The 56,768-nt window shown below is 62.2% G+C and carries 52 protein-coding genes and 1 tRNA gene (1 of these 53 only partly in view); 37 read left to right on the top strand and 16 right to left on the bottom strand.

All coding sequences use genetic code 11. The features are described from left to right. From ACYVL5_RS04675 to ACYVL5_RS04685, 3 genes are all read left to right on the top strand, one after another. A protein-coding gene (locus ACYVL5_RS04675) for a sensor histidine kinase (RefSeq protein WP_460594394.1) crosses the window boundary here: on the top strand, window positions 1-228 show its final stretch. 1,518 nt of this gene lie to the left of the window's left edge; only the last 228 of its 1,746 coding nucleotides appear in the window; the start codon falls outside the window, past its left edge; it ends in the stop codon at window positions 226-228. Further along, window positions 225-863 (top strand): transcriptional regulator, encoded by a 639-nt coding sequence (locus tag ACYVL5_RS04680; RefSeq protein ID WP_460594395.1) that lies wholly within the window; start codon window positions 225-227, stop codon window positions 861-863. The genes ACYVL5_RS04675 and ACYVL5_RS04680 overlap by 4 nt, the downstream gene beginning before the upstream one ends. Before the next feature lie 246 nt (window positions 864-1,109). Next, window positions 1,110-3,125 carry a bacteriohemerythrin gene (locus ACYVL5_RS04685; RefSeq protein WP_460594396.1) on the top strand — a complete coding sequence of 672 codons (2,016 nt, stop codon included), beginning with the start codon at window positions 1,110-1,112 and terminating at the stop codon, window positions 3,123-3,125. On the opposite strand, the gene ACYVL5_RS04690 is transcribed toward ACYVL5_RS04685, so the two are convergent. Further along, entirely contained in the window at window positions 3,126-3,731 is a 606-nt protein-coding gene (locus ACYVL5_RS04690) for an acyloxyacyl hydrolase (protein WP_460594397.1), read from the bottom strand. Window positions 3,732-3,897: 166 nt separating this feature from the next. Between ACYVL5_RS04690 and ACYVL5_RS04695 the strand changes: the two genes are divergently transcribed. From ACYVL5_RS04695 to ACYVL5_RS04710, 4 genes are all read left to right on the top strand, one after another. Next, window positions 3,898-4,176 carry a hypothetical protein gene (locus tag ACYVL5_RS04695; RefSeq protein ID WP_460594398.1) on the top strand — a complete coding sequence of 93 codons (279 nt, stop codon included), beginning with the start codon at window positions 3,898-3,900 and terminating at the stop codon, window positions 4,174-4,176. A gap of 52 nt (window positions 4,177-4,228) precedes the next feature. Further along, the gene (locus ACYVL5_RS04700) at window positions 4,229-5,302 is read left to right on the top strand and encodes an AI-2E family transporter (RefSeq protein ID WP_460594399.1); all 1,074 of its coding nucleotides are present in this window, start codon (window positions 4,229-4,231) and stop codon (window positions 5,300-5,302) included. Between the two features lie 466 nt (window positions 5,303-5,768). After that, complete coding sequence (locus tag ACYVL5_RS04705; RefSeq protein WP_460594400.1) at window positions 5,769-6,797, top strand: hypothetical protein; 1,029 nt, start codon at window positions 5,769-5,771, stop codon at window positions 6,795-6,797. Window positions 6,798-6,893: 96 nt separating this feature from the next. Next, on the top strand, window positions 6,894-7,226 hold the full coding sequence (locus ACYVL5_RS04710; protein WP_460594401.1) for a hypothetical protein: 333 nt from the start codon (window positions 6,894-6,896) through the stop codon (window positions 7,224-7,226). A 163-nt stretch (window positions 7,227-7,389) separates the two neighbouring features. Here the strand turns inward: ACYVL5_RS04710 and ACYVL5_RS04715 are convergent, their stop codons facing one another. Together ACYVL5_RS04715 and ACYVL5_RS04720 are read right to left on the bottom strand one after the other, a co-directional pair. Beyond that, window positions 7,390-7,605 (bottom strand): sensor histidine kinase, encoded by a 216-nt coding sequence (locus ACYVL5_RS04715; RefSeq protein WP_460594457.1) that lies wholly within the window; start codon window positions 7,603-7,605, stop codon window positions 7,390-7,392. A gap of 6 nt (window positions 7,606-7,611) precedes the next feature. Next, complete coding sequence (locus ACYVL5_RS04720; RefSeq protein ID WP_460594402.1) at window positions 7,612-8,250, bottom strand: sensor histidine kinase; 639 nt, start codon at window positions 8,248-8,250, stop codon at window positions 7,612-7,614. Between the two features lie 262 nt (window positions 8,251-8,512). Between ACYVL5_RS04720 and ACYVL5_RS04725 the strand changes: the two genes are divergently transcribed. From ACYVL5_RS04725 to ACYVL5_RS04805, 17 genes are all read left to right on the top strand, one after another. Continuing rightward, a complete protein-coding gene (locus ACYVL5_RS04725; protein WP_460594403.1) occupies window positions 8,513-9,211 on the top strand; it encodes an ABC transporter ATP-binding protein in 699 nt (232 codons plus the stop codon). Further along, the gene (locus ACYVL5_RS04730; protein WP_460594404.1) at window positions 9,208-11,748 is read left to right on the top strand and encodes an ABC transporter permease family protein; all 2,541 of its coding nucleotides are present in this window, start codon (window positions 9,208-9,210) and stop codon (window positions 11,746-11,748) included. Before ACYVL5_RS04725 ends, ACYVL5_RS04730 begins: the two co-directional genes overlap by 4 nt. Window positions 11,749-11,750: 2 nt before the next feature. Further along, window positions 11,751-12,887 (top strand): lipocalin-like domain-containing protein, encoded by a 1,137-nt coding sequence (locus ACYVL5_RS04735; protein WP_460594405.1) that lies wholly within the window; start codon window positions 11,751-11,753, stop codon window positions 12,885-12,887. Between the two features lie 201 nt (window positions 12,888-13,088). After that, complete coding sequence (locus ACYVL5_RS04740) at window positions 13,089-14,540, top strand: ammonia-forming cytochrome c nitrite reductase subunit c552 (RefSeq protein ID WP_460594406.1); 1,452 nt, start codon at window positions 13,089-13,091, stop codon at window positions 14,538-14,540. Between the two features lie 272 nt (window positions 14,541-14,812). Beyond that, window positions 14,813-15,289, top strand: a complete 477-nt coding sequence (locus ACYVL5_RS04745) for a desulfoferrodoxin family protein (protein WP_460594407.1) — start codon at window positions 14,813-14,815, stop codon at window positions 15,287-15,289. A gap of 107 nt (window positions 15,290-15,396) precedes the next feature. Beyond that, complete coding sequence (locus ACYVL5_RS04750) at window positions 15,397-16,395, top strand: class I SAM-dependent methyltransferase (RefSeq protein ID WP_460594408.1); 999 nt, start codon at window positions 15,397-15,399, stop codon at window positions 16,393-16,395. Between the two features lie 181 nt (window positions 16,396-16,576). Further along, window positions 16,577-17,392, top strand: a complete 816-nt coding sequence (locus tag ACYVL5_RS04755) for a DUF1499 domain-containing protein (RefSeq protein WP_460594409.1) — start codon at window positions 16,577-16,579, stop codon at window positions 17,390-17,392. 238 nt (window positions 17,393-17,630) lie between these two features. After that, the gene (locus ACYVL5_RS04760; protein WP_460594410.1) at window positions 17,631-18,944 is read left to right on the top strand and encodes a diguanylate cyclase domain-containing protein; all 1,314 of its coding nucleotides are present in this window, start codon (window positions 17,631-17,633) and stop codon (window positions 18,942-18,944) included. Next, window positions 18,941-19,423 (top strand): outer membrane protein assembly factor BamD, encoded by a 483-nt coding sequence (locus ACYVL5_RS04765; protein ID WP_460594411.1) that lies wholly within the window; start codon window positions 18,941-18,943, stop codon window positions 19,421-19,423. The genes ACYVL5_RS04760 and ACYVL5_RS04765 overlap by 4 nt, the downstream gene beginning before the upstream one ends. Window positions 19,424-20,195: 772 nt before the next feature. Beyond that, a complete protein-coding gene (nifV, locus tag ACYVL5_RS04770; RefSeq protein WP_460594412.1) occupies window positions 20,196-21,341 on the top strand; it encodes a homocitrate synthase family protein in 1,146 nt (381 codons plus the stop codon). 476 nt (window positions 21,342-21,817) lie between these two features. Further along, complete coding sequence (gene nifH, locus ACYVL5_RS04775; protein WP_460594413.1) at window positions 21,818-22,687, top strand: nitrogenase iron protein; 870 nt, start codon at window positions 21,818-21,820, stop codon at window positions 22,685-22,687. Window positions 22,688-22,907: 220 nt separating this feature from the next. Further along, window positions 22,908-24,353 carry a nitrogenase molybdenum-iron protein alpha chain gene (nifD, locus tag ACYVL5_RS04780; RefSeq protein ID WP_460594414.1) on the top strand — a complete coding sequence of 482 codons (1,446 nt, stop codon included), beginning with the start codon at window positions 22,908-22,910 and terminating at the stop codon, window positions 24,351-24,353. A gap of 62 nt (window positions 24,354-24,415) precedes the next feature. Next, entirely contained in the window at window positions 24,416-25,885 is a 1,470-nt protein-coding gene (gene nifK / locus ACYVL5_RS04785; protein ID WP_460594415.1) for a nitrogenase molybdenum-iron protein subunit beta, read from the top strand. A 178-nt stretch (window positions 25,886-26,063) separates the two neighbouring features. Then, window positions 26,064-28,820, top strand: coding sequence for a bifunctional nitrogenase iron-molybdenum cofactor biosynthesis protein NifEN (locus ACYVL5_RS04790; protein ID WP_460594416.1), 2,757 nt, complete (start codon window positions 26,064-26,066; stop codon window positions 28,818-28,820). Between the two features lie 203 nt (window positions 28,821-29,023). Further along, window positions 29,024-29,413 (top strand): nitrogen fixation protein NifX, encoded by a 390-nt coding sequence (gene nifX, locus ACYVL5_RS04795; RefSeq protein WP_460594417.1) that lies wholly within the window; start codon window positions 29,024-29,026, stop codon window positions 29,411-29,413. A 143-nt stretch (window positions 29,414-29,556) separates the two neighbouring features. Beyond that, a complete protein-coding gene (gene fdxB, locus ACYVL5_RS04800; protein WP_460594418.1) occupies window positions 29,557-29,820 on the top strand; it encodes a nif-specific ferredoxin III in 264 nt (87 codons plus the stop codon). Between the two features lie 153 nt (window positions 29,821-29,973). Beyond that, complete coding sequence (locus tag ACYVL5_RS04805) at window positions 29,974-30,303, top strand: NifB/NifX family molybdenum-iron cluster-binding protein (protein WP_460594419.1); 330 nt, start codon at window positions 29,974-29,976, stop codon at window positions 30,301-30,303. A gap of 138 nt (window positions 30,304-30,441) precedes the next feature. Here the strand turns inward: ACYVL5_RS04805 and ACYVL5_RS04810 are convergent, their stop codons facing one another. Next, complete coding sequence (locus ACYVL5_RS04810) at window positions 30,442-31,584, bottom strand: efflux RND transporter periplasmic adaptor subunit (RefSeq protein ID WP_460594420.1); 1,143 nt, start codon at window positions 31,582-31,584, stop codon at window positions 30,442-30,444. Continuing rightward, window positions 31,574-34,834 (bottom strand): efflux RND transporter permease subunit, encoded by a 3,261-nt coding sequence (locus ACYVL5_RS04815; RefSeq protein WP_460594421.1) that lies wholly within the window; start codon window positions 34,832-34,834, stop codon window positions 31,574-31,576. Before ACYVL5_RS04815 ends, ACYVL5_RS04810 begins: the two co-directional genes overlap by 11 nt. Window positions 34,835-35,166: 332 nt before the next feature. Between ACYVL5_RS04815 and ACYVL5_RS04820 the strand changes: the two genes are divergently transcribed. Further along, window positions 35,167-35,562 carry a pyridoxamine 5'-phosphate oxidase family protein gene (locus ACYVL5_RS04820; RefSeq protein WP_460594422.1) on the top strand — a complete coding sequence of 132 codons (396 nt, stop codon included), beginning with the start codon at window positions 35,167-35,169 and terminating at the stop codon, window positions 35,560-35,562. Here the strand turns inward: ACYVL5_RS04820 and ACYVL5_RS04825 are convergent. The 8 genes from ACYVL5_RS04825 to ACYVL5_RS04860 all read right to left on the bottom strand — a co-directional run bounded on the left by ACYVL5_RS04825 (window position 35,525) and on the right by ACYVL5_RS04860 (window position 42,670). Then, entirely contained in the window at window positions 35,525-35,758 is a 234-nt protein-coding gene (locus tag ACYVL5_RS04825) for a hypothetical protein (RefSeq protein WP_460594423.1), read from the bottom strand. The genes ACYVL5_RS04820 and ACYVL5_RS04825 overlap by 38 nt on opposite strands. 145 nt (window positions 35,759-35,903) lie before the next feature. After that, window positions 35,904-37,667, bottom strand: coding sequence for a COX15/CtaA family protein (locus tag ACYVL5_RS04830; protein WP_460594424.1), 1,764 nt, complete (start codon window positions 37,665-37,667; stop codon window positions 35,904-35,906). A 233-nt stretch (window positions 37,668-37,900) separates the two neighbouring features. Continuing rightward, window positions 37,901-38,371 carry a DoxX family protein gene (locus tag ACYVL5_RS04835; protein ID WP_460594425.1) on the bottom strand — a complete coding sequence of 157 codons (471 nt, stop codon included), beginning with the start codon at window positions 38,369-38,371 and terminating at the stop codon, window positions 37,901-37,903. Between the two features lie 17 nt (window positions 38,372-38,388). After that, entirely contained in the window at window positions 38,389-38,652 is a 264-nt protein-coding gene (locus ACYVL5_RS04840) for a cytochrome C oxidase subunit IV family protein (protein WP_460594426.1), read from the bottom strand. A gap of 7 nt (window positions 38,653-38,659) precedes the next feature. Then, window positions 38,660-39,241 (bottom strand): cytochrome c oxidase subunit 3 family protein, encoded by a 582-nt coding sequence (locus ACYVL5_RS04845; RefSeq protein ID WP_460594427.1) that lies wholly within the window; start codon window positions 39,239-39,241, stop codon window positions 38,660-38,662. Beyond that, the gene (gene ctaD / locus ACYVL5_RS04850) at window positions 39,231-40,829 is read right to left on the bottom strand and encodes a cytochrome c oxidase subunit I (protein WP_460594428.1); all 1,599 of its coding nucleotides are present in this window, start codon (window positions 40,827-40,829) and stop codon (window positions 39,231-39,233) included. Before ctaD ends, ACYVL5_RS04845 begins: the two co-directional genes overlap by 11 nt. Before the next feature lie 28 nt (window positions 40,830-40,857). Next, window positions 40,858-41,808: a cytochrome c oxidase subunit II gene (coxB, locus tag ACYVL5_RS04855; protein ID WP_460594429.1), complete on the bottom strand. Its 951-nt coding sequence runs from the start codon at window positions 41,806-41,808 to the stop codon at window positions 40,858-40,860. A gap of 22 nt (window positions 41,809-41,830) precedes the next feature. After that, window positions 41,831-42,670 carry an SCO family protein gene (locus tag ACYVL5_RS04860; protein ID WP_460594430.1) on the bottom strand — a complete coding sequence of 280 codons (840 nt, stop codon included), beginning with the start codon at window positions 42,668-42,670 and terminating at the stop codon, window positions 41,831-41,833. 456 nt (window positions 42,671-43,126) lie between these two features. On the opposite strand from ACYVL5_RS04860, the gene ACYVL5_RS04865 reads away from it, so the two are divergent. Both ACYVL5_RS04865 and ACYVL5_RS04870 read left to right on the top strand, forming a co-directional pair. After that, the gene (locus ACYVL5_RS04865; RefSeq protein WP_460594431.1) at window positions 43,127-43,477 is read left to right on the top strand and encodes a response regulator; all 351 of its coding nucleotides are present in this window, start codon (window positions 43,127-43,129) and stop codon (window positions 43,475-43,477) included. A 395-nt stretch (window positions 43,478-43,872) separates the two neighbouring features. Then, window positions 43,873-44,853 carry a hypothetical protein gene (locus tag ACYVL5_RS04870; RefSeq protein WP_460594432.1) on the top strand — a complete coding sequence of 327 codons (981 nt, stop codon included), beginning with the start codon at window positions 43,873-43,875 and terminating at the stop codon, window positions 44,851-44,853. A 55-nt stretch (window positions 44,854-44,908) separates the two neighbouring features. On the opposite strand, the gene ACYVL5_RS04875 is transcribed toward ACYVL5_RS04870, so the two are convergent. From ACYVL5_RS04875 to ACYVL5_RS04885, 3 genes are all read right to left on the bottom strand, one after another. Continuing rightward, on the bottom strand, window positions 44,909-45,316 hold the full coding sequence (locus tag ACYVL5_RS04875; protein WP_460594433.1) for a bacteriohemerythrin: 408 nt from the start codon (window positions 45,314-45,316) through the stop codon (window positions 44,909-44,911). Between the two features lie 97 nt (window positions 45,317-45,413). Next, window positions 45,414-46,859 (bottom strand): B12-binding domain-containing radical SAM protein, encoded by a 1,446-nt coding sequence (locus ACYVL5_RS04880; protein WP_460594434.1) that lies wholly within the window; start codon window positions 46,857-46,859, stop codon window positions 45,414-45,416. Window positions 46,860-47,055: 196 nt separating this feature from the next. After that, window positions 47,056-48,117, bottom strand: a complete 1,062-nt coding sequence (locus ACYVL5_RS04885; RefSeq protein ID WP_460594435.1) for a threonine aldolase family protein — start codon at window positions 48,115-48,117, stop codon at window positions 47,056-47,058. A 168-nt stretch (window positions 48,118-48,285) separates the two neighbouring features. On the opposite strand from ACYVL5_RS04885, the gene ACYVL5_RS04890 reads away from it, so the two are divergent. The 10 genes from ACYVL5_RS04890 to ACYVL5_RS04935 all read left to right on the top strand — a co-directional run bounded on the left by ACYVL5_RS04890 (window position 48,286) and on the right by ACYVL5_RS04935 (window position 56,758). After that, the gene (locus ACYVL5_RS04890; protein WP_460594436.1) at window positions 48,286-49,029 is read left to right on the top strand and encodes a four helix bundle suffix domain-containing protein; all 744 of its coding nucleotides are present in this window, start codon (window positions 48,286-48,288) and stop codon (window positions 49,027-49,029) included. 101 nt (window positions 49,030-49,130) lie between these two features. Next, window positions 49,131-49,205, top strand: a tRNA-Val gene (locus tag ACYVL5_RS04895). Window positions 49,206-49,285: 80 nt separating this feature from the next. Beyond that, the gene (gene thrS / locus ACYVL5_RS04900; RefSeq protein WP_460594437.1) at window positions 49,286-51,196 is read left to right on the top strand and encodes a threonine--tRNA ligase; all 1,911 of its coding nucleotides are present in this window, start codon (window positions 49,286-49,288) and stop codon (window positions 51,194-51,196) included. 11 nt (window positions 51,197-51,207) lie between these two features. Further along, complete coding sequence (infC, locus tag ACYVL5_RS04905) at window positions 51,208-51,732, top strand: translation initiation factor IF-3 (RefSeq protein ID WP_250679875.1); 525 nt, start codon at window positions 51,208-51,210, stop codon at window positions 51,730-51,732. Window positions 51,733-51,762: 30 nt separating this feature from the next. Continuing rightward, window positions 51,763-51,960, top strand: coding sequence for a 50S ribosomal protein L35 (gene rpmI, locus ACYVL5_RS04910; RefSeq protein WP_250679701.1), 198 nt, complete (start codon window positions 51,763-51,765; stop codon window positions 51,958-51,960). A 158-nt stretch (window positions 51,961-52,118) separates the two neighbouring features. After that, window positions 52,119-52,472 carry a 50S ribosomal protein L20 gene (gene rplT / locus ACYVL5_RS04915; RefSeq protein ID WP_250679702.1) on the top strand — a complete coding sequence of 118 codons (354 nt, stop codon included), beginning with the start codon at window positions 52,119-52,121 and terminating at the stop codon, window positions 52,470-52,472. A gap of 75 nt (window positions 52,473-52,547) precedes the next feature. Then, window positions 52,548-53,564 (top strand): phenylalanine--tRNA ligase subunit alpha, encoded by a 1,017-nt coding sequence (gene pheS / locus ACYVL5_RS04920; protein ID WP_460594438.1) that lies wholly within the window; start codon window positions 52,548-52,550, stop codon window positions 53,562-53,564. A 75-nt stretch (window positions 53,565-53,639) separates the two neighbouring features. Further along, a complete protein-coding gene (pheT, locus tag ACYVL5_RS04925) occupies window positions 53,640-56,045 on the top strand; it encodes a phenylalanine--tRNA ligase subunit beta (protein ID WP_460594439.1) in 2,406 nt (801 codons plus the stop codon). 93 nt (window positions 56,046-56,138) lie between these two features. Then, window positions 56,139-56,420 carry an integration host factor subunit alpha gene (locus tag ACYVL5_RS04930; RefSeq protein WP_250679705.1) on the top strand — a complete coding sequence of 94 codons (282 nt, stop codon included), beginning with the start codon at window positions 56,139-56,141 and terminating at the stop codon, window positions 56,418-56,420. Beyond that, window positions 56,420-56,758 carry a MerR family transcriptional regulator gene (locus tag ACYVL5_RS04935; RefSeq protein WP_460594440.1) on the top strand — a complete coding sequence of 113 codons (339 nt, stop codon included), beginning with the start codon at window positions 56,420-56,422 and terminating at the stop codon, window positions 56,756-56,758. Before ACYVL5_RS04930 ends, ACYVL5_RS04935 begins: the two co-directional genes overlap by 1 nt. Window positions 56,759-56,768: the final 10 nt, after the last annotated feature.

Genomic DNA, 56,768 nt, shown 5'->3' on the forward strand with positions numbered 1-56,768 from the left:
CGGGCCAGCATGGTCACCGTATCCGTGATGGGCGAGCCCGGGTGGGTGATCCTGGAGGTGGAGGACAACGGGGTCGGCTTCGATCCCCTCACCTCGAAAAAGGGGTTCGGTCTACAGTTCATTAACCAGCGGGTCGCCTCCTTGGGGGGATCCATCAACATAACGACCAACAATCCGAAGGGGACCCAGGTGCTGATCAAGGTCCCCTCCGATCAGGAGAGAAAATGAGCAACACAGTTCTTTTGGTGGACGATCATCTGATGTTCAGGGACGGCCTGAAGGCCATCCTGGAGGCCGAGCCGGGCTTCACGGTGGTGGGGGAGGCCGCCAACGGCAAAACGGCAGTGGAACTCTGCCGGGAGCTGGCCCCCGACGTGGTGGTGATGGACATCTCGATGCCCGAGATGAACGGCATCGAGGCCACCAAGCTGATCGGAGCCGAGAAGCTCAAGTCCAGGGTGGTGATCCTCTCCATGCACTCCGAGCGGATCTTCCTGGTCGAGGCCCTGCGCGCCGGCGCGCGCGGCATCCTGATCAAGAGCTGCGCCTCCGCCGAGCTGGTCAGCGCCCTCAACACCGTGCTCGCCGACCAGACCTACTTGAGCCCGGCCATCAGCCACCTGATCCTCGACGAGGTGATCGGCTCCCCGGCCTCCGAGCGCCAGCAGACGCTCACCCCCCGCGAGCGCCAGATCCTCAAACTCCTGGCCCTGGGCGAAAACGTCAAGTCGATCGGCTATACCCTCGGCATCAGCTACAAGACGGTGGAGACCCACCGGATGCAGCTCATGAAAAAGCTCGACCTCAAATCGATGGTCGACCTGGTGAAGTACGCTGCCCGCCAGGGGGTCATCGAGCTCTAAAGCCCGCCTTTTTCGCCTTGCCCGGGCCGTGCCGTCACGGCCGGCCCGGCGCCCGCGGCAATCTCCTCACGGAAGATCCCGTTTTTCCAGCACTTTCCCCGGCTGTTTTATTTTCTCAATATTTCCCCATGTGAATCCGAAGAGTTAAAGCGAAACCCGCTTCCATTTCTGTTCCCGTTCACCCTGGACCGCTCCCCTAAAGGGGAGCTGCGTCAGGAAAGCCTCTTTGGCTGTAAGGAGAACGTGATGTTCCGAGGACTCTCAATCGGCACCAAGATGATCGCCACCTTTGCGATCGTGATCTCCCTCGCCGCCGCCTCCGGCATCTTTTCCATGGTCCGGATCGCCACTCTCAAAGACACCGTCAACCAGACGGTAGCCGCCGACATCCCGAGCATCCACCTGGTGACCGACATCCAGCGGTTGGTGGCCGCCCACAGCCGCGGCGAGCTGGCCTTCCTGGCCGCCGCCGGGGCCGAGGAGAAGGCGCGCTGTCTGAAGGAGAACGGGGAGCTCCTCGCCGAGCTCCGGAAAATGCAGGCCGGCTACGAGAAGATCATGGACACCCCCCGGGAGAAGGTACTCTACGGGGAGTTCCAGGAGGCCTGGCAAAAGTACCTCGACGATTACGGCAAGCTGACCGCAGCGGGCGGTGCCGGCTCCGTCTCCCTGGCCGCCACCAACGAACTCTTCGGCAAGGTCATGGGGATCCTCGACCAGCTCGTTACCTCCAACATCGACCAGTCCCACAAGGAGAGCACCCGGGCCTTCCAGCTCGCCCGCTCGACCTCGCTCGCCATCGTCCTCATCCTCGTCGTCTGTGTCGCCATCGGCATCGCCTTCGTGGTGGCCTTTTCCCGGGCCATGAGCGCGCCCTTGAAACGCCTTTCCGCCGACGCCGAACTGGTGGCCTCGGGCGACCTGGGGGTGGCGGTCCACGTCGGCTCCGACGACGAGATCGGGCACCTCGCCCAGTCCTTCGAGAAGATGGTCAACAACCTCCGCGAGATGATCGGCACCCTGGCCGACTCCTCCTCCCAGGTCTCCCGCTCCTCCGCCGACATGCAGACCAACGCCTCCGCCATGGCCGACGGCGCCGAAATGGTGGCCGGCCAGGCCATCGCGGTGGCCACCGCCGGGGAGGAGATGTCGGCCACCTCGGCGGACATCGCGAGAAGCTGCCTGGTGGCGGCCGAAGGGGCCAAACGTGCCGACCAGGCGGCGGGAGACGGCGCCGAGGTGGTGGAGCGGTCGATCGTGGTGATGAGCCGCATCGCCTCCCAGGTGCAGGCCTCCGCCCGCACGGTCGATAACCTCGGCAAGCGCTCCGACCAGATCGGGGCCATCGTCGGGACCATCGGGGACATCGCCGACCAGACGAACCTCCTCGCCTTGAACGCCGCCATCGAGGCGGCCCGCGCCGGCGAGCAGGGGCGCGGCTTCGCCGTGGTGGCCGACGAGGTGCGGGCCCTGGCCGAGCGGACCACCAAGGCCACCCGCGAGGTGGAAGCGGTCATCATGGCCATCCAGCAGGAGACCAGGAGCGCGGTGGAGGCCATGGAAGAGGGGGTCAACGAGGTGGAGAAGGGGACCGAGGAGGCGACCCGTTCCGGCCAGGCCCTGCGCAGGATCCAGGACGAGATCAACGCCCTCAACCTGCAGGTCCAGCAGATCGCCACCGCCGCCGAGGAGCAGACCGCCACCACCACCGAGATCAGCAACAGCATCCACAGCATCACCGATCTCGCCCAGGGGACCGTCGAGGGGGCGCGCAAGACCTCCGACGCCGCCGGCCACCTCTTGAGGCTCTCCGCCGAGCTCGAGCGCCTGGTGGGGCAGTTCCGGCTGGCCGACTCGGGTAAGATGATCACCTGGAGCCGGAGCTTCAGCGTCGGCGTGAGCAAGATGGACGCCGAGCACCAGCGGCTGATCGACATCATCAACAACCTCTACTCCTCCATGCGGAGCGGGCAGGGGAACGCCGCCATCGGTCGGGTGCTCGACGAACTGGTCGACTACACCAAGACCCACTTCGCCCACGAGGAAAAGATGATGGCCGAGTCGAACTACGCAGGCTTCGACGACCAGAAGCGGGCCCACGAGGCGCTGGTCGCCAAGGTGGTGGAGATCCAGGGGAAATACCATTCCGGGACTGCGCTGGGGCAGGAGGTGATGAGCTTTCTGAAGAACTGGCTGTTGAATCACATCCAGGGGATGGACAAGCAGTACGGCCCGGTGATGAACAAGAGCGGCTACAAGTAGTCAGCGGAAGACGGAGATCCCGACCAGCACCTTGCTCGAGTTCAGCGGCTCGTTGGGCTCGGCGGTGCTGGCGTTGGAGATGTGATGGTAGCGGTACTCGAGGGAGAGGGCGGCCCGGTTTCCCACGAGGTACTGGACCCCGGTTCCCCCTCCGTAGGAGAAATCGAGCCTGCTCCCCATGGTAGGAAGCCCCAGGTCGACGAAGAGGACCCCGCCCCCGGCAAACAGGTAGGGGATGAGCCTCTTCTCCTTGAGCCCCGTGAAGTCCCACTTGGCGAGCAGGTTTCCCCCGGTCATCACCCTCGTGTCCGGGTCCACCGCCAGGTGGAGGGGGATCTCCAGCACGTGTTCGAATTCCCCCCGGTACCACCCCCTCCCCATTTCGCCACTCAGGAAGTAGCCGACCCTCCCGATGAAATCCACCGTCTGCACCTGCGTCCTGGTCGCCCCGAAACCGCGGTGGGTGATCCCGTATCCCAGCTGGCCGCCGAACTCGAAGGTCCCGGGAGGGAAGGGGAGGGCGAGGGGGGCTCCCCCCAGCGCCGGGGAGGCGGTGGCCAGCAAAAGGATCAGGCCGGCTGTCACAAGGTGGGTAACGATCGACATGGGTCCATCCGCTATTGGCAGGAAGAGGGAAGATACTGGATTAATAATAGCAAATCTTTGACGATATCTCCCCCAACACTGTCAAACAACTTAACATCTTGGTATGCTTGTGGTAGTAGGTGATGGGATCTGCTTGATGCCGTTTCGGTAAAGGAGGAGCTAGATCATGACAAAGACAAAGGTTGCCGCGCTCTGCGCCGGCCTGTTCCTGATGAGCGGGTGCACCTTATTCCAGGCGAAGGAACCGCCTGCCCCTCCCGTCCAGCCGAAGAAGATCGCCGTCCCGGTCGGCAAGCACTGGCAGGTGACCGAGGAGCCTCCCGCCCTGACCAACGAACGGACCGAGCAGTCGCTTCCCTTCCAGAAGCCGCAGTCGGTCGAGCCTCCCGGTGCGCCCCCGGTGGCGCCCTCCACCGACAAACGTAAGATCGAGACCCCGCAGTGAGGCAGGCACTCCCCGCTGCCCCGGTCCCGCGATTCCGCCCGGGAGGACGGTGATGCGCAAAGACATCTACCTGAGCGTGGTGGCCGCCTTGGCCACCGTAGCCGCCATTGTGCTCTTCCTGATGCTGGCCGCGCCGGTCGCCAAGCCGTTCGCCTGGGCGGTGATCATCGGCATCTCCACCATGCCGCACTACAACCGGCTGGCGGCCCGGATGCCGCGCCACCCCGGCGGATCGGCCGGCCTCATGGTGCTCATCGTCGCCATCTGTTTCATCCTCCCCGTCGTCGCCCTGGTGGTCAACGCCACCCTCAACGCCGACGAATGGTACCGTGACATCGCCCAAATGGTGTCGACGGTGGCCAAGAGCGGGGCCGCCACCATCAGCGATATCCCGGTGGTGGACCGCCTCCTCGTGCTCGGCAAGAAATTCGGGGTCGAGCTCTCAACGGTCGGCTCCAAGCTCGCGGCGGCCAGCTCGAGCTTCCTGGTCAATCTGGCCACCGAGGCGGCCAAGAACCTCCTCGACCTCTTGGTCACCCTGGTCATCGCCCTCTTCATCCTCTTTTTCGTCTACCGCGACGGGGAGCGGCTGGTCGAGGTCCTGATCGGCAAGCTCGCCTCCGACCGGGAAAAGGCCGAGAGCTACGTCTCCGAGATCCGTTCCATCACCACCGCCGTCACCGTGGGGACCATCTTCACCTGCGCCACCCAGGGGGTCACCGCCGGGATCGGCTACTACGTGGCCGGAGTACCGGCCCCCATCTTCTGCGGCGCGCTGACCGCCATTGCCGCCCTGGTCCCGGTGGTGGGAACCGGGGTGATCTGGGTGCCGGTGACCATCTTCGTCGCCCTCAACGGCTCCTACCTCTCCGCGGTGCTCCTGGCCTTTTGGTGCATGATCTTCGTCGGGCTGGCCGACAACGCCATCCGGCCCTTGGCCATCGGTGCCGCCACCGACATCCCGGTGCTCGCCATCGTGCTCGGGGCCATCTGCGGCGTGGTCACCATGGGGCTTCTCGGGCTGATCCTGGGACCGGTCATCTTCGCCATCCTGATGACCATCTGGTCGCGGGCGGTCTCCGACGTCGAGGGCTCCCCGGAAACCGCTCCCCCGCCGGGGAGCTGACCGCCGTCGCCTTCCCACTTCCCACCTTTCCACCTTTCCACCTTTCCACCTTAACGCTGTCTCAGCATCCCGGCCCGCTGCCCGCATTCTTCGCCGGCGCGACCGGCTCTGTCACTGGCGACCGCCGGCCCGCTTTCCCATCCTTTGAAGCCTTTGCACCATTGTCTCCCGAGCCGTTCCCATTATACGCACTGTCTCTTTTCCAAAAGGTATATACTGTGAATGAATCCAACCAAGACAGAGGTGCGTTATGACACGACGAGCGATTGCCGTGCCGTTGTGTGTTCTGGTAGCGGCAACGGCTCTATCCGGCTGTTTTTTCCCCTATGATGACGGCGGCTACGATCGTGGATACCGCGATGGGTACCACGAACACGACCGGGGCCACGGCGAGTGGCGTGACCACCGGGACCACGAGGGTGAGCGGCGCTGACCCCTCTCGAAGCTTATGGCGCGGAGAGTTGTCATGATCAGGAGGATGATCGCAAAGGCCTTGGCGGCGGCCGCTTCACTTCTGGTTTTCAGCTGGGGCGTCGCTGTCGCGGCGGCCTCCGCCCCGGAGCCACCCGCCTCTACGTCGCTCTACCTTCAAAACGACCGGGGTCCCGCCCTGAGCGCCGGGGGAGGGGAGCGGGCCCTTTTGGCCAGGTATCCCGCCATCAAGGGGAACCTCGAGAAGAACCAGTTCGGCTCCCCGATCTACCTGGAGTCCAAGGAGGGCGATAACAGCGTCCGGGTCGACATGTACGGCATTTTCGACTACCGCTTCGACCAGATCCGGGATGCCGTGGTCTCACCCGCCAACTGGTGCGACATCACCTTTCTCCACGTCAACATCAAGTCCTGCACCAGCGAGAAAGAGGGGGGGCAGTGGTACATCACCCTCTACAGCGGACGCAAGTACTACCAGCCCCCCTCCGACGCCTACCCGCTCAAGCTGAAATTCCGCGTGCTCTCCCTGCAGCCGCGCTACTTCAACCTCTCCCTCACCGCCGACAGCGGCCCCCTGCACACCAAGGACCACCGGATCAAGGTGGAGGCCGCCCCGCTCGAGGAGGGGAAGACCTTCCTCCACTTCAGCTACTCTTACAGCTACGGAACGCTGGCCCGCATGGCGATCAAGACCTACTTCGCCACCATCGCCCGCGACAAGGTAGGCTTCAGCAGCGTGCGGGGCAAAGACGGCGGCCAGGCGCTGGTGACCGGCGTCCGGGGCGCGGTGGAGCGCAACTGCGTCCGCTACTACCTTGCGCTGGAGACCTATATCGACGCCCTAAAACTGCCCGCCGGCCACCGCCTGGAGGCAAGGCTCAACCGCTGGTACGACCTGACGGCGCGATATCCGCGGCAACTCAAGGAGATGGACAAGGCAGAGTACCTTTCGGCCAAGCACCGCGAGCGGGAAAACCAGATCAGGCTTCAGAAGGAGCTGGCGCGCGGCGGGGCAAAAAGCAGGGAGCGTGACGCAAGGAGCGGTGCGGCGGAGCCCGGTTGACCAGGCAGCATAAAAACCCACAGCCGAAACGGGTTCGTCCGGTGGCGTGCCTGCGGCATCGAAGGGAGGGATCCGTTCGGTGACAGGAGGTGGACCATGCGTATCGTTTTATCGGCTCTACTTATGGCATTGACGGCCGGAGGCGTCGCCTCGGCCCAGACATTCAAGGAGGGTGGCCACGAGATCGGCCAGGGGGTGAAGGATCTCGGTAACGGCGGTGCCGGCGAGGTGGGGGAGGGGGTGAAGGATGTCGGCAAGGCGACCGGCCACGCGGTCAAGAAGACCGCCAAGGCCACCGGTCACGCGGTCAAAAAGTCAGCCAAGGCCACCGGCCATGCCGCCAAGAAGGCGGGCAAAAAGACCGGACATGCCTTCGAATCGGCCGGAGAGAAGACCAAAGACGCCGTGAAAGGGGAACCGCAGCAGTAAGTTTCCATAGGCAAGGTCCCTCCCCTTGCTGGGTAGCCGGCAGGTGACGGATGCGACTGTTTCCCATCCCCACCCGCCCCTCCCCTGGAAGGAGGGGGATTTTCCGTTTTCAAGTGGCAGGTTGCCGCCAATTCGCAAGGGGGGGGGAAGCAAGCGGGCGGTGTCAGCCGGGGAGGGTGAAGTAGAAGGTCGCTCCCTGTTCCGGCGCCCCTTCGGCCCAGATCCGCCCGCCGTGGCGTTCGATGATCCGTTTGGCTGCGGTGAGTCCCAGCCCTTTCCCCGGGATCTCGGGGTTTTTGTGCAGGCGCTGGAAGGGATGAAACAGGCGCTCGTACAGCTTCATGTCGAAGCCGATGCCGTTGTCCCTCAGGTAGAAGATCCTTCCCTACTCGTGATCCTCCATCGTCCCGAACTCGATCTCTCCATGCGGGCGCACCGAGGTGAATCGCCATGCGTTCTCCAGCAGGCTTCCGACCGCCGTCTTCAAGGTGATGGCATCGCCCTCCGCGACGAGCCCCGACTGGATCCGGATGGTTACCTCGCGCCCCGGTTCCTGCTGCCGCAGCCCGTCGAGGATCTCCTTCGCCATGGCGCTCAGGTTGAGGGGCATCGGATGCAGTTCGACATGCTGCAGCCGGGAGACCTGCATGAGGGCCTCGATCAGCTCGTCCATCTGCTGCGAGCAGTCGAGGATCTGCTCCAGGTACCCGCTTCCTTCGGCGTCGAGATCGTTGGAGAACCGGTACTTTATCTCTTTGGAGAAACCGCTGATCCGGCGCAGGGGCGCAAATAGTTCGTGGGCGACCGAATAGTTGAACTCCTCCAGTACCTTGTTCACCGCGTCCAGCCGCCTCTCCTGGTCCAAAAGCAACTGTTCGAGCTGTTCGAGCTGGCGGATCTGTTCCCGGCTCTCCCCGGTTTCCCCCGCCTCGCCCCGCAGCATGTTGCGGACCGTTTCCAGTGAGTTGCGGACCTTCTTCATCAGGTCGGCCGGATTCGCCGGCTTGATAACGTTCTCGCACATCGCTTACCCCTTCACGTCACTTACCCTGACCGTACCCCTCCGATGGCACAGGAGAAGTGGCGGTGGTATTTCCTCATTGATATGGCATAGTTGAAGTGCCGAAGTTTTCGGCAGGCCCAAGAATGATTAATGACGGCAAATTCACGTGTAAATGATACAGCAAAGTGCCGGGTTTACATCAATGTTCGATGGCTTTGTCGGCAGGTGGTCGCGGTAATAGCGTCTCGTCCCGGCTGGGGGCGGTGAGGTGATCGGGGGGGAAATGGCGGCTCCGCTGGTGCAGCTGCAAGGGGTGTCGAAGAGTTTTCGGGAGGGGGACCGGGAGCGGGTGGTTTTCCGGGACGCCTCTCTCTCCGTCGCCCGGGGGGAGTGGGTGTTTCTGCTGGGGAGGAGCGGGAGCGGGAAGTCGACCCTCCTCAACCTGGTAAGCGGTATCGACGGCCCCGACCGGGGCGAGGTCCTGGTCGACGGCCTCCCGATCAACCGGCTCTCCGAAAGGGAGCGCACCATCTTTCGCCGAAACCGCATCGGTTTCGTCTTCCAGTTCTACAACCTGATACCGACCCTGACCGTCGAGGAAAACCTCCTCCTCCCGCTGGAGCTGAGCGGGCAGCTGACCCCGCCCCTGAGGAAGCGGGCGCGCGAGCTCCTCGACCAGGTCGCCCTGGCCGACCGGGCCCGCACCTTTCCCGACCGCCTCTCGGGGGGCGAGCAGCAGCGGGTGGCGGTGGCCCGGGCGCTCGTCCACCAACCCCAGCTGGTCCTGGCCGACGAGCCGACCGGCAACCTCGATGCCGAGACCGGCTCCCTCGTGCTCGACCTCTTCAGAAGGCTCGTGCGCGAGGCCGGGATCACCATGATCCTCGTTACCCACTCGAACGAGGTGGCGCGGCTCGCCGACCGGGTGCTGACCATCCGGGAGGGGCGGACCGTGGAGATCGACCGGGTGTCTTCGCCATGATCCTGTGGCTTTCCGGATTACGCAACGTCCTGCGCCACCCGCTGATCACCCTGCTGGCGGTCATCGGGGTCGCCCTTGGGGTGGCGGTCGTCTGCGCCGTCGACCTCGCCAACCAGGCCGCCGAGCGCTCCTTCCTCGGGGCCGCCCGGACCATAGCCGGAAAGGCCACCCACCAGGTGGTCGGCGGCCCGCAAGGCCTCCCCGAGGATCTCTACCGTGACCTCCGGGTGGCGGGGATGATCCCTTCCTCCGCCCCGGTGGTCTCCGGTCCCGTCGTCTTCCCCTCGCGAGGGGGAAGGACCCTGCAGCTGGTGGGGGTCGATCCCTTCGCCGAACCTCCCCTTCGCACCTTCAGTTCCCGCTTTTCCGACAGCTCCGCCCTCACTACGCTTCTCACCCGGCCGGGCGCGATCCTCCTTCTTCCCGCCACCGCCCGGGAATTGGGGCTCAGACCGGGTGACCGGGTGCGGGTCCAGGGGGACGGCGTGCGGGACCTCGCGGTCGCCGGGTATCTCTCGGCCCCGGACGAGATCGGCCGGCTGGCGCTTGCCTCGGTGGCGGTGGCGGATATCGCCACCGCCCAGGAGACCCTCGGCATGGCGGGACGGTTGAGCCGCATCGACCTGGTGATCCCCGAGGGAAAGGGGGGCGAGGCTACCCTGCGGACCATCGCCTCCCGCCTCCCCCCCGAGGCCGCCGTCATTCCCGCCGGCGCCCGGGCGGGAGCGCTCGAGAAGATGACCCGCGCCTTCCGGTTGAACCTGACTGCCCTGAGCCTCCTTGCCCTGGTGGTCGGCATGTTCCTCATCTACAACACCATGACCTTCTCGGTCATCCGGCGGCGGCGCCTGATCGGGATGCTGCGGGCGCTCGGGGTGGGGCGGAGGGAGCTCTTCGTGATGATCTGCGCGGAGGCGCTCTTGATCGGCGCGGTGGGAACCGCCATCGGCCTTTTCGGCGGCAACGCGGTGGGGGCCGGCCTCTCCAGGCTGGTGACCCGCACCATCAACGACCTCTACTTCTCGGTGGAGGTGGGGAGCCTCCCGCTTTTGCCGGCCACCCTGGTGAAATCCGCGGCCCTGGGGGTGCTCGCCACCCTGGCCGCCACCATTCCCGCCGCCCTGGAAGCGACCGGCGCACCTCCCCGCGCGGTGCTTTCCCGCTCCGCGCTCGAATCGCGCCATGCGAGACTTCTGCCGCTGGCCATCGCGGCGGGGATCATCCTGCTCCTTTCCGGCGCCGCCATCCTCTCCCGCGACGGCTGGGGGATACCGGGAGGTTTCGCCGGGCTTTTTGCCGTCATCGTCGGCTACGCGCTGGTGGTTCCCGGCTTCATGGTGCTGATGGCCCGGCTGCTCCGCCCGGCCATGGGGCTTCTTTGGGGGGGCATCGGGAGGATGGCTGCCCGCGGGGTGGCCGTCTCCCTCTCCCGGACCGGGGTGGCCACCTCGGCCCTGGTGGTCGCCGTGGCGGCCGGGATCGGGGTCGGGATCATGGTGGGAGGCTTCCGGCTCACCGTTCAGAGCTGGCTGGAAAGCTGGCTGCAGGCCGATCTCTACGTGAGAAGCGCGGACAACTCCGGTGGCAGGATCCGGCCGCCGCTCGATCCCGGGCTGGTCGAGCGCCTGAAAAAGCTCCCCGGGATCTCCGGCTATGCCATCACCCGGCGGACCCAGGTGGAGGGGGCCGACGGCTTCACCGAGATCATGGCCATCGATCTGCCCCGCTCCACCTTCGTGCATTACCCGTTCAAGCAGGGGAACCCGGAGGCGGCCTGGAGCGGCTTTCTCAACGGGGCAAGCGTGGTGGTCTCCGAACCCTACGCCAACCGGCACCACCTGTCCGTCGGCGGTAAGGTGGCAATCCGCACCCGGCTGGGGCTCAGCTCTTTCCCGATTTCCGGCATCGTTTACGACTACGGCTCGGACACCGGCATCGTCATGATGGGGCGCCCCGCCTACCTCGCCCACTTCGGTGATCCGTCGGTGGACGGCATATCCTTTTACGCGGCACCCGGTGTCCCGACCGCCCGGGTGGCGGAGGCGATCAGGGAAAACGGAGAGGGAAGCCGGATCGCCATCATCTCCAACCGCGAGCTGAAGGAGGCCACCATGACCATCTTCGACCGCACCTTTGCCATCACCGGGGTGCTCAGGGTGGTGATCCTGGTGGTCGCCTTCGTGGGGGTCCTCTCGGCCCTGATGGCCATGCAGGTGGAAAGGGCCCGGGAATTGGCGGTGCTGCGGGCCATCGGCCTCACCCCCGGTCAGCTCTGGGGAGTGGTCTGCGGGGAGACGGCGCTGATCGGTCTCACCGCCGGCCTCCTCTCGCTCCCGCTGGGGATCATCGAAGCCATGATCCTCGTTTTCGTGGTGAACCTCCGCTCCTTCGGGTGGACCATGCAGTTTCACGTCGATCCCGTCTACCTCGGGGAAGCGGTGCTCCTCTCGCTGGCGGCCGCCCTGGTGGCGGGGATCTATCCCTCGGCGCGCATCGCCGGCACCTCGCCCGCCCTTGCCCTCAAGGAGGATGAATAGCCATGCGAAGGATCCTCCTCCTCACGCTGCTGTCACTGGCGGTTCTCCTCTCCCTTTTCGAGGTAAGGCGGCAGGGGAGGGGGGGGCGCCGGGAAGCTCCTGCGGCGCTCTCGGTCGCCAAGGTGCTCGGCGGGGCCCCGGCGGCAGGGTTTTCCCGTGCCCTCACCCCGCGCACCTTCACCTTCCCGGCCGACCACGGCCCGCACCCCGGTTTTCGAAACGAGTGGTGGTACTTTACCGGCAACCTCCGGAGCCCGGACGGGCACCGCTTCGGCTACCAGCTGACCTTCTTCCGGGTGGCGCTCACCCCGGGCCGGGAGGAGCGTGCCTCCCGCTGGGGGACCAGCGAGGTCTACATGGCGCATTTCGCGGTCACCGACGTGGGGGACCGGCGGTTTCGCTTCGCCGAAAGGTTCAGCAGGGAGGCCCTCGGTCTGGCGGGGGCGGGGGGCGAGCCACTCACCGTCTGGCTGGAGAACTGGTCGGCCCGCGAGACCGCCCCCTCGCCATGGAGCATGAAGCTAACCGCCGCCGACCAGGAAATGTCCGTCGACCTCGATCTTACCAGCCTGACCGCCCCCATCCTCAACGGTGAGGGTGGGCTCAGCCGCAAGAGCTCCACGCCCGGGAACGCTTCCTACTACTACAGCATGCCCCGCATGAAGACTACCGGGACCCTCCGGTCCGGAACCCGCAGCTACCCGGTGAGGGGCCTGAGCTGGCTGGACCGGGAATGGAGCACCAGCGCGCTCGAGGCCAACCAGGTCGGGTGGGACTGGCTGGCCCTTCAACTGGCCGATGGCCGCGACCTGATGTTCTACCGGATGAGAAGGGGGGACGGCTCCGCCGATCCCTCATCGAGCGGAACGCTGGTGGGGCGCGACGGAAGGGTCCTTCATCTGGAGCGCGACCAGGTCGGGATGGAGGTCCTTACCTGGTGGAACTCTCCGCGTGGCAGCCGCTATCCATCCAGGTGGAGGATCACCGTTCCCTCGCAGGGGATCGATCTGGAGGTGATCCCCCGTCTGGCCGATCAGGAACTGGCAAACAGTTTCCGCTATTGGGAGGGGGCGGTCGAGGCACGCTCTGCCAACGGCACCGAGATTGGATCGGGTTACCTGGAGATGACAGGATACTGACAGAGCGGTGGCTGGAAACAAAACATACGGTATACTTTCCCTGTTTGCCTCGAGTTGTTGCCTTTTTGACCTAAGTCAAAGAACTAAACCGGTCTTCTTGGTATCGTTGCGCGCGTTGTGACGTGCTGGCATTGCTATGCGCTCTTCCTTTGTCACCGCCGGTGGCAACAGTGTTGAACATAAAAAACAAGGGGGTACAACATGAAGGTGAAGTACGCAAAGCTTTGTGCGGTAGTGGCAATGGCCGCGGCCACCGCGATCTGGTCCGGTTGCACACAGAACAAGGTGGAGCCTATGAAGGCCGCCGAGATTCCCGATGGCTCCGTCGATCCCGCCGAATGGGGGAAGGTGTACCCGGCCCAGTACAAGCTTTGGAAGGCAACCGAGGAGGAGACTCCGGCCGGCAAGAGCAAGTACAAGAAAGGGTCCGACGTCGGCTCCGGCCATCCCGACAAGCTTGACGAGTACCCGTTCCTCGCCCTGCTCTACAACGGCTGGGGCTTCGGCTCGGAATACCACGAGCCGCGCGGGCACTACTACATGATCCAGGACCAGCTGGAAGTCGATCCTGGCCGCGTGAAAGCCGGCGGCTCCTGCCTGACCTGCAAGACCCCGTACGCTCCGATGCTCGCCAAAGAGATGGGGAGGGCATACTTCGCCAACCCGTACAAGGAAGTACTCGCCAAGCTTCCCAAGGACCAGCAGACTCTCGGCGTTTCCTGCATCGACTGCCACGACAACCGTTCCATGTCGCTCAAGATTTCCCGCGGCTTTACCCTCGGCAAGGCCCTGGACGCCATGGGTGTCGACAAGTCCAAGCTCACCAAACAGGATATGCGGAACCTGGTCTGCGCCCAGTGCCACGTCACTTACAGCGTCACGAAGGACAAGGAGATGCACTCCACCGACGTGGTCTTCCCGTGGCACGGGAGTAAAATGGGCAACATCACCATCGAGAACATCATCAAGGATCTCAAGAGCCATCCGGCCACCGGCGAGTGGGTCCAGAGCGTGACCGGCTTCAAGCTCTCCTTCATCCGTCATCCCGAATACGAGCTCTACTCCAACGGGAGCCCGCACTGGATGAACGGCGTCACCTGCGCCGATTGCCACATGCCGCAGACCACCGTGAACGGCCAGAAGGTCTCCGACCACCACATCATGAGCCCCTTGAAGAACGACCTGGTGGCCTGCGCAGCCTGCCACGAGGAGAAGCCTGAGGCGCTCCGCGCGAAGATCTTCGACATCCAGGATCGCACTATGACCGTCTACCTGCGCGACGGTTATGCCACCGCCACCGATGCCAAGCTCTTCGAGATGGCCAACAAGGCCGAGAAGGCTGGCGCCAAGATCGACAAGGCACTCTACGCCCAGGCCCGCGAGGATTACGAGCAGGCGTTCTACCGGGTGATCTTCATCGGCGCCGAGAACTCCACCGGCTTCCACAACCCGAAAGAGACCATGCGTGTCTTGACCGACGCCGGCATGTACGCAGCCAACGCCGACGCCAAGCTCCGCAAGCTGCTGGCCCAGGCCGGGGTGACCGTCCCGGAGAAGGTGGACCTGGAACTCTCCAAGTACACCAACAACCGCGGCTCCAAAAAGCTCATGTTCAAGCCGGAGCATGAGATCAAGTCTCCCGAAGTTCAGTAACCGGTAACGAAGGAAGAGGGCGAAGCAAGACGCTTCGCCCTCTTTTTTTGAGCTTCCCTTCCGAGTCCCCTCCCTTCTGTTTACACCGCTGTCAATTCCTCATAAAGATTGCCTTTGACTTGTTTTCCTGGAAAGGTTATAGATCGTTCCAGTTGCAGCCTGATGCTAATGTCGTGATATAATTGATGACTTTGGTCGTTGCCTTGACGCATTGACTGTCCATTGTAGACTTTTGCCTATGCTTGCCAAAAACAATGAGCGGGGGGGAAAGTATGGACAGAAGAGAGTTTCTCGTAAGTGCAGTCGCAGGTACCATCGCCGCAGGGTTAGCCGCCACCGCTTCGGCGGACGGTTTTTACCCGCAGCCCGTCGACCAGTCCCTGTTCAGGAACATCAACCGGGTGAAGGATCCCGCCAAGAAGACCCCGCTTGAGATGTCCCACGCTCCGTTCATCAAGGCGCCGGCGTCGGTGAAGGCAGGGGAGCCGTTCGAGGTGACGGTGCAGGTCGGGGAGAAGATGCACGGCATGGCGGAGGTGCATTGGATCGAGTACATTGCGCTCTCCTTTGGTAACGCCCCCGCCGGCCGTCTCGCGCTGGAGCCCAAGGGGTACATGCTCCCTCACGCGACCTTCCTGGTGACCATCCCGAAGGAGGCAGCACCCAAGGGGGTGATGACCCTGGTGGCGGAGCAGCGCTGCAATCTGCACGGCTTATGGGAGTCGACGCTGGACATCAAGGTGGTTTAGGCAGGGCGGATCGGCCACTGACGTACTTCGTGCAACAATAATTCTCCCCTGGTAGGATGCTGCCAGGGGATTTCATTACCGACGGTGGAACAGATCAGGAGGCCGCATTGGAAAAGAAAGAATGGACACTTCCCCAGCTTCTGCAGCTCTCCGACGCCTATTGGGCGACCTGCACCCTGCACGCTGGCGTCAAGCTCGATGTCTTTACCCCGCTTGCCGCGGCTCCCGGCCTGGCAGCCGATCTGGCCGGCCATCTCGGCTGCAGCGAACGCGGAATGGGAATGCTCCTCGACGCCCTGGCTGCCCTGGGGCTTCTCGACAAGAAGGATCATCTCTACTCGGCGACCGCCTTCACCGCCAAGTACCTCTCCAAGAGATCGCCCGACTACATGGGGCACATCATCATGCATCACCACCACCTGGTTGCCGGGTGGGGGCAGCTCGACCAGGCGGTCAAGAGCGGGAACCCGGTCCGCCAGCGCTCCTCGCACGAAAACGAGATGGAGTCCAGGGAAAGCTTCCTGATGGGAATGTTTAACCTGGCCATGCAGATCGCCCCGAGGATCGTGCCGCAGATCGATCTCTCCGGCCGGCGCCGTCTCCTCGACCTGGGAGGCGGGCCCGGCACCTACGCCATCCACTTCTGCCTCCAGAATCCGGAGCTCACCGCGGTCATCTGCGACCTTCCCACCACCCGCGAGTTCGCCGAGAAGACGGTCGCCAAATTCAATCTCTCCGAAAGGATCAGGTTCGAAGCCGGCGACTTCGAGGTTCAGGAGCTTCCCCAAGGGTTCGATACCGCCTGGCTCTCGCACATCCTGCACGGAGTCGGTCCCGAGACCTGCGTGGAGATTCTAAAGAAGACCATGCGCGCCCTCGATCCCGGCGGGATGATCATGGTGCAGGAGTTCATCCTGGACAACGACAAGGACTCCCCGCTCTTCCCGGCGCTCTTTTCGCTCAACATGCTGGTGGGGACTCCCGAAGGGCAGTCCTACAGCGAGGAGGAACTCCTCGACATGCTGAAGGCCGCCGGGGCGAAAGACGTGCGCCGCATCCCGCTGGATCTCCCCAACGGCGCCGGCGTCGTGGCCGGCATCGTGTAACTACCCCCCGTTTAATTTAGCTTCTCCCCGAACCTTCGTAGGGTGGGCAGCCCTCTGCCCACCAATCCCTTCCCGGTACATACGTCAAAGCTCGCCCCCTCGCAATTCTCCCTGGATACCTGACCCGGCCGCTGCTGTATAATTAATGTGAAGGCAACCTTCACCACGGGGAGGATATCCAATGCATTCCCGGACAACTCATTTCGGCTCCAGGAGTTTTCATTTCCACACCGGTCATCTCGACAACCAGCAATCCGTCCCCTCTGCCAGGCGCAGCACCGCGCTCGTACTTCCGCTCATCGTGGCCGCCGCCTCGGTCTTCTCATTGCTGCTACTGCTTGCCTCCGGCCTTGGCACCCGGCTCGACATCTGGCAATTCCGCGCCGGCTTAACGCTGGTTCGGTTTTCAGCCTACGCCGGACTTGCCACTGCGTTGCTTGCCGTCCTGATCGGGGTGCTGGCAATCAGGAGGCGGTATTGGCTTGGAATCGCCGTCTCCCTTGCCGCGCTGATCTGTGCCGGAGTCGCCTTCGGCATCCCTTATTCCTGGAAGGTGCAAGCCATGCGATACCCACGCATACACGACATAACCACCGATGTCGATAATCCCCCAAAGTTCGTGGCGGTGTTGCCGCTTCGCAAGGTCTCCGCTGACTACCCCGGCACCTCCGTGGCGATGCAGCAGATAAAGGCCTATCCCGACCTGAAGACGCTGATAATGCCGGAGCCCCAGGATCAGGCCTTCCAAGCCGCCCTGAATGCCGCCAAGGACATGGGGTGGGAGATTGTAGCGGCGGTGCCGGAAGAGGGGAGAATCGAAGCCATCGCCACCACCTTCTGGTTCGGTTTCAAAGATGACGTAGTTGTCCGCGTCGTGCCGGCCGGCAACCGGTCGCTCATCGACGTCCGTTCCACCTCCCGCGTCGGGATCAGCGATCTCGGTACCAACGCGAAGAGGATACGCGCCTTCCTCGCCAAGCTGCAGCCGCAGCGCTGAAGTGGGACAGGGCCGGCACGTTAGAGGTCCTGTCCATCCCCGCTTTATCCTGAAAAACAGTCATCCCAATCTATTTGATTGTTCGCCTTTGACAAAAATACAAGATATCTCTATATTGTTCTAATCTTTTCTCGGCGCTCGGGCCGGGCTATTGAATCTGGGGCATCATGCGCTCCTCCTTTGTGGTCAAAGGGGTATGCGGGACAGTCGAGCCTGTAAAACGAAGAGCGGAAATTTCATGGCGTATAGAGCACCTCGGCTTAGGTTCACGCTGGTACACAAACTGGTTGCCAGTTACTCCGCCATGGTTGTGTTCACCACGGCAGCCTTGATATTCGCCATTCTCGGCCTGTTCTCCCTGAACCAGACTGCGCGCGAAATAGCCCACAACAATCTCGTGTTCATCGATTCCCTCAACAAAATGAGGGGCTCGATCGTGGCCCAGGAGAGGTCAGCCGGAAAATATTCCATTTTAAAGGAAAATGAGTTCCTTACCCTGTTTCGGCGGCGCCAGGGAGAATTCAAGGATCTCCTCAAGACGATCGAAAAGACTCATCCCGAAGACAGTCTTGTCCTGGAGAGGATGTACGCTGACTTCGTAAAGAAGTCGGCACCGGTGGTCGCGGGGAAGACTACCGATATTGTTCCGGTGCAGGAGGCCTCCAACACGATCATCGCCTGCCTCGACCGCCTCTACAGCCGGGAACAGGGAGTACTGGCACGTAAGGTCCAATCCGCCGATCGCGAGGAAAGCTCCACCGTAAAATGGACCGTGGTCCTGGCCCTTAGCGGCTTTATCCTGGCCATCGGCGTGGCCGCTTATTCGGTTGTGAAGATTGCTTCCGCTATCACCAAGCTGAAAAAGGCCACCCACCGGATCGCCGACGGGGAATTCGATTTCGATCCGGAGATCCCACCCGGTGACGAGATTGGGGAGCTGGCTATGGATTTCACCGGGATGGCTGCCCGGCTCAAGGTTTTGGAACAGATCAGCCTCGACGCCAGCCCGCTTACCCGCCTGCCGGGTAACATCGCCATCGAGCGGGCATTGTGCAGGCGGTTGGCGGACGGAAACCCCTTTGCCGTTTATTATGCCGATCTCGACAATTTCAAAGCGTTCAACGACCGTTACGGCTGTATCCAGGCCAGCGCAGTAATCAAGATGTCGGCAGAGGTTATCGAACAAGCCGTCCGGGCCATCGCCGATGCCGACGCCTTTGTTGGGCACGTGGGTGGCGATGACTTCGTCGTCGTGGCCGACTGTGAACCGGCCGAGCCTCTTTGCAGGAAAATCATCGCCGATTTCGAAAGCGAGATCGTGAAGTACTATTCGGCAGAGGATCTGGCTCGCGGTGCTATCGAAGGGCTCGACCGCTATGGCGTAGAAAGAGTCTTTCCTATCATGACCATATCCATTGCCATTATTGAATGCGGGGACGGTGACTACAGTTCGGCAATGGATATTGCCAAGGCCGCGGCGGAAATTAAAGATCACGTGAAGGTCTTCGAGGGGAGCAATTACATGTTCAACGGTCGCATGGTGGCGCGATGAACAGGTTTGTCTTTCTCATTCTGCTGATTTCCATTATGAGTGGGTGTGCCACCTTGCCGCATGGTCGCCAGGAAAAGGATTCCAGCAAACAACTGTCGGCGGCCGTTCAGGAACTGGCGCTGGGGAGGCAGGATGCTGCGGTCACTATGCTGGAGAAAGTTGTCGCTGAACCGGGGAGTAAAGGGGTAACCGACGAGGCGTTGTTCCGATTGAGCATACTGACGCTTGGGCCGGGCGAAAAGCGCAGGACAGCCTCAATCCGTTATCTCGAACGGTTACGCCGTGAATACCCGGCCAGCAAGTGGACCGAGCAAGCAAGGCCGCTTCTCGATTATCTGAAGGGGGTGTCGGACCTTGCCAAGCAAAACCAGAATCTCAAGACCCACAACCTTTCCCTCTCCAAAGAGAACAAGGAACTCCATCGAAACATCAACCGTTTGAAGAACCTCGATCTGCAGACGGAACACAAAACCGAGTGAGCCGCGACTGCCATAAGGTCTGACAAGGGTTCGTTCGGTTCCTCGGCGGCGTGCTGCAACTGCGTCCCGTGCGAGAGCTGTGGATGCTGCAGCTACGATAGTCGCGGATGTGACAGCGGTGCCTGCGGTCGCGGCGGCGGTGCCTGCTGCGGCGGTGTCGATTGCTGCCGGCCGAAGGACGGCGATTTTGGCGTGCCTTAGGAACGGTTGGTCGCGCCTTAGGGACGGTTGGTCGCGCGTCGATACCGGTTGGTTTTTGTCTCTGGTAACACCGCAGTTTGACGACGCTTTTGCCGTTAATGAACGCGACGAAGTTGGCGCAACACGGTGCGGTTCCGGCGGAAGCCGGGGCGGATACGCTCGAACACTCTGCCGACCTGGTGGAAAAGGTCGCCTTGCCGACCGGATGCGGTACTGATTGCCCCCCCGGCCCGGCAGAGAAAACGTGTGCCGCTACCATCGGCAACAATCGTCTGCCAATAATTTAGGCTCGAATGAGAAGCTAACCGGCAACGCCTCATTGAATCTCCCCGTATACGCCGATTCCCGCCTCACGCACTCTCTTCTGGTTTTACCTCAAACTCCTTTATTCCCGCCGCTTACCCCTCCCTTCCCGACTGCTGGCACACCTTCTGCTAACCCTGATGTCGATTGCCACGTGTGCGGCAGTCGATGGACGCGAGTCAAAGGCGACTTGCCGGAACTTCGGTCGGAAGGATAGGAACGGGGAGAGGCACCTGACGGAGCCGCTCTCTGGAGAAGGGAGGCGGGTATGAAGAATTTGTCGAAACGGTCGGTATTCATCGGCGACACCACCCTGCGCGACGGCGAGCAGACCGCCGGGGTGGTCTTCAGTGCCAAGGAGAAGATAACCATCGCGAGACAGCTGGACGCCATGGGGGTGCATGAGCTCGAGTGCGGCATCCCGGCCATGGGGAGGGAGGAGAGAAGCACCATCCGCGCTCTGGTCGATCTCGGCCTGAACGCGCGTCTCATCACCTGGAACCGGGCGCTGATCCCCGACATCGAGGCGAGCATCTCCTGCGGCATCAAGGCGGTGGATCTCTCTCTCAGCGTCTCGGACATCATGATCGAGAACAAGATCAACAAGAGCCGTGAATGGGTGAAGAAGCAGCTGAGAGAGTCCCTCGCCTTTGCCAAGGACCACGATCTCTATGTCTGCGTCGGCGGCGAGGATGCCAGCCGCGCCGACCTCGGCTTCCTGGCCGAGCTCATGACCATCGCCCGCGACAACGGGGCCAACCGCTTCCGTTTCTGCGACACCCTCGGGATCCTCGATCCCTTCACCATGTTCGAGAAAGTTCACACCCTGACCGCCGCGGTCCCCGGCATCGACCTTGAGGTGCACACCCACAACGACCTCGGGCTCGCCACCGCCAACGCGCTGGCCGGGGTGAGGGGAGGGGCCTCCTACATCAGCACCACCGTCAACGGCTTGGGCGAACGGGCGGGTAACGCTGCTCTGGAAGAGGTGGTGATGTCGCTCAAGGTCGCCTGCGGCATCGACGTCGGGATCGACACCCGGAGGCTTTCCGCGGTCTCCAGGCTGGTCGGGCTGGCCTCCAACCGCGAGGTGCCGGCCTGGAAGGCGGTGGTCGGCGAACGGGTCTTCTCCCACGAGTCCGGGCTCCACACCGACGGTGTTCTCAAGAACCCGGCTAACTACGAAGGATTTCCGCCGGAGGAGGTTGGCCTGACCAGGCACATCGTGGCTGGCAAGCATTCCGGAACCAACGGCATCGTGGAAAGCTACCGGCAGATCGGGATCCCGCTCTCCAGGGAGGAGGCTCGGCTGTTGATTGCCAAGGTCCGCAGCACCGCTCAGAAGATCAAGGGACCGCTCGATCCGGGGGAGCTGAGAAGGCTCCATGCATCGCTCTCGCTGGCGGCGGCTTGAGAAGGAAAGCAACAAATCAACCCTCGCCCCTTTAGGGGGTGCCCGAAGGGGGGGTGAGGGAGATTCTAAAGGGGCGAGGGGAGAGGACCGGAAGGAAAACGAGGGTGCTCATTAAGTGACTAATCTTTAGGCAGCTGCCCCGGGCAGCACTGGACAGAGCGGGAACCAAAGCAGGAAATGATGGAATAACGGCAGGTTAGATGTTGGCACGGTACCTGCTATATGTAAAACAAAACCGAATCGAACACGCCGCTGTGTTCAACCGTACGAAAGATCGGCAAAGGCGCCCACCGTAAGCAATAACGGAGCGCCTTTTTTATTAGGGCCTCGAAAATCAAAAACAGCCCTGAACCTCTCCGGATTTGGAAGAGACTATGTCAGGCGGCGGGTTCGTTGGAGTGGCCAAGGGAGGCTGCCGAACGGTCCGGTCCGAAGCGGAGCCAAAAGGTCGGCGGGGCAAGAAAAGGAGAAGGAACATGAGACAGATCGCAATCTACGGCAAAGGCGGCATCGGGAAATCCACCACCACCCAGAACACGGTCGCGGGCCTCGCCTCGCTCGGCAAGAAGGTCATGATCGTCGGCTGCGACCCGAAGGCCGACTCCACCCGCCTCATCCTGCACGCCAAGGCCCAGGCCACCGTCATGGACCTGGTCCGCGACCTGGGCACCGTTGAGGACCTCGAGCTGGGCGACGTCCTCAAGGTCGGCTACGGCGACGTGAAGTGCGTGGAGTCCGGCGGGCCGGAGCCGGGTGTCGGCTGCGCAGGCCGCGGCGTCATCACCGCCATCAACTTCCTGGAGGAGAACGGCGCCTACACCCCCGACCTCGACTTCGTCTTCTACGACGTCCTCGGCGACGTCGTCTGCGGCGGGTTCGCCATGCCGATCCGCGAGAACAAGGCGGAAGAGATCTACATCGTCTGCTCCGGCGAGATGATGGCCATGTACGCCGCCAACAACATCGCCAAAGGTATCCTCAAGTACGCCGCCACCGGCAAGGTCCGCCTGGGCGGCCTGATCTGCAACTCCCGCAACACCGACCGCGAGGCCGATCTGATCGAGGCACTGGCCGCCAAGCTGGGCACCCAGATGATCCACTTCGTTCCCCGCGACAACCAGGTTCAGAGGGCTGAGCTCCGCAGGATGACCGTCATCGAGTACTCCCCCGAGCACAAGCAGGCCGAGGAGTACCGCACCCTGGCCCGCAAGATCTCCGAAAACAAGATGCTGGTGGTTCCCAACCCGCTCACCATGGACGAGCTCGAAGAGCTGCTGATGGAGTTCGGCATCATGGAAGCCGACGACGAGTCGATCGTGGGTGTGGCCGAGGCCGCCGCGAAGTAGCCGAAAGTCCCCCTTGTCAAAGGGGGATTCAGGGGGATTTGCTTTGATCAGGAAAAGGCAAATCCCCCCCGGCCCCCCTTAACAAGGGTGGGGGAGATGAGGTGAAAACCGTCTCTTGTCCGGCCCTCAACCACTACATCAAATGAGCTGGGCTATCGCCTGCTGTATCAAGGATATCCTGTGACAGCAAACGCGGTGCCCTTACCCAAAGGAGCTTTTTATGTCCCACGAGATCAAGACTGTTGATGGCATCACTAAAGAGTCGACTCAGGAGATGATCGACAAGGTTCTCGAGGCCTATCCCGAGAAAGGAAAGAAAAAGCGCGCGCCGCACCTGGCGCCCAACGACCAGGCTTCCGGTTCCGCCTGCGTCAAGTCCAACAAGAAGACCGTCCCCGGCGTCATGTCCGCCCGCGGTTGCGCCTACGCAGGCGCCAAAGGGGTCGTCTGGGGCCCGATCCGCGACATGGTGCACGTCTCCCACGGCCCGGTCGGCTGCGGGTGGTACTCCTGGGGTACCCGTCGTAACCTGGTCTCCGGCATCAACGGGGTCAACCAGTTCGCCATGCAGTTCACCTCCGACTTCCAGGAAAAAGACGTCGTCTACGGCGGCGACAAGAAGCTCAACACCCTTTTGCACGAGGCCAAAGAGCTCTTCCCGCTCGCCAAGGGGATCTCGGTTCTTTCCGAGTGCCCGGTCGGCCTGATCGGCGACGACATCAACGCCACCGCCAAGGCTGCCAGCAAGGAGCTGGATCTCCCGATCATTCCCTGCAACTGCGAGGGCTTCCGCGGTGTTTCCCAGTCGCTCGGTCACCACATCTCCAACGACACCATCCGCGACTACATCATCGAGACCCGCGAGTTCCCCGATCCAATCGGCCCCTACGACATCGCCCTGATCGGCGAGTACAACATCGGCGGCGACGCCTGGTCCACCAAGCCCCTCCTCGAGGAGTGCGGCTTCAACGTCAAGGCGGTCTGGACCGGCGACGGCGAGATGGAGAAGATCGCCGCCACCCACCAGGTGAAGCTCAACGTGATCCACTGCTACCGCTCCATGAACTACATGTGCAAGGTGATGGAAGAGAAGTACGGTATCCCCTGGATCGAGCTGAACTTCTTCGGCCCGACCAAGATCAAGGAGAGCCTGAGGAAACTGGCCGAGCTCTTCGACGACTCCATCAAGGAGAAGGTCGAGGCGGTCATCGCCAAGTACGACCCGGTCTGCCAGGCGATCATCGAGGAGGTCAAGCCCCGTCTGGAAGGGAAGAAGGTCATGCTCTACGTCGGCGGTCTGCGTCCCCGCCACACCATCAACGCCTACGAGGATCTCGGCATGGTCTGCGTCGGTTCCGGTTACGAGTTCGCCCACACCGATGACTACGACCGCACCGCCCCCGAGATGCCGGAGGCCACCGTGGTGTACGACGACGCCTCCGAGTTCGAGATGGAACAGTTCGCCCACGTGCTGAAACCCGACCTCATCGGCTCCGGCATCAAGGAGAAGTACCTGTTCCAGAAGATGGGGATCCCGTTCCGCCAGATGCACAGCTGGGATTACTCCGGGCCCTACCACGGCTACAAGGGGTTCCCGATCTTCGCCCGCGACATCGACATGGCGGTCAACAGCCCGACCTGGAACCTGGTGAAGGCCCCGTTCTAAGGGATGCTGAACAACTAACCTGGTGGTGTGACGGATGAGTCTCCCACCGAAGGAGATATACCATGGCAAACAATCTTGGATTAGCAGTGAAGCCGGTTACCGAGATCCCGGAAGAGGAGGTCAAAAGGGTAGCCGAATGGATCAATAGCGAGGATTACAAAGAGAAGAACTTTGCGCGCACCGCGCTGACCATCAACCCCGCCCACGCCTGCCAGCCGCTGGGGGCCGAACTGGCCGCCCACGGCTTCGAAGGGAGCCTGCCCTTCGTGCACGGCTCCCAAGGGTGCGCTTCCTACTATCGCTCGACCTTGAACCGCCACTTCCGCGAGCCGGCGCCGGCGGTTTCCGATGCCATGACCGAGGACGGGGCGGTGTTCGGCGGCCAGAACAACCTGCACGAGGGGCTCGAGAACGCCTACACCCTCTACAAACCGAAGATGATATCGGTCTTCACCTCCTGCATGCCCGAGATCATCGGGGACGACCTGACCGCCTTCATCAAAAACGCCCGCGCCAAAGGGGTGGTGCCCAAGGATTTCCCGGTCCCGTTCGCCAACACACCGAGCTTCAACGGCTCCCACGTGCACGGCTACGACGCGATGCTCCTCTCCATCATGCAGACCCTGACCGCCGGCAAGCAGGTGGATGGGCGCTGCACCGGAAAGCTGAACCTGCTTCCCGGCTTCGACGCCAACACCGGCAACTACTGGGAATACAAACGGATCCTGGGAGAGTTCGGGATCCCCTACACCGTGCTGGCCGACATCTCGGACGTTTTCGACTCCCCCAACGACGGCACCTACCGCCCTTATCCCGGTGGCACCAAGCTCGACGAGGCCGCCGATTCCATCAACGGCAAGGTTACCATGGCGCTGGGGACCTACTCCTCGGCCAAGACCTTCGCGTGGATCAAGGACAATTACTCCGGCAAGCACGTTTCCCTGCCGCTGCCGTTTGGCATCGCCAAGACCGACGCCCTCTTGCTGAAACTGTCCGAGCTGTTCGAAAAGCCGGTTCCCGAATCGCTCAAGGCGGAACGCGGCCGCGCGGTCGACCTCATGACCGACGCCCACCAGTACATCCACGGCAAGAAATTCGCCGTCTATGGCGATCCCGACTACCTGCTGGGCTACGTCTCCTTCCTCTTGGAGATGGGGGCCAAGCCGGTGCACATCCTCTGCTCCAAGGGGACCAAGAAGCTTGAGAAGGAACTTAACGCTCTCCTCGAAGCCTCCCCGTTCGGCAAGGACTGCACCGTCTACATCAACAAGGACCTCTGGCACCTCCGCAGCCTGGTGATGACCAGCCCGGTGGATGCCGTCATCGGCGACACCCACGGCAAGTTCCTCGCCCACGACGCCAAGATCCCGCTGTTCCGCTTCGGCTTCCCGATCTTCGACCGGGTGAACCTGCACCGGGTGCCGCTGGTCGGCTACCAGGGGGTGATCAACATGGTCTCCACCATCTGCAACAAGTTCATCGACGTCGTCGACGAGACCTGCGACGACCAGCATTTCGAGATGATGAGGTAGCCCGTCCCCCCTTGCCGCAAGGGACAGTAAAGCCCTCTCCCTCCGGGAGAGGGTGGCCGAAGGCCGGGTGAGGAAGGTGTTACGTCACTGGCAACCTCCCTCACCCCGCCCCTCTCCCGGGGGGAGAGGGGATGTAAGGCAAAGAGGAAGAGGCACGAACCTCAAAGGAGAGGAGCTCATGGCTAAACCGGATTGGTACGACGCAACCGACTGTGAAACCCACGACGTGGGTGCCCCCAAGTTCTGCAAGAAGTCCGAACCGGGGGAGGGGACCGAGCGAAGCTGCGCATATGACGGCGCGCGCGTGGTCCTGATGCCCATCACCGACGTCATTCACCTGGTCCATGGGCCCATCGCCTGTGCGGGCAACTCCTGGGACAACCGGGGCGCCCGCTCCAGCGAATCCCAGCTTTACCGCCGCGGCTTCACCACCGAGATGCTGCAAAACGACGTGGTCTTCGGCGGCGAGAAGAAACTCTACAAGGCCATCCAGGAGCTGGCCGCACGCTACCCGGAGGCGAAGGCCATCTTCGTCTACGCCACCTGCGTGACCTCCATGACCGGCGACGACATCGAGGCGGTCTGCAAGGCGGCCAAGGACAAGGTTCCCATGCCGGTCATTCCGATCAACACCCCCGGCTTCATCGGGGACAAGAACATCGGCAACCGGCTGGCCGGCGAAGCGCTCCTTAAGTACGTGATCGGTACCGCCGAACCCGAGTACACCACCGACTACGACATCAACCTGATCGGGGAGTACAACATCGCCGGCGACCTCTGGGGAATGCTCCCGCTCTTTGAAAAACTCGGTATCCGGGTGCTCTCCTGCATCAGCGGCGACTCCAAGTTCGAAGATCTCCGCTACGCCCACCGCGCCAAGCTGAACATCATCGTCTGCTCCAAGAGCCTCACCAACCTCGCCAAGAAGATGCAGAAGAACTGGGGGATCCCCTACCTGGAGGAATCCTTCTACGGGCTTTCCGACGTTGCCAAGGCGCTGCGCGACATCGCCCGCGAGCTGGACGACCGGGTTAACGGCCTCGAGAAGAGGATCATGCAGGACCGGGTGGAGAAGCTGATCGCCGAGTGCGAGTCATCCTGCCGCGACTTGATCGCCCCCTACCGGGCCCGGCTGGAAGGGAAACGGGCGGTGCTTTTCACCGGCGGGGTCAAGACCTGGTCGATGGTCAACGCACTCTCCGAGTTGGGTATCGAGATCCTGGCTGCGGGCACACAGAATTCGACCCTTGAGGATTTCTACCGGATGAAGGCGCTCATGCACAAGGACGCCACCATCATCGCGGACACGAGTACCGCGGGGCTCCTCTCGGTGATGTACGAAAAGCTCCCCGACCTGATCGTGGCGGGGGGAAAGACGAAGTTCCTGGCGCTGAAGACCAAGACTCCGTTTCTCGATATCAACCACGGCCGCTCCCATCCCTACGCCGGTTACGACGGGATGGTGACCTTCGCCAGGCAGCTCGACCTGACGGTGAATAACCCCATCTGGCCGGTGTTGAACGCCAAGGCTCCCTGGGAGCTGGATCACGCCGAGGTCGAGGAGAAAATCGCCTTTGCGGCCGGGCACGGCGCTCGGCTGGAAGCGGAGGAGATGAAGCTCTCCCGGGTCAAGGTGCCGGCCAAGAACGCCACGGTCAACCCGCAGAAGAACTCCCCGGCGCTGGGCGCGACCCTCGCATTTCTGGGGATCGACAAGATGCTCGGCCTATTGCACGGCGCGCAAGGATGTTCGACCTTTATCCGGTTGCAGCTCTCGCGTCACTTCAAGGAATCGATTGCCCTCAACTCGACCAGCATGAGCGAGGAGGCGGCCATCTTCGGCGGATGGGAGAACCTGAAGCTGGGGCTCAACCGGGTGATGGAGAAGTTCAAGCCCGCGGTGGTCGGGGTGATGACCTCAGGGCTCACCGAGACCATGGGCGACGACGTGAGAAGCGCCATCGTGAAGTTCCGCCAGGCGCATCCCGAGCACGACGCCATCCCCGTCATCCATGCCTCCACCCCGGACTACTGCGGGTCAATGCAGGAAGGGTATGCCGCCGCGGTGGAGGCCATTGTCGCCACTGTTCCCGAGGGGGGATCGACGGTGAAAGGGCAGGTGAACATCCTGCCGGGGTGCCAGCTGACCCCCGCCGAGGTGGAGGAAATAGCCTCCATCTGCGAGGCTTTCGGGCTCGTTCCTATCGTGATGCCCGACATCTCCAATGCACTGGACGGGCACATCGATGCCACGGTTTCGGCGCTGTCGGTGGGCGGGGTCTCGGTGGACAGGATTCGTTGGGCGGGAAGGAGCGAGGCGACCCTTTACTTCGGCGACTCCCTCTCCGACGCCGCCAAGATCCTCAAGAGCAAGTTCGGGATTGCCTGCTACGGCTTCACCTCCATCACCGGGCTTGAGGAAACCGATCTGTTGATGACCACGCTGTCGGCCATTTCGGAGAGGCCGATTCCGCTCAAGTTCCAGCGGTGGAGAAGCAGGCTGATGGACGCCATGGTGGACAGCCACTACCAGTTCGGGCAGAAAAAGGTGGCCATCGCGCTGGAAGCCGACCACCTGAAGGGAATGACCCGTTTCCTGCTCGGCATGGGGTGCGACGTTCAGGTCGCCATCTCCGCCACCAGGACCAAGGGGCTCGATGCGCTGCCGGTGGAAAACCTCTTCGTCGGGGACCTCGAGGACCTGGAACAGACCGCGGCGGGGGCCGATCTGCTGGTCGCCAACTCCAACGGCCGCCAGGCGGCCAAGAAGCTCGGGATCAATGCCCACCTGAGGACGGGGATGCCGGTATTCGACCGCCTCGGGTCCCATCACAAGATGTGGGTGGGATACCAGGGGACCCTCAACCTCGTCTTCGAAGTGGCGAACATCTTTCAAGCTAACGCCAAAGAGGCACAGAAACTGGCCCACAACTAAACCGCGGGAGGGGACTGGCACCTCCGGTGCCTGTACCCTTGGTGAAACTTTCCCGACTCAACCAACCTTGTAGGTCGCGTTGAGGGACGAAACGCGACACTCGCCGGCGGCCATGGCAATCGTTGCGTTTCACGATGAAGCTGTTCAACGCAACCTACGTGTGACGAGATCTGTAACAAAGACCTGGATTTAGGAGGTTAAACGTGAAGATAGCATTTACCAGCAAGACGGGCGAATTCATCGATCTGCACTTCGGGCAGGCGGAATCTTTCTACATCTGGGAGGTAGGCCCGGAGGATGCCCATTTCCTGGAAACGGTCAGCGTCGGCGAGCACGGCAGTGACGAGGAGGACCGCATCGCCGCCCGGGCAACCCTTCTTTCCGACTGTGCGGTGGTCTACACCATGCAGATCGGGGGCCCGGCGGCGGCCAAACTGGTGGCCAAGCGGATCCATCCCATGAAGACCAACACCGAGGTGAGCCTGAAGGAGTCCGTCGAGCGGATGCAGGAAGTGCTCAGAGGGAACCCGCCGCCCTGGCTGAGAAAGGCGATGAACAAGGAACAGGCGACCTCTTTTCTGGACGAAGACTGAAAGAGGGATTGCCCTTCATACTATCTGCCCCTCCTTCCTACTCTCTCTCCCCTTCAAGGGGGGGCAGGGATGATGATGGGGTAACCTTAGCTCAAGCTGACCTTTCAGGATCAGAAGATAAATACTCATAAAGGAGAACGACCATGGCTTACATCACCGGACTAACCAGAGACAAGAAAGAGTGGACCCCGCAGTTCATCGTGTCCATCGACGAGGAAACCTGCATCGGTTGCGGTCGCTGCTTCAAGGTCTGCGCGCACGACGTGCTCGCCTTCGAAGAGGTGGACGAGGACGATTCGGCCAAGATGTTCATGAAGGTGGAGAATGCCGGCAACTGCATCGGCTGCGGCGCCTGCGGCCGCACCTGCTCCAAGAAGTGCTTCACCTTCGAGCCGGTGGTCGCCTAGCCCGGCGTTAACCCCATCCTCACCCCAGCCCTCCCCTTGAAGGGGAAGGTGACTTTGTTCGGTAGCCCTGGGTACCCTCCCCTTCAAGGGGAGGGACAGGGTGAGGATGGGGTGCATTGTTGGTCGAAAACTATCGCTGCCTGGAGGTACGGTATGCTCATCGCTGTTGCGTCTAAAGATGGCGTGGAAATCAATCAGCACTTCGGTCACGCCGAGCGCTTCCTGATCTACGAAGTGGATGGGGAAGGCGTCAAGCTGGTCGACGAGCGGAAGGTCGAACGCTACTGCAGCTTCGACCCGGATCATCCCCTTCGCACGCACACCCTCGCGGCCACTGCGCAGGCGCTCGAAGGGGTGCGAGCGGTGGTCTGCTCCATGATGGGCGAAGCGCCCAAGATCGAACTGGGAAAACTGGGAGTCGAGCCGTTCGTGGTGGAAGGGGAGATCAAGACGGTTTTGATCGATCTGGCGAGAGTCCTCTAGTCTTGGGCTCGGGGAGGGGCTGGTCGCCGGACAAGGGAGGAGCGTGGGCACGGAGTGCCCACCCTACGGAAAATCCCTCGCCCCTTTAGGGGAGAGGGTGGCCGGAGGCCGGGTGAGGGCAGGGGGGTAAACGGGCGGTTACTGCCCCCCTCCGGCCGGCTCCTTTGCCAGGACCGGTTGCACGAGCTCGCCCTCGGTCAAGCCGGTACCGGGGTTGAGGGCGACCCGGTCACCCTCCCGGACTCCCTCACTCAGTCTCAGCTGCTTGCCGTTACTGTCGGCCACCGTGACCGGGCGATAGCGGACCCGGTTATCCTCTCCGATGACCGCCACCATCGTTTTCTCTTCCCGCGTGTACACCGCGGTGGCCGGCACCTGCACGTACGGCGGCGCGGCCACCGTCAGCTTTACGTCAACAAATCCACCCGCCAAAAGTGACTGTTCGTAATTGTCCATGTCCACTTCGCAGAGCATGGTCCTCGTCTTGGGATCGAGCTCCCCGCTGATCCTCGCCACCTGGCCAGGCAGCTTCCGTTCCGGTCTGGCAGGGTCGGAAATCGTCGCCTGGTCTCCCACCTTAACCATCCCGGCACTCTTTTGGTCCAGGTAGATGAAGACCCGCAGCCGGTCGGTCTTGGAAAGGGTCACCAGTGGCAGCGCGGCGGTCTGGCCGGCGCTGGCGGTCTGCACCAGCGCGCCGGGATCGGCGAAGCGGGCGGTGACCATGCCGTCGAAGGGGGCCTGGATCACCAGGTAGCGCATCTGGTCACGTAGAGCCGCCGCGTTCGCCTCGGCGCTCTTGGCCGCGGTAACGGCGTCGTCGGCCTCCTGCTGTGAAATGATGCCATCTCTCAACAGGGACAATTCACGTTTCGCGAAGGTCCGCTTGTTGACTGCGTCCGCCAGCACCGATCGATACTGGCTCACCAGTTCCGGGGATTCCAGCCTGGCCAGGAGGTCCCCCTTGCCGACCTTGTCTCCCTTGTCCACCGGTATTTCTTTCAGGTAGCCGCTCACCTTGGCGTACATGGTCGCCGTCGCATAGGGGCGTGCTTCGCCGGTAAAGGTGAGAGTGCGTTGGGCAGGCCCCTTATTGGCTACCGCGACCTGCACCCGGGCGCCTGAGGTAATGCCCGCGGCCCTCGCCTTTTCCTCCTTGCTCACGTCGTGCCGCCTGACCAGGAGAAGGATCACTATGGTCACCAGGCAGACCACTACCGCCGATACGCCGAGGATATGGATCAACCTGACCTTGGATTTTTCATTTTCCTTATCCGCCATGATCACCTCCGCCTGGATGCCGGGCCTGCAGTTCCTTTTCAAGCCTCTCGTCCAGCGTCTGTTTCACCGGAAGCTTGATTCGTATCAGTGAATAGATCACCGGCACCACGAAAAGCGTCACTATGGTGGCCATCAGGAGGCCGCCGATGACTGCCCTCCCCAAGGGTGCATTCTGCCCACCCGCCTCACCTAAAGCGAGCGCCATCGGCAGCATCCCGATAATCATCGCCAGCGCAGTCATCAAGACCGGTCTCAGCCTGGTTTTACCGGCCTCCAGTGCCGCCTCAGCCGGGGTGACGTTTTTCTCTACCCGCAAGTCGTTGGCGAAGCTCACCATCAGGATCGAGTTGGAGGTGGCGATGCCGACCGCCATGATGGAGCCCATCAATGACTCCACGTTGATGGTGGTACCGGTGAGCGCCAGCATCCAGAGGATCCCCAGCAGGGCCCCCGGCACCGCCATCATGATGATGAAGGGATCGAGCCAGGACTGGAAGAGGACCACCATCAGGAAGTAATCCAGGAGAATGGCAAGCATCAGACCGAGGGCCAGGCTCTTGAATGATTCGGTCATGACCTCGTTTTGCCCCCGCAGGGTTATCTTCATGCCGGCGGGAAGGCGCCCCAGTTTCGCTATCGCCCTCCGTATCTCCTTGGCGACCGACCCGAGGTCCCGCCCCTCCACGCTCCCTTCCACATCCAGCACGCGTTGCACCGTGTAGTGGCTGATGTTTTCGGCACTGACCCGGTGGGTTACCTCGGCGAGGTTGCCGAGCGGCTGGGCCGGGGCCTGCGGTGGGGCGGAGAGATCCGGCGTCGGAAGCGGCTGCAGGATGCCGTTTTGCGACGGGGTGACCGGCATGCCGAGGAGCGCCTCCATGCTGTTCTGGTATGCACGCGGTACCTGGACCGCCACCGTGTAGTTGACGTTGTTGGCCGGGTTGAGGAAGAAGGATGGGGCGAAGAGAACGCTGGTGGAGAGGGAGACGAGGGCGCTGGTAGCCACGTCCCGCTCGCTCATGCCGAGCTGGGCGGCCCGGGAGCGATCGACGTTCACCTGGAGGGTCGGGTAGTCGAGAACCTGGTTGATGTGGACGTCGGCCATGCCGGCGATGCCCCGCATGGCGTCGCGCAGCTTTACGGCGTAGGGATAGGAGCGGGAGAGGTCGGCCCCTTCGATCTGCACGTCGATGGGGGCGGCGAGTCCGAAATTGAGCACCTGGGTCACGATGTCCGCACTCTGGAAGTAGAAACGGGAGCCGGGGAATTCGCCGGGAAGGGTACGCCTGATTTTATTGCGGTATTCGGAGGTTGGGGCGTGACCCTTCTTGAGGGAGATGAGGATTTCCGCGTCCATCCCTCCGATATTTTCCGTCTGCACGAAGGCGAGGTTGTAGAAAGTGGGGACGCCGATCATGTCGTTGATGGTGTCGATCTCGTCGGCGGGGATCAGTTGGCGGATCCGCTGCTCGACCTGCTCGACCAGTACCTCGGTCTCCTCGATCCTGGTCCCCGAAGGGGCGCGCAGGTGGAGTTTCATGATCCCCGCGTCCACGTCCGGGAAGAAGTCGGTGCCGACCACGAAGAGAAGGCCGGTACTGATGACCCCGATGAGGAGGGCGATCACGATGGTGAATAGCCGGTGGTGGAGTACTGCCGCCAGGAGGCCCGCGTAGCCGTCACGGAAGCGGTCGAAGCCGCGCTCGCGCCTCTCGTTGGCGCGAGCGAAGAACCGTCTGATTCGCCCTGGTTCCATTTCCCTTTTCTCGTGCTCGCTCGCGAGGAGCATGCGCGCAAGCACGGGGACCAGCGTGCGGGAGAGAAGGTAGGAGGCGAGCATGGCGGCCACCACGGCGAAGGCGAGCGGGGTGAAGAGGTAGCGCGACGGCCCGTAGAGGAGGACCACGGGGAAAAACACCACGCAGATGGAGAGGGTGGCGACGATGGCCGGGACGGCGATCTGCTGGGCGGAATCCATTACCGCCAACGTGGTCGGCTTGTTCATCGCGAAGTTCCGGTGGATGTTTTCCACCTCGACGGTGGCGTCGTCCACCAGCATCCCGATGGCGAGCGCGAGTCCGCCGAGCGTCATGATGTTGATGGTCTGCCCCGCCAGGTTCAGCGCGATGACTGCGAAGAAGATCGCCAGCGGGATTGAGGTCGCCACCACGATCATCGACCGCCAACTTCCCAGGAAGAAGAGGATCATCAGCGAGACCAGGATGGAGGCAAGGAGGGCCTCCCGGATGACGTTGGTCACCGCCCCCCGCACGAACACCGACTGGTCGAAGTCGAGCTTCAGCTCCAACCCCTGCGGGGCGACCTGCCGGATGGAGGGAAGCGCTTCGCGGGTGGCGTCCACCACGGCGAGCGTCGAGGCGTCGGCGTGCTTGAGAATGGCCAGGTAAGTCGCCCGCCGGCCGTTGACCCGCACCACGTTCACCTGCTCGGCGAAACTGTCGGAGACCTTGGCCACGTCCCCGATGTAGACCGGCGCGCGGCCCACCACCTTGATCGGTACCGAGCTGAACTGCTCGATCAGCCGCGGGCTGGAGTTGAGGGTGACGTTGTATTCGAGCCCTCCCATGCGGGCGGTGCCGGCGGGAATGATGACGTTGGAGGACTGGAGCGCGCTGACCACATCGGCCGGCGAGAGCCCCCGGGCGGAGAGGGCGGCGGGGTTGACGTCGATCATGATCTGGCGGGTTTTTCCTCCGAAGGGGGCCGGCGTCGATAGTCCCGGGATGGTGAAGAGCCGCACCCTGATGAAGTTGAGCCCGTAGTCGAATATCTTCTCTTCCGGGAGGGTTTTGCTGAAGGCGGTGAGCTGGGCCACCGGGACGTTGGATGCGTTGTACTGGACGATTACCGGCGGCTGCATCCCCGGAGGTGCGATGCGGAGCAGGGTGTTGGATACCGAGGCGATCTGGGAGATGGCGGCCCCGATCTCGGTCCCCGGCTGGAAGTAGATCTTCAGCATCCCGATGCCCGGTATGGATTCGGACTCGATGCGCGATATGCCGTTGACCGTGGTCGAATAGGCGCGCTCGCTGATCAGCACCACCCGCCGTTCCATGTCCTCGGGCGAGAGCCCGGGATAGTTCCAGGCGACGGCGACCACCGGGATATCGATCACCGGAAAGATGTCGATGAGCATGCGGCTGGCGGAAAGCGCACCCAGCACCAGGATCAGCAGCGCCATGACGGCAACGGTGTACGGGCGCCGAAGCGCCAATCGCACTATCCACATCCCCGGTCTCTCCAGATGACGTAAGTCCAATCAAGGCATGGAAAAAGCTTATCATACCGGTGTCGGTGCGTTGCCCCATTCTTGACTACGGTGGCTGGAGTGTTAAAAGAATCTAAATTGGCAATACGGCGAAAAGAAAGGGGAAATGCTGGATGCGGGCGAGAACGATCCGGTCAGCGTTCCACAGGGGAAGAAGCAATACCGGCACATCCCGGAGCGATACGGTTTTGCCATGGTTGGGCACCAGGCCCCGGCAGCCGTCCCGGCGATGGCCGATCAGGTTCCGCTGGCATCGGAGGCTGGTGCGGGCGGGAAAAAGGAGATACGTCAACATGATAACCCAGGAGATCAAGCTCTTCGCCGAGTCGACCGGTCATGCCTTTGTCGCCACTTCCGACGCCCGCGGCAATCCCCACCTGGCGGCCGGCCGGGACGTCGCCGTTCCGGCCCCCAACCGGCTCGTCTTCGAGGAATGGTTCTGCCCTATGACCATGCAGAATCTCCAGGAGAACCCGCAGATCGCCGTGGCGATAGTCGACCCGGCGACCGGCAACGGGTTCCAGTTCGTGGGGCGGGTGGAAAAGACCGAGGAGACCGCCGTACTGGATGGTTTTCTCCCCGGGACCGAACCTCCGGGGCTGCCCCAGGTGCAGTGGAGGCTCGAAATCCGGGTGGAGAGCGTACTTTCCTTTACCGCTGAGGGACACTCCGACCGGCCGCTCGGGTAGCGCGGAATGCCGGTACCGGTTTATTGCCGAGTAATTCATCGGCCTTGGGGATGTCCTCCTCGGCCACCTCTATCTCACCGGCGAAACCGGAACCCGGCTTGGCGGCGGTAACGAAGAACTCGATACCTCCCTTTCTCAATATCTCCTCGACGCGGGCAAGATCCCTTTCATCCTTCGGATCGTAGAACCGTGACATGATCTTTCCTCCCTGCTTCGTAAATTCCCTCATGACTGGATGCTTCCTTTCCGGGTGTTGAACAACGACGGCTATACTTTAAGTTTGCCAAAAACTCCCGTTACGTTCCATGTTATTTTTGCCAATGAGAGGGTACGGATGCCGGTCAGATGCAGTGGCTGGCAATCACCAGGAGGAAGATAAGTAGCAGGTATGCGATGGACGTCTTGAAGGGAGCGAGCGAGAGATGGCGGCCTGAGAGGAAGCGGTAGCAGACCAGGTAGTAGAAGACGGTCAAAGCGAAGGAAGCAGCTAGAAAAATGTGACTGAAAGCGCCGGTTTTGTAAAGGAGAAAAAGGGCGGGGAACAGTCCGGCGACTCCGAGATAGATGCAGCCTGCGGTGAACGGGACCCCTCTGTCCACCGGAAGGACGGGAATACGGGCGGCACGGTACTGGTCGAGGTGAGCGAGGGAAAGAAGCCAGAAGTGCGGGGGCTGCCAGACGACCATCACGAGGAAGAGGGCCAGGGCGGTCGTGTTGACGGCCGGTGAGAGCGCACTCTGGCCGATGACCACCGGCAGGGCCCCGGGGAGCACACCGAAAAGGGCTCCCCACGGGGTTTTGCGCTTGAGAAAGAGCGTGTAGTGAAAGGCGTAACCGGCCGAGGCGGCGACCAGGAGGAGCGTGGTGAGGGGATTGAGGGTGCTGGCAGAGATGCCAATCGCAGTCAGGGCCAGGGCGAGGGCCCAGGCGAGCGCTCTGCCGCTTCCTACGCACCTGAGCGCCTCGCTCCTTTTAGAGACCCGCTCCATCCCCTCGTCCAGGGCGCGATCGAGGACGTTGTTGACGACGGCAGCGGCGGTAGACATGAGGAAGAGGCTGGTGAGGCAGGGGAGGGCGATATCGCTTTGCGGCGGACCGTGGGCAGCGGTTGCCATGCCGGTGAATCCGGCGAGGGTCAGCGCAGCCGCGATTCCGGGCTTCCCCACCCGCAGCAGGGCGATCAGCAAGGCGGCGGGCGCGGCTTCCTTGACCGGGATGCCGTTATGGTCCGCCGCCCTTATCACTGAATGGGCTCGACCTGGTCCCGGGACCTGGAGGAGCCAGGCCCGCAGCCCCAGGGCGATGATGGCCATGGTCATGGCGAGGTGAAGCGCGGTCACCGGGTAGCTTAGCCCGGTGAGGACGGTGGCGGCACCCAGGCCGATCTGGACGGCCACCAGGATGGTCAGCGTGAGGAGTTTGCCGCGTCTTGCCTTCAGCGCCCGCTCCTTCAAGGAGTAGAGGTAGAGGGCGAGGACGGTCAGGAAGGTGCCGGCCGCGAACACGCGGTGGGTGAAGTGGGTGGCCACCGACCGGTCCCAGACCATCGGTATCAGGGTCCCCTGGCAGGTGGGGAAGTCGGGGCAGGCAAGCCCCGAGGCCGAATGCCTGAGATAGGCGCCGAGCGACGCCTGGGCGTAGACGAGTATCAGCAGGGAGAAGAGGGCCCCTGCGTAGCCGCTCAAGGAGGTCTCGACGGGGGCCCCTTCGCCGTCACATAGGGCCATGAAGAGGACCAGCATGAAGATGGCCAGCCCGATCATGAAGTGGACGGTGGTCACCTGGACGGGAAGCCCCAGGCCGACCACCAGGGCGCCCAACAGGATCTCGAGCGCGATGAGCCCCACCGCGGTGATCGGTATCGCCTTGGTGAATCCGGGGTAGCTCGCCAGGCGTTGGCGGGCCAGTATCACGAGCATCACGGTGGCCAGCGCGGCGATCACGCGGTGGAGAAACTCCATCCAGACGTCCACCCGCAGGGGGGGGAGGAACTTCCCTTGGCAAAGCGGCCAGTCCGGGCAAGCCAAGCCCGCCTGCATCCCGGCCACCAGGTTCCCCCAGATGAGCAGAAGGAAGAAAAGTCCGGCCGTCACTCTACCTAGCATGTGGCACCTCCGTCGGTGGCTTCAAGGTTGATCTCTCCTCGCTGCCTCAAATTCTTCCCTCACCCGGCCTTCGGCCACCCTCTCCCCTGAAGGGGCGAGGGGATTTAGGTGGCGGCCTTCGGCCACCCTCCCCTAAAGGGGCGAGGGTATGCGGGGGGGCTTCGGCCACCCCACCTAAAGGGGCGAGGGGATGAGGAGTGGGGAGGGTAAGGGCGTGGGGGTGGTGGAGGCCCCTAGAGCCTAGCCCTCAATTCGTTTCTCTCTATCCGGCAGTCGATGATCCGGTCGATCGACCATTTGCCGGCGCCGCCGATCAGGATGGCGAGACTCATGGCGATGACCAGCAGGTGGTACTCGAACCCTTCACCGGCCTGCTTTCCACTCCAGTTCATGAAGAACCCGTTGGGCCAGTGGACGAGGACGATCGCTCCCACCATGTCGCAGAGGATCCCGAAGGCGGCGATTCTGCTCAGGAAGCCGACGATGAGCCCGATCGCCCCCAGCGATTCGGCCAGGATCACCAGCACCGCCAGCGCGGCCGGGATGTGCATCTGGGTGGTGAACATGGCGAGCGCCTTGGAGAAGCCCGGCCCCCCGAACCAGCCGAGGACCTTCTGGGCTCCGTGGGGAAAGAAGACCAGCCCCAGGCCGATCCGCACGATGAACTTGGCCAGGCAGTCATCCGTTGCAAAGATCCGGTTCATGGCGTTTCTCCTTGCTGTTAACGGGTCAGGGTATCACTCAGGGTCCCCACGATGATCAGTGCCAAAAACAGCAGGGGAAACACCGCGAACCCGATCACCAGCTTGATCTCGTGGCGAAGATGCATGAAGTAAAGCCCCACCAAGGTCGCCTTGGTGGAGGCAATGATGAGGGCGGCGGTGGCGTTCCAGAGCCCGAGATTCAGGAAGGAGACGCCGACGGTGGCTCCGGTCAGCACGATAAGCGCTATCCAGACCAGCACGTAACTCTTGTAGTAACCCATAGTCACCTCACCCGATCAGATAGAGCAGCGGGAACAGGTAAATCCAGACCAGGTCGACGAAGTGCCAGTAAAGCCCGGTTATCTCGACGGGAGTATGATAGTCGGCGGAAAACCGGTTGCGCTGCCCCTGCACCACCAGAAAAAGCATCACCAGCATCCCGAAGATGACGTGGAGGCCGTGGAGTCCGGTCATGACGAAGTAGAGGCCGAAAAAGAGGTTGCTGCTCGGGTAGAGCCCCCGGGCGAAGTCCTCGGTCCACTCGATGTACTTTATCCCGAGGAAGGCCGACGCCAGAACGAGGGTGAGGATGATCCCCGCCTGCATCAGCCGAGTCTTCCCCTGCCTGATGGCGGCGATGGCGACGGCCATGCTGAGCGAGCTCGTCAGGAGCACCACCGTGTTGAGTGCCCCCAGGAGCCGGTTCAGCTTCAGGTGCTCATGGTGAAAGAGGTCCGGATAGGTGATCCTGAAGACCGTGTAGGCCGTGAAGAGCCCGCCGAACAGGAGGAGTTCGGTCGCCAGGAAGGTCCAGATCCCCAGCCGTGCCGCTACCGGCGCGCCTTTGCCTGCCTTTTCCTTACTTGCCACGTCTCTCTCCCGTCTCTTTGCCGTAGCTGTAGGGCCAGTCGGTCACCGTCGGGATTTCCTCGAAATTCTCCTCCGGAGGAGGGGAGGGGATCTGCCACTCGAGGGTCAGTCCCTCCCACGGGTTGGCCGGAGCGATGGCGCCCCGCTTGAGCGACCGGATGAAGTTGGCGAACATGATGACGATCCCCAACGCCAAAAGCCACGAGCCGACGGTCGCCAGCACGTTGAGGGGCTGGTATTTGGCGGGGTACTCGGCGTAGCGCCGCGGCATCCCCTGCATCCCGAGGATGAACATCGGGAAGAAGGTGACGTTGAACCCGACCACGATCATCCACCAGGCGTGCTTGGCCCACCGCTCGTCCAGCATCCTCCCGGTGATCTTCGGGTACCAGTAGTGGAGCCCGGAGAAGAGCCCCATCACGGTCCCCCCCATCATCGTGTAGTGGAAATGGGCCACCAGGAAGTAGGTGTCGTGCACGTGCACGTCGGTGGCGAGCGAGCCGAGGAAGAGGCCGGTGAGCCCGCCGATGATGAAGAGGAAGATGAAGGTCAGCGCGTAGAGCATCGGGGAGTCGAGCGAGATCGACCCCTTGTAGAGGGTGGCGATCCAGTTGAAGATCTTCATCCCGGTCGGTATCGCCACGAAGAAGGTGAGAAAGGAGAAGATCACCCCGGCGGTGGTGGACATGCCGCTTACGAACATGTGGTGCCCCCAGACCAGGAAGCTTATGAAGGCGATGGCCAGCGCCGAATAGGCGATCGCCTTGTAGCCGAAGATCGGTTTCCTGGCGAAGCAGGGGATGACCTCGGAGATGATCCCCATGGCGGGGAGGATCATCACGTAGACCACCGGGTGCGAGTAGAACCAGAAGAAATGCTGGAACAGGAGCGGGTCGCCCCCCTTGGTCGGGTCGAAGATACCGACGCCGAAAAGCCGCTCGGCGATCAGCAGCAGAAAGGTTATCCCGATGACCGGGGTGGAGAGGACCTGGATGACGCTGGTGCCGTACATCCCCCAGATGAAAAGCGGCAGGCGGTACCAGGTCATTCCGGGTGCGCGCAGGGTGTGGATGGTGACGATGAAGTTGAGGCCGGTGAGGATCGACGACATCCCCACCAGGAAAAGCCCGAAGGCGACGGTGGTGACCGCGGCGCTGTTCTCTGCGGAGAAGGGGGTATAGAAGGTCCACCCCGTGTCGATCGGCTGTACCAGCGAGATGAGTATTGTGAGGATGCCCGCCACGAAGAGGTAGTAACTTAGGAGGTTGAGCTTCGGGAAGGCGACGTCTCGGGCGCCGATCAAGAGCGGGATGAAGAAGTTCCCGAGCGACGACGGGATGGCGGGGATGATGAAGAGAAAGATCATCATCGCCCCGTGCATGGTGAAGAGGACGTCATAGGTATGGGCGCTGAAGAGGGCGGGGCCGGGGGAGAGGAGCTTCAGCCGCAGCAGCAGGGCGAGGACTCCGCCGATCAGGAAGAAGAGGTGGGTGGTGACCAGGTACATGACCCCGATCCTCTTGTGGTCCATGGTCAACGCCCAGGACTTGAAGGTGCTGTGGGCAAGGTAGCTTTCCGAATGGCTCATGAGATACCCCGGCGGCTTGGCTGATGTTTCACTTGAGCGTCTTCATGTACGCGATGAGGGCGGCGATGTCGTCGTCCTTGAGGGTGGTCTTGAAGGTCGGCATGATCGGCTGGAACCCCTTGACCACCTTGGCATTGGGATCGACGATCGACTCCCGCAGGTACTCCTCGTCGGCCTCTACCTGTTTCCCGTCGGAAAGCGTCACCTTGCTGTCGTAGATCCCCTTCAGCGTGGGGCCGACCTTGGCGGTCCCGTCGATGCTGTGGCAGCCACCGCAGCCGCTGCTTTCGAAGAGCGCCTTTCCCTTGGCCACCGGGGAGGCCCCGGCCGTCTGTTGCTTCTGCTTTTCGCCCTGTTCCCAGGCGAGGTAATCGTTTTGCCCCATCACGGTGAGGGTGCCCCGCATGAGAGAGTGGCCGGTGCCGCAGTACTGGGAACAGTAGATGTCGAAGGTCCCGGTCCTCTTGGGGAGGAGCCACAGGTAGGTGTAGCGCCCGGGGAGGACGTCCTGCTTTTGGCGGTAGTCGGGGATGAACAGGCCGTGGATCACGTCGCGCGAGGTCATGATGAGCTTGACCGGCTTGCCGACCGCCAGGTGGAGCTCGTTTGCATAGGTGCGGCCGTCGGGGTACTTGAAACTCCACTGGAACTGGGAGGCGGTCACCTGGACCTCGGTGGAACCCGGGATCGGCGTCCGCATCTTGACGAAGATGATGACGCCGTAAGCGAAGATCCCCACCAGCAGAAGGGAAGGGATGACGATCCAGACCACCTCCAGCCACTGCTTGCCGGTGATGTAGGGCGTCTTGGCGGGCGGTTCCCCTTTCTTTCTCCGGTAGCGGACGGCGAAATAGATAAGGAGCCCCTGGGGCAGTACGAAGAAGAAGGCGGCGATGACCAGGATGAAGATGAAAACGGCGTCCACATCGTGGCTTGCCAGCGAGGCCTCCGTTCCTTGCAGGGCGGTTAGGTCCGGCATGATGTACCTCTCAGTGGCAGGTTCACGTCACTTTCTTCCTCGCCTCTCTCTTCCAGAGAAGCCCCAGCATCGTTACGGTCAGTATCAGCACCAAGGTCATGGCCACGGTCATCACCCGGGAAGCGATCAACACGTACCGTTTTCCCACCGGATCGTAGTGGAAGCAGTAGAGAAGGGCCTGGTTGATGAGCCTGCTCCCCCCGATCTTCCCTTTCGACGCCTCCACCAGGCCAAGCCTCAGGTCCTGGGGTGCCGGTTCGATTCCGTAGAGGTAGCGGGAAACGATCCCGTCGGCAGTGGCGATGACGATGACGTTGGGATGGGCGATCTCGCCGTCGGGAAGTTTCGTGTACCGCACCCCCATGCTGGAGGCCAGCTGCCCGATGGTCTCCCTGCTGCCGAAGAGAAAAGGCCAGGCGGTATCGAGGCCGCCCACCTTCCCGATGATCGCGTAGGCCTCCTGCGCCTTCCCGGCCGCCCGCGCCACCGTCTCCTCCGGGTCCAGGCTGACCGTCACCACCTTGAAGTCCCTCCCCACCGCCAGGTTCCCCGTCTTCCCGATGGCGTCGGCGAGGTTTCTGATGAGAGCGGGACAAAGGGTAGGGCAGGAGAAGTAGTTCAGGGTGACGATTACCGGCTGCCCGGTGAAATAGCTCCCCAGGGTGACCCTGCGCCCCCGTTGGTCGACGAGGGAGGATCCCAGCGGGAGCCGTCCCCCGAGTTTTTCGTCAACGCCCACCTGCGCCAGCACCAGGTCCGCCGGGTCGTGGGCCAGCGCCGGAATCGGCCTGGACGCGAGCGGGATGAGCACGGCCAGGGCCGTGGCCAGCGTCGCTATGACAGCAAAAGATAGTAGTCGCATGGGATTTGGGAGGCTGCTCTCCCGGCTCCGTTTGGGGATTTCGGTGCCCGCGGTGACGGTAGAGGGAGGGGAATCGAGAAAACTTAAAACATTCTAATTCCTGGCGCGGTAAAAGCAAGGAGGGGGAGGCGGCGATTGGCCGCGGATGCTCCGGCTATATAACGGAGCCCCGGTGATTTCGCTGCTGCAAAACACGTAGTTAGCGCGATGTTCCGGCGGGGTTGCGGGTAACGGAGAGGGGGGGGAGGGGAGGGGCGAAAAAAGCCTGTTCCGTAAACAGTAATGATTAGTGATGGTTACTAAACGGTGAGCCCCCCTCCCTGTCGGCGCGGCGCGAAAGTGCCCCGGTGGTAAGGTTTGGGCATGGTTTAGGCAGAGTGAAGAGACATGTAGCGAGTTAGCCTCCTCGTCTTATCCTGTTTGTGATGTATGGTTGTCGTGCAATGAGGGGCCCTGATGAAGCTGAAAGTGATGATTGTTGACGATGTGGCCGACATCAGGGTGATGCTCCGCTACATACTTGAGAAGGAGGACTATACCATAGTGGCGGAGGCCGCCAACGGTGTTGAAGCAGTCGAAAAATACCGCGAGCATCTTCCCGATATCACCATTATGGATATAGACATGCCGTACAAGACCGGTGTCGAAGCTGCCCAGGAGATCCGTGAGATGGCGAGCGATGCCAGGATCATCTTCTGCAGCGCAGGGAACTCCAAGTACGAGGAGATCCTCCGTGAGATCCCGGCCAAGACGATAATCAAGAAACCTTTTATGCCTGCGCAGCTTTATCAGGCAATGGCGATGTGATGAATTTCTTTGAATGCGGTGTCATGTAATCTGTTTATGTTATGGGTCCTGTGACTGCACTGATGTAACTTAATGTGATGTTGTGATTTTCTGTAATTGTTTTGCGATGTTGTTATGATGCAAGACCCGATTTTTTTGATCTGCGGAACTTGGATGAACATTTAATTTTATTGTATTGCCGCAGTATCAAGGGGAGCCTCTGGCTCCCCTTTTTTATGGCGAACGCTCCGCTTCTCCTCGACCGCAATCCCACGGCAGGGGGAGCGATGGTTCCTAAAATTGGTAGTCTTACGCTGCTTGCTGTGGTAGGGTATCAGACCGTGCGCCCCCGGCGGGGCTGAGTTGACCATGCAGGCCGGGAACCGCAGCACCAGAGAAGACTTCGGATAGGGACGATGACCACAGCTACCAAACTTCAAGACGTGAACCTTTACCTGGACCGGTTGTTCGGTTTCGCCTACTTAAAGCCGAGCGGCGCGTTGAAGGCCCGATTGACCGACGAAGCGCTCAGGGAGATGGGGGATGCCCCTTCCCCCGATGAGCTGGTCATCGAGGCCAGCATCGGCAAGCCCGAGAACGAAGGGGAGGCGACCCTGAGCTTCCGAGCCACCCACGACGGCGAGACCCGCGACCTCGCGATCGACCTCGCCCGGCTGACCGAGGCCGAACTGGACGAACTCGCCTCGCTGCTCGACTCGTTTCTCAACCAGCAAAAGAGCGACCAGCCGGTTGCCGCCGGGACCTCCGGACCGCTCGAGGTCCCTGAGGGGGACCACCACGACCACGCCGCCGCGGCTGCCCGTCTCAAGGTCTCCCCGGAATGGCTGAAAAGCGTAGTGCCCTGCAGTGATTACACGTACGAAGAGATCGAAGGTAAAAAGTACATCCGGGACTACTTCTGGTCCCGGGAGCTCATCGAAAGGCTGGTCAAGATCAAGTCGAACAAGACCACCCCGGAGGACCTGCAGTACGTCGCCAGCGAATGCTGCTACGGCGACACCGATTGGGCCAAGGAGCTGATCGCCCGGCTGAAGTCCCCCAACCGTCCAGAAGCGGCCCCCAAGGCGCAGAAGGTCGATGCCCGCTTCTCGAACGCGAAAGTGACCACCCCGAAGGCGGGGCGTCCCGGTCCGCAGAAAGGCGGGGCTCCTGCCGCGCCCCAGGGGGGCGGCCAGGCCAAGGGTGGGCAGAACCGCGCTGGCGCCGAGAAGGAAGGGCAGGACGCGAAGGCCGGGCAGCCGGCTGCCGGCGGGGCCAATGCCGAGAATCCGGGACAGAAGGAGCGGGGACGCCGTTCCCGGCACCGGAGGCGGTTTCGCCACGGCAAGGGAGAGGGAGCCAAGCAGGAATCCGGCGAGTCCAAACCGAAAGAATAAAAAAAAGGCCGTCCCCATCAGTGAGGACGGCCTTTTTGCGTCTGGGGGGCGAGCGTTATCTCCCCTGTTCCCGCAGGTAGGCGGCGAACGCCATGTCCGTCTTCCTGATGTGCTGAACGAGCCAGGCGGCCAGCGTCTTGTTGGTCATGATCACCAGCGACAGGGTCACCCCCTCGCTTTTGAACTCGTTGGTGAGTTTTGCCACGTCGGCAATGAAGCGGGTGTGCTCGGCACGGTGCGAGGTGTAGTCCGGGTAGGCGCTTCTCATCTGCAGCTTCTCCTCGGCTGCGAAGTGCTCCTTCACGTAATCCTCGAGGAAGATGAGGAGCTGAAGAACCTCCTCCTTCCCTTTTCCTTGGCCGCAGGCGGCAAACAGGCGGTCGAACCTCCTGAAAATCTCTTTGTGCTGGTCATCGATGTCATACACGCCGGTCGCCAGGTCGTCACTCCATGTCACGTCCATCCACGTTTCTCCTGTCTGATTTTGAGATGCGGTTGATACTACTCCTATTTTTCGGCAGATAAAAGGACAAAGTAGGTCTTCATCCCGTCCGTATCGTTTACGTTTCCCCTTCCAGGCAGCCGGTAGCGGCGATGGGCACCGGATGGGAGCGCCGGTGCTCCTCGAGGTAGGCCTTAGGCTTCATCATGCGCTGGGTGCGCCAGAGCACCCGGGCGATGTAGGGGATCTGGCCGGGGCGCACCTGGCGGACCCACTCAAGGAGGCTCTTGTCCCCGGAGGTGTTGAGGATGGAACGCCGCCAGGTCTCCGCGTAGAGCTCGAAGAAACGCTCCACCCCGAGGTACGGCTCCCAGAGCAGGTGGTGCATGTCGAAGTTCCCCCACGGCTGGTCCGGAATGACGGGGGCCTTTTGCCGGTAGAACTCCGTGCCGGGGAGGGGGGTGAGGATGGTGAAGCCGGCCCGCTGCAGCCCGTAGCGCTCGACGAAATCCCAGAGCTCCCTGAAATTCTCCTCGCACCAGTCGTGACCGATGACGAAGTTGCCGTTGATGCCGTATCGCAGCTCGCGGGCAATGCGGACCGCCTCGATGCTCTCCCCGATGCCGGAATCCTTGGCGATCCCGGAGAGCGCCTGGTCGCTCGCCCCCTCGAGTCCCAGGAAGATGTCGAAGTCCCTGGCGAGCGGGCGCCACGCCTCCATGAGGGGGGCGCTCTTGCAGATGAGGTCGGTCCTCGTCTGCACCAGGATCCAGCGTTTGAAGACCCCGCGCTTCCTCAGCGCCTCGGCCAGGGCGAGGCTTCGCTCCTCGTTGTACCAGAAGAGGTCGTCCGCCACGAAGACGGCGTCGCCGGCGGAGGCGAAATCCTCCACCACCGCGTCGAGGCTCCGCTCCCGGCAGCTGCGGCCATAGAGTTGCCAGACCGAGCAGAACGAACAGCGGTGGGGGCAGCCACGGGCGGTCTCCACCAGCCAGACCGGTTTGAACAACAGGCAGTGGTAGCCCTGCCGGTGGCGGGCAACCAGGTGGCGGGCCGGGAGCGGGACGGTGTCCAGTTCGGGGCGTTCGCCGCGGGCGTCCGAGGAGAACCATCCTTCCCTGCCGCGCAGTTTAAGTCCGCCGACCCGCTTGGGAGGCTCCCCCCTCTCAAGCGTCCTCGCCAGGAGGGGGACCAGTTTCTCCCCGTCCTCCAGGCTGATGGCGTCGATCTCGGGGATCTCGAGGGCCTCCGGGAAGGCGGCCGCCGCGTGTCCCCCCACCACGATGAAGGCCTCCGGTGCGGCCAGGCGAAGCTCGCGGGCGAGCCTTCTGACCTGGTCGTACTCGAGCGCGTGGAGGCACGAGATGCCGATCAGGCGTGGGCGGGTCCGGCGGACCCAGGTGGCGGCGCCGGGGCGAAAACGGAGGTCCGCCACGGTCACCTCGTGCCCCTCCGCCAGGAGAGCGGCGCCGATATATTCAAGTCCAAGGGGTTCAACCCGGAAAAAGGGGCCGAGTCCGAAGGAGTCATTTCCGGGATGCGGGCGGAGAAGCAGGACCTTCATGAGGCACCTCGCGTAAGCAGCAAGTACCGACGCCGACGGTGGAATGGGTGATCCGGATCCGCTACATGAGGTGAAACGTCTGCAGGATTGTCACAGCAGCGCCTCCCGGCTGGGTGAGCCCGGGAGGTTACTGGCAGTGACGAAAAGTTATACCCGACTCTAAGAGGATAGCAAGGAAGGGGGAGGTATGGCCCGGCTAAAGTTGGCTCATCACCAGGCGGAGATCCTGAACGAGGGCGGCTATGTCGTCCGTTTTGGTCTCCCATGAGCACATGAACCTGGCCCCGCCGGAGCCGATGAAGGTATAGAAGTGCCAGCCGGCGGCGCGGAGCCCCGCCAGGGCGGCGGGAGGGAGTTGCAGGAAGACCGAGTTGGCCTGGCTGGGGAACATGATGCTCACGCCGGGGATCTTGGCGACCTCGCTTTCCAGCAGGCGGGCGCAGCTGTTGGCCTGGGCCGCGTTCTTGAGCCAGGCGCCGCTTTCCAGCATCCCGATCCAGGGGGCGGTGAGAAAGCGCATCTTGGAGGCGAGCTGGCCGGCCTGTTTGCAGCGGTAGTCGAACTCGAAGGCGAGTTTCTTGTTGAAGAAGACCACCGCCTCGCCGACCGCGAAGCCGTTCTTGGTGCCGCCGAAGGTGAGGACGTCCACCCCGGCCTGCCAGCTGATCTCCTTGGGCTCCACGCCGAGGGCGGCCACCGCGTTGGCGAAGCGGGCGCCGTCCACGTGGAGGTGGAGGGAGTGTTTGCGGGCCATTTCGCCGACCGCCTGCATCTCGGCCACCGAGTAGACGGTGCCGAGCTCGGTCGCCTGGGTGATGCTGAGCGCGCGCGGTTTGGGATAGTGGATGTCGCTTCGTTTGAGGACCGTATGTTCGACCGCGTCGAGATCCACCTTGCCGTTGGTGCCGGGGACCAGGAGGACTTTGGTGCCGTTGGAGAAGAACTCGGAAGCGCCGCACTCGTCGGTTTCGATGTGGGCCATCTCGTGGCAGACGACCGAGTGGTAGGACTGGCAGAGGGAGGCTAAGGCGAGCGAGTTGGCCGCCGTGCCGTTGAAGACGAAGAAGACCTCGCAGTCGGTTTCGAAGAGGTCGCGGATCTTCTCGCAGGCCTTGGCGGTCCAGGCGTCGTCCCCGTAGGAGCAGGCGTAGCCGCGGTTGGCCTCCTCCATGGCGGCCCAGGCCTCCGGGCAGATGCCGGAGTAGTTGTCGCTGGCGAAGTTGTATTTAGTAGTGGGGCTCTTGCTGGTGGCGCTCATGACGATCCTTTCTGCAGGTGGGGTTACTGGAGTTTGATGTGGTCGAACTTACTCATCAAGGGCGGGCTATGTCAATGCTAAAAGTCAGAGAGGTCAGGCGCCGGGGCAGGTTGGGTTGCCAGCCTGACGTCGCCGTATATCATTGATGGGAAGGTAACGGGAGGGGCCATGAACAAGCAAGGCGACCTGATACTGCCCAACGGTGGCTACCGGCGGCTGCGGAGTTTTGCGGTGGCGTTGGCAACCTACGACGGCACGGTGATTTTTTGCAACCGTTTCATCGACCGCAAATCGCGGACCCACGACCAAATGGTGCAGGCCGCCCGCAGCGGGGTGCAGAACATAGCCGAGGGGTCGGTTGCCTCGGCCACCTCCAAAAAGACCGAGCTGAAGCTGACCAACGTGGCCCGCGCCAGTCTGGAAGAGCTGATACGCGACTACCATGACTACCTCCGGCAAAACGGCATGGTTGCCTGGGACAAAGACAGCCCCCGGATGCGCGAGCTGCGAGCCAGGCTTGCAGGGCACGCACCCCAGCCGGCCTGGTCGGCCTGGTCGGCCTGGTCGGACAGGTCGGACAGGTCGGACAGGTCGGACAGGTCGGACAGGTCGGACAGGTCGGACAGGTCGGACAGGTCGGACGTCCTTGACCCGCCGCTGCTGTCTGCCCTGGAGACGCTGAAGACCGCGCCCCCGCCCCTTTGCGCCAACCTCCTGCTGAGCCTCGCCAACCAGGCCAGCTACCTTCTCCGTCGCCAGTTGGAGCGTCTGGAGCGCGACTTCACCGACCAAGGCGGCTTCACCGAGCGCCTCTACCGTTACCGCACCGACCACCGCAACGCCGGTCGCGTCCATGAGCCGTCCGACCGGTCGGACCAGTCCGACCGGTCCGACCGGTCCGACTCCGACTGACCCTTTTTCTCCAATGAGAAAATTTCACTTCCAATGAATAAAACTGTTGACTTTGTTTTCCCGAATTGGTACAAAGTTGGAGTTCCACGGCAGTACAAAACAGGCGCGTAGCTCAGGGGTAGAGCACTAGCTCGACACGCTAGGGGTCGGCGGTTCGAAACCGCCCGCGCCTACCAATTAAACAGACCTTCTTACGAGGTTCGACAGAGGCATCGGGTTTCGATGCCTCTTTCTGTTTGTGCAAAAGGGGCCCACGATGAACGAGATTACCGTCAAGTTACCGGATGGTTCGGAAAGGATCCTTAAAGAAGGCGCCAGCATCTATGACCTGGCCGCCTCCATCGGTACCGGCCTCGCCAAGGCGGCCATCGCCGGCAAGATCGACGGCCACCTCGTCGACCTGAACGCCAAGCTCAAAGACGGCGTCACCGCCGAGATCGTCACCGAGAAGAGCCCGGAGGCGCTGGAGATCATCCGCCACTCCACCTCGCACCTCATGGCCCAGGCCGTGAAGGCGCTCTTTCCCCAGGCTAAAGTCACCATCGGTCCCGCCATCGAGACCGGTTTCTACTACGACTTCGACCTCGACCGCCCTTTCACTCCGGAAGACCTGGAGAAGATCGAGGCGAAGATGCGCGAGCTGGCCAAGGCCAACCTGAAGATCGAGCGCCAGGAACTCTCCAGCGTCGACGCCATCGCCCTCTTCAAGAAGATGGGCGAGGACTACAAGGTCGAGCTCATCGAGGACCTGGGCGCCGACTCGGTCTCCCTCTACAGCCAGGGGGATTTCACCGACCTCTGCCGCGGCCCGCATCTTCCGAGCACCTCCTACTGCAAGGCCTTCAAGCTCACCTCCATCGCCGGCGCCTACTGGCGCGGTGACGAGAAGCGCGCCATGCTGCAGCGCGTCTACGGCACCGCCTTCGGCGACAAGAAGGAGCTCGACGCCTACCTCGCCCGCATCGAGGAAGCCAAGAAGCGCGACCATAGAAAGCTTGGCCGCGAGCTCGACCTCTTCTCCTTCTCCGACGAAGTCGGCGCGGGCCTGGTCATCTGGCACCCGAAGGGGGGGATGCTTCGCACCATCCTCGAGGACTTCGAGAGAAAAGAGCACATAAAGCGCGGCTACGACATCGTGCTGGGGCCCCAGATCCTGAAGACCGAGCTCTGGCAGCGTTCCGGCCACTACGAGAACTACCGCGAGAACATGTACTTCACCACGGTGGACGAGCAGGGCTACGGCGTGAAGCCGATGAACTGCCTCTCCCACATGATGATCTACAAGTCGCAGTTGAGAAGCTACCGCGACCTGCCGCTTCGTTTCTTCGAGCTCGGCATGGTGCACCGCCACGAGCGCGCCGGCGTCCTCCACGGCCTCCTCAGGGTCCGCGGTTTCACCCAGGACGACGCCCATATCCTCTGCACCCCGGACCAGCTCGACGCGGAGATCAAGGGTGTCTTAGGCTTCGTAAAGGACGTCATGGGGATCTTCGGCTTCGACTACGAGATGGAGCTCTCCACCCGTCCCGAGAAGTCGATCGGCTCCGACGAGGCCTGGGAGATGGCCACCAGCGCGCTGCTCTCCGCCCTCAAGGACTCCGGTCGCCCCTTCGAGATCAACGAGGGTGACGGCGCCTTCTACGGCCCGAAGATCGACATCAAGCTCCGCGACGCGCTTGACAGGCGTTGGCAGTGTGCTACAATCCAGTGCGATTTTACCCTCCCCGAGCGTTTCGACCTTACTTACGTCGACGCGGACGGCGAAAGAAAGCGCCCTGTCATGGTGCACAGGGTCATTCTCGGCGCCATCGAGCGGTTCATCGGCGTCCTCATAGAACATTTCGCTGGGAACTTCCCGACCTGGCTTTCCCCGGTGCAGGCCATCGTGCTTACCGTCACCGACAACCAGATTCCCTATGCGCAGGCGGCTTTCGATACCCTGCGGGCGGCGGGTATTCGGGTGCAGAAAGATTTCAGGAACGAGAAGCTCGGGTTCAAGATCCGCGAGGCCCAGCTGCAGAAGATACCGTACATGTTGGTGGTGGGGGACAAAGAGGTCGAAAGCGGCCTCCTGGCTCCCCGCTACCGCGATGGCAAGAATCTCGAAGGGATGACTCCTGAGCAGTTCGTCTCCTTCATCGAATCGGAAGTTAAAGCCTTTAGATAGGAGGTGGCGTCATAGCTAAACCTACAGTTAACATCAATCAGTCCATCAGGGCCAAAGAGGTAAGGGTTGTTGGTGCCGAAAGCGAGCAGCTGGGAATTCTTCCGCTTCGCGAGGCCCTGGCTCTGGCAGAAAGCCAGCAGTTGGACCTGGTAGAGGTTTCGCCGACCGCCGTACCGCCGGTCTGCCGTATCATGGATTACGGCAAGTTCAAGTATCAGCAGAGCAAGAAGCAGCAGGAGGCCCGCAAGAAGCAGGTGCAGGTCGAGCTCAAGGAAGTGAAGCTCCGTCCCAAGACGGACACCCACGACCTCGAATTCAAGATCAAGCACGTGCGCCGCTTCCTGGAAGAGGGTAACAAGGCCAAGATCACCGTGGTGTTCCGCGGCCGCGAGATTACCCACCAGGAGCTCGGGATGGCTGTCCTCGAGAAGATATCCACCGACCTTGCGGATATCGCCAACGTGGAAGTCCGGCAGAAGATGGAAGGGCGCAGCATGTTCATGATCGTTGCCCCCAAAGTCAAAGCCACCAAATAAAGAAAAATCACCCAAAGGAGTAGTAAAACAATGCCTAAAATGAAGACCCATAGGGGCGCCGCCAAGCGTTTTAGCAAGACCGGCACAGGCAAAATCAAGAGAAGCCACGCCTTCACCAGCCACATCCTGACCACCAAGACCAGGAAGAACAAGCGTAACCTCCGCAAGGGTGCCATCGTGGCCGCTTCCGACCACAGGGCCATTTCCCAGCTGATTCCCTATAAATAAATCTGCTTGAGCGCAGGTGAGGGGCGAAGGGATCGATCCTCCAAGGGTCTCCTTTTGCCTTGCGCCGATTGCGCCAGCCGGTTATAGCAAAGTCCGAGAACCGTGAGGAAACGTCTCCCCTTGCGGATCCGGCAAATAAAAACCACAAGGAGTATGGTATGCCAAGAGTAAAGCGCGGTTTTAAAGCGAGACAGAGAAGAAACAAGGTGTTGAAGCTTGCCAAAGGTTACCGGGGCGCACGCTCCAAACTCTTCCGGTCCGCCACCGAGGCGGTGGATCGCGCCCTTAACTACGCGTTCAGGGACAGAAGGGTCAAGAAGCGGGACTTCAGGGCGCTCTGGATCACCAGGATCAACGCCGCCGCCAGGCTGAACGGCCTGTCCTACAGCAAACTGATCCATGGCCTGAAGCTTGCCAACGTCGAAATCGACCGGAAAGTGATGGCCGACCTGGCCGTCTCCGATCCGAAAGGTTTCACCGCCATCGCCGACGCCGCTAAAGCAAAGTTTTAACACATACCGCGGGCATAAAAGAGAAATGGAATAGCGATATTCCATTTCTTTTTTTTTCCTGAAAGGGTTTTAGCCATGAAGGAACAACTCGAAGCACTCTTAAACGATGCGCTGGCCGAATTCGCCCAGGCCTCCACCGAGGCCGAGCTTCAGGATCTGAGGGTCAAGTACCTCGGCAAGAAGGGGCTGGTGACCGCCTCCATGAAAGGGCTCGGTGCCCTCTCCGCCGAAGAGCGCCCGGCCATGGGGCAGGTGGTGAACACCGTCAAGGCCAAGCTGGAAGAGGTCCTGGAAACCCGGGGCGCCGAGGTCCGCGAGGCCTCCAAGGCCGCCAGGCTCGCCGCCGAAAGGGTCGACGTGACCCTGCCGGGGCGCCGCCGTCCGCTGGGCTCCAAGCACCCGATCACCCTGGTGACCGAGGAGATCTGCAATATCTTCGCAGCCCTGGGCTTTGCCGTCGCCGAAGGGCCCGAGGTCGAGCACGACTTTTACAATTTCGAGGCGCTGAACTTCCCGAAGGACCATCCCGCGCGCGACATGCAGGACACCTTCTTCGTGGGGGACAACGTCCTTTTGAGGACCCACACCTCGCCGGTCCAGATCCGCACCATGCTGAAGCAGCAGCCGCCGGTCCGCATCATCGCCCCGGGCACCGTCTACCGCTGCGACTCCGACGCCACCCATTCCCCGATGTTCCACCAGATCGAGGGGCTCATGGTGGACAAGGGGATCACCTTCGGCGACCTGAAAGGTATCCTCACCCTGTTCATCAACCAGCTCTTCGGCAAGGACATCGGCGTCCGTCTGCGTCCCTCCTTCTTCCCCTTCACCGAGCCGTCCGCCGAGGTGGATATCGCCTGCGTGATCTGCCGGGGCAAGGGGTGCCGGGTCTGCAAGGAGACCGGCTGGCTGGAGATCCTGGGCGCCGGCATGGTCGACCCCGCCGTCTACGGCCACGTGGGGTACGACGCCGAGCTCTACACCGGCTTCGCCTTCGGGATGGGGATCGAGCGTATCGCCATGCTCAAATACGGCATCGCCGACATGAGGCTTCTCTTCGAGAACGACCTGAGGTTCCTCAAGCAGTTCTAGAAGGACCGGCTCTCAACTGGACAAGGCAAAGGTTTGAAAGCAAACCTCCAACCGATACAAAGAGTGGAATAGATCATGATAGTTACCTATAACTGGCTCAAGGAATTCGTTGATTGCGATCTCGCGCCTGAAGAACTCTCCCACCTCCTCACCATGCTCGGCCTGGAAGTCGAGCGGATGGAGACCATCGGTGGCGGGATGGACGACGTGGTGGTGGCCCAGGTCCTCGAGAGGAACCAGCACCCCAACGCCGACAAGCTCTCCCTCTGCAAGGTGGACAGCGGCAAGGAGATCCTCTCCATCGTCTGCGGCGCCCAGAACTTCAAGGCGGGCGACAAGGTGGCCCTGGCCCAGATCGGCGCCACCTTGCCGGGCGACTTCAAGATCAAGCGCTCCAAGATCCGCGGCGAGGAGTCCTTCGGGATGCTCTGCTCCGAGCGGGAGCTGGCGCTTTCCGACGAGTCCTCCGGCATCATGATCCTCCCCGAAGATTTCAAGGTCGGCACGCCGCTCTTCGACGCCCTGGGGACCAAGGACACCGTCTTCGAGATCGGCCTGACCCCCAACCGCGCGGACTGCCTGAGCGTGGTCGGCGTGGCCCGCGAGATCGCCGCCAAGCTCGGCAAGAAGGTCCACTACCCGGGCCACGAGGTGGTAGAAAAGGGCGCCCCCATCGAGACGATCGCCTCGGTGACCATCAACGCCCCGGACCTCTGCCCGCGCTACACCGCGCGCCACATCACCGGCTGCAAGCTCGCCCCCTCGCCGGCCTGGATGGTCGAGAGGCTGAACGCCGCCGGCATCCGCTCCATCAACAACATCGTCGACGTCACCAACTACGTCCTTCTCGAGTACGGCCACCCGCTGCACGCCTTCGACTTCAGGCTCCTCGCGGGGGGCAAGATCGTGGTGGCCGCGGCAGGGGAGGGGGAGATCTTCACCACCCTGGACGGCCAGGAGAGAAAGCTGACCGGAAGCGACCTGACCATCCGCGACGGCGAGAAGGCCGTGGCCTTGGCCGGCATCATGGGGGGGGGCAACTCCGAGATCGGCGACGGCACCACCGACGTCCTTTTGGAGAGCGCCTACTTCAACCCCTCCGCAGTCAGGAAGACCTCCAAAAGGCTCGGGATCCACACCGAGTCCTCGCACCGCTTCGAGCGCGGCACGGACGTGGCCGGCCTCGTCCGGGCGCTCGACCGTGCCGCCCAGCTGATGGCCGAGCTCTCCGGCGGCGTGGTGGCCAAGGGGATGATCGACGCCTACCCGCAGCCGATCGAGCCGCGGGTGATCACCGCCCGTCTCGCCCGTATCAACCTGGTCTGCGGGCTGTCGCTTACCGCCCTCCAGGTGAAGGAGATCTTCGAGCGCCTCGAGTTCGACGTCCTCGAGGAGAAGGACGGCGTCTTCAAGGTCCGCGTGCCGCTTTTCCGCGTCGACCTGGAGCGCGAGATCGATCTCGTGGAAGAGGTGGTCCGCCTGAACGGCTTCGAGAAGGTGCAGGCGACGCTTCCCGTCGCCTCGGTATTCTCGGATCTCCCCTCCGACGAGCAGCGCCTCACCACCCGCATCAAGGACCTGCTGGTTTCCCAGGGGTTCTCCGAGGTGATCAACTACAGCTTCGTGGCGCCGGCTTCCTGCGAGAAGGTGCTGCTCCCCGAGGACGACTTCCGCGTCAAGGGGGTGAAGCTCCTGAACCCGCTCTCCGACGAGCTCTCCGTCATGCGGACCACGCTCTTGCCGGGGCTTCTCGACACCGCGGTGAAGAACATCAGCTTCCGTACCCTGAATCTCCGCATCTTCGAGATGCGCCGGGTCTACCTCCCCATCCCCGAGCAGGATCTCCTCGACGAGCCGCTCTACGTAGGTGCCCTTTTGACCGGCAACCGCGAGGCGGAAGGGTGGAACCAGGCCAAGGGCGAGATCGACTTCTTCGACGTGAAGGGGATCCTGGAGAACATCCTGGCCGACCTGAACGTCCCCGGGGTGAGCTACTCGACCGAAAACCTCGACCCGTACTTCCACCCGGGCAAGGCCTGCCAGGTTAGAATCGGCAGCCGCGTGCTCGGCTCCCTGGGCGAGCTGCACCCGACCGTCCAGGAGAATTACGGCATCACCACCCCCGTTTACTACCTGGAGCTGAACTTCCAGGCCCTGGTCAACGCCAGAAAGCCCAAAGGCGCCGCCCAGGTCCCCTCGCGCTTCCCCTCCACCTTCCGCGACATCGCCATGCTCCTGCCGCTGGAGATCGCCGCCGAGGAGGTGGTCAGGTGCGTGAAAGGGGTGAAGGCCCCCGAGTTGGAAGGGGTGGAGATCTTCGACCTCTACACCGGCGGCAACATCCCGCAGGGGCAGAAGAGCCTCGCCATCCGTGTCCGTTACGGCTCCAAGGAGCGTACTCTCACCGACGACGAGGTGACCCGTCTCCACCAGCGTGTGGTCGATGGTCTGCAGAAAAAATTAAATGTTTCCTTTAGATAAAAAGGGGTTGCGAAATTCAAAACCCTATGGTAAATAACTAAGCCGCTGTTGAGAACGGCACACCACTGAAATGTTGAAGCTGTTGAGGGGGTTATGACCAAAGCGGACATCGTTGAGAGAATTTATGAGAAGGTCGGGTTTTCCAAGAAAGAGTCTGCAGAACTGGTGGAGACTGTATTCGACCTGATCAAGTCCACTCTGGAAGATGGCGATAAGATCAAGATTGCCGGCTTTGGGAACTTCGTCGTGAAGGAGAAATCCGACCGCCGGGGCCGTAATCCCCAGACTGGCGAAGAGATCACCATCGTCGCCCGGAAGATCCTGACCTTCAAACCGAGCCAGGTACTCAAGAGCGCGATCAACAGCCAGAGCTGATGAATCCCAACATCCCGGATAAGCTTTACCTGAGGATCGGCGAAGTCTCCAGCATCACTGGACTTCCCGCCTCGGTACTGCGGTACTGGGAGTCGGAGTTTACCTCGCTGTCGCCCAAGAAGAGCTCCACCGGGCAACGGCTCTATACCAAGAAGGACATCGAGCAGGTCGAAGAAATCAAAAAGCTGCTGTACGCCGAGAAGTTGACCATCGAAGGTGCCAGGAAACGCCTTCAGATGAAGAAAAGACAGCAAAAGCCCGAACAGTCACCGGAGACGCTGGCTGCCATTCTTGAAGATGTGAGAGTGGAACTGAGGAACCTCAGGGATCTGCTGTAGTATTTAGTTA

The sequence above is a fragment of the Geomonas sp. Red276 genome (assembly GCF_054784495.1).

Coding starts and splice junctions, on each gene's coding strand:
- ACYVL5_RS04880 (WP_460594434.1), bottom strand. CDS start 46,859: ATGAAGGTCCTGCTTCTCCGCCCGCATCCCGGAAATGACTCCTTCGGA.
- ACYVL5_RS04725 (WP_460594403.1), top strand. CDS start 8,513: ATGGCGGCTCCGCTGGTGCAGCTGCAAGGGGTGTCGAAGAGTTTTCGG.
- pheT (WP_460594439.1), top strand. CDS start 53,640: ATGATAGTTACCTATAACTGGCTCAAGGAATTCGTTGATTGCGATCTC.
- nifV (WP_460594412.1), top strand. CDS start 20,196: ATGAAGAATTTGTCGAAACGGTCGGTATTCATCGGCGACACCACCCTG.
- ACYVL5_RS04875 (WP_460594433.1), bottom strand. CDS start 45,316: ATGGACGTGACATGGAGTGACGACCTGGCGACCGGCGTGTATGACATC.
- ACYVL5_RS04695 (WP_460594398.1), top strand. CDS start 3,898: ATGACAAAGACAAAGGTTGCCGCGCTCTGCGCCGGCCTGTTCCTGATG.
- nifK (WP_460594415.1), top strand. CDS start 24,416: ATGGCAAACAATCTTGGATTAGCAGTGAAGCCGGTTACCGAGATCCCG.
- ACYVL5_RS04870 (WP_460594432.1), top strand. CDS start 43,873: ATGACCACAGCTACCAAACTTCAAGACGTGAACCTTTACCTGGACCGG.
- ACYVL5_RS04705 (WP_460594400.1), top strand. CDS start 5,769: ATGATCAGGAGGATGATCGCAAAGGCCTTGGCGGCGGCCGCTTCACTT.
- coxB (WP_460594429.1), bottom strand. CDS start 41,808: ATGCCGGACCTAACCGCCCTGCAAGGAACGGAGGCCTCGCTGGCAAGC.
- ctaD (WP_460594428.1), bottom strand. CDS start 40,829: ATGAGCCATTCGGAAAGCTACCTTGCCCACAGCACCTTCAAGTCCTGG.
- ACYVL5_RS04760 (WP_460594410.1), top strand. CDS start 17,631: ATGGCGTATAGAGCACCTCGGCTTAGGTTCACGCTGGTACACAAACTG.
- ACYVL5_RS04690 (WP_460594397.1), bottom strand. CDS start 3,731: ATGTCGATCGTTACCCACCTTGTGACAGCCGGCCTGATCCTTTTGCTG.
- ACYVL5_RS04730 (WP_460594404.1), top strand. CDS start 9,208: ATGATCCTGTGGCTTTCCGGATTACGCAACGTCCTGCGCCACCCGCTG.
- fdxB (WP_460594418.1), top strand. CDS start 29,557: ATGGCTTACATCACCGGACTAACCAGAGACAAGAAAGAGTGGACCCCG.
- ACYVL5_RS04885 (WP_460594435.1), bottom strand. CDS start 48,117: ATGAGCGCCACCAGCAAGAGCCCCACTACTAAATACAACTTCGCCAGC.
- ACYVL5_RS04680 (WP_460594395.1), top strand. CDS start 225: ATGAGCAACACAGTTCTTTTGGTGGACGATCATCTGATGTTCAGGGAC.
- ACYVL5_RS04700 (WP_460594399.1), top strand. CDS start 4,229: ATGCGCAAAGACATCTACCTGAGCGTGGTGGCCGCCTTGGCCACCGTA.
- ACYVL5_RS04710 (WP_460594401.1), top strand. CDS start 6,894: ATGCGTATCGTTTTATCGGCTCTACTTATGGCATTGACGGCCGGAGGC.
- ACYVL5_RS04865 (WP_460594431.1), top strand. CDS start 43,127: ATGAAGCTGAAAGTGATGATTGTTGACGATGTGGCCGACATCAGGGTG.
- ACYVL5_RS04835 (WP_460594425.1), bottom strand. CDS start 38,371: ATGAACCGGATCTTTGCAACGGATGACTGCCTGGCCAAGTTCATCGTG.
- ACYVL5_RS04935 (WP_460594440.1), top strand. CDS start 56,420: ATGAATCCCAACATCCCGGATAAGCTTTACCTGAGGATCGGCGAAGTC.
- ACYVL5_RS04815 (WP_460594421.1), bottom strand. CDS start 34,834: ATGTGGATAGTGCGATTGGCGCTTCGGCGCCCGTACACCGTTGCCGTC.
- thrS (WP_460594437.1), top strand. CDS start 49,286: ATGAACGAGATTACCGTCAAGTTACCGGATGGTTCGGAAAGGATCCTT.
- ACYVL5_RS04860 (WP_460594430.1), bottom strand. CDS start 42,670: ATGCGACTACTATCTTTTGCTGTCATAGCGACGCTGGCCACGGCCCTG.
- pheS (WP_460594438.1), top strand. CDS start 52,548: ATGAAGGAACAACTCGAAGCACTCTTAAACGATGCGCTGGCCGAATTC.
- nifD (WP_460594414.1), top strand. CDS start 22,908: ATGTCCCACGAGATCAAGACTGTTGATGGCATCACTAAAGAGTCGACT.
- ACYVL5_RS04805 (WP_460594419.1), top strand. CDS start 29,974: ATGCTCATCGCTGTTGCGTCTAAAGATGGCGTGGAAATCAATCAGCAC.
- ACYVL5_RS04735 (WP_460594405.1), top strand. CDS start 11,751: ATGCGAAGGATCCTCCTCCTCACGCTGCTGTCACTGGCGGTTCTCCTC.
- ACYVL5_RS04685 (WP_460594396.1), top strand. CDS start 1,110: ATGTTCCGAGGACTCTCAATCGGCACCAAGATGATCGCCACCTTTGCG.
- ACYVL5_RS04810 (WP_460594420.1), bottom strand. CDS start 31,584: ATGGCGGATAAGGAAAATGAAAAATCCAAGGTCAGGTTGATCCATATC.
- ACYVL5_RS04830 (WP_460594424.1), bottom strand. CDS start 37,667: ATGCTAGGTAGAGTGACGGCCGGACTTTTCTTCCTTCTGCTCATCTGG.
- ACYVL5_RS04825 (WP_460594423.1), bottom strand. CDS start 35,758: ATGTCACGGTTCTACGATCCGAAGGATGAAAGGGATCTTGCCCGCGTC.
- rplT (WP_250679702.1), top strand. CDS start 52,119: ATGCCAAGAGTAAAGCGCGGTTTTAAAGCGAGACAGAGAAGAAACAAG.
- ACYVL5_RS04930 (WP_250679705.1), top strand. CDS start 56,139: ATGACCAAAGCGGACATCGTTGAGAGAATTTATGAGAAGGTCGGGTTT.
- ACYVL5_RS04820 (WP_460594422.1), top strand. CDS start 35,167: ATGATAACCCAGGAGATCAAGCTCTTCGCCGAGTCGACCGGTCATGCC.
- ACYVL5_RS04720 (WP_460594402.1), bottom strand. CDS start 8,250: ATGTGCGAGAACGTTATCAAGCCGGCGAATCCGGCCGACCTGATGAAG.
- ACYVL5_RS04890 (WP_460594436.1), top strand. CDS start 48,286: ATGAACAAGCAAGGCGACCTGATACTGCCCAACGGTGGCTACCGGCGG.
- ACYVL5_RS04765 (WP_460594411.1), top strand. CDS start 18,941: ATGAACAGGTTTGTCTTTCTCATTCTGCTGATTTCCATTATGAGTGGG.
- ACYVL5_RS04745 (WP_460594407.1), top strand. CDS start 14,813: ATGGACAGAAGAGAGTTTCTCGTAAGTGCAGTCGCAGGTACCATCGCC.
- ACYVL5_RS04840 (WP_460594426.1), bottom strand. CDS start 38,652: ATGGGTTACTACAAGAGTTACGTGCTGGTCTGGATAGCGCTTATCGTG.
- ACYVL5_RS04755 (WP_460594409.1), top strand. CDS start 16,577: ATGCATTCCCGGACAACTCATTTCGGCTCCAGGAGTTTTCATTTCCAC.
- rpmI (WP_250679701.1), top strand. CDS start 51,763: ATGCCTAAAATGAAGACCCATAGGGGCGCCGCCAAGCGTTTTAGCAAG.
- ACYVL5_RS04740 (WP_460594406.1), top strand. CDS start 13,089: ATGAAGGTGAAGTACGCAAAGCTTTGTGCGGTAGTGGCAATGGCCGCG.
- nifH (WP_460594413.1), top strand. CDS start 21,818: ATGAGACAGATCGCAATCTACGGCAAAGGCGGCATCGGGAAATCCACC.
- ACYVL5_RS04790 (WP_460594416.1), top strand. CDS start 26,064: ATGGCTAAACCGGATTGGTACGACGCAACCGACTGTGAAACCCACGAC.